This is a genomic window from Neorhizobium alkalisoli (assembly GCF_002968635.1).
Taxonomy (GTDB): Bacteria; Pseudomonadota; Alphaproteobacteria; order Rhizobiales; family Rhizobiaceae; genus Neorhizobium; species Neorhizobium alkalisoli.
Genome location: NZ_PVBN01000020.1, coordinates 1 through 48,738 on the forward strand (window position 1 = coordinate 1; position 48,738 = coordinate 48,738).

Here is a 48,738-nt window from a genome sequence, read left to right on the forward strand (position 1 = left end):
GGCAGAGCGAAAGATTGATGCTTTGTGGGATGCAGTAGGCGCTTTGGTTCCCTGCTTCACACCCTCAGAATGCGCGAACTACTTCAGAGCTGCCGGATATGACCCGGATTGAACAGGATCTGCTCTAGCTCAGCCGGCGATCTGCTGCCAGGTGTTCTTCTCCAGCGACCGTTCCATCGCGTCGATGATACGCTCGTTGGCAAGGCCGAACTCGAAGTTCGGAAAGCAATCCGGTGCCTTGACGATGCCCTCGATCAAGTCGCGCACCTCGATGACCTTGACGTCGAAGTAGCCAAGGCCGCCGCCGGCGAAATCGAAGCCGAAGAAGGCGGAAAACTGTGGAACCTGACTGCCGGCATAGATAGTCTTGAAGCCGCGGTCGGGCTTCGGATCGTTAAAGCGCGCGATCTTCAGCTCGTTGAACCGCTCGCCGTCCATGATGATCGTGCCTTCCGTGCCCGACACTTCCCAGTAGATGCCGAAGACCTTACCTGCTGCTACGCGCGACGCCTCGATCGTGCCGCCAGCACCGCTTTTGAAGCGAACGAGCGTCTGGATTTGATCCTCGTTTTCCACCACCGCGCGCGATGCGTCGCTGCCGACCTTCGCACCGTAGCCGGAGCCGCCTTGGGCAACCGGCCGCGTGGGAAAGAAGGTCTGCGTCTGCGCCATGACACTGTCGACGTCGCCCATCAGATATTGCGCGACGGAAATCACATGACTACCGAGGTCGCCGAGCGCGCCGGAGCCGGCGTCCTTGCGCGAGCAGCGCCAGGAAAACGGCAGGTCCGGATCGTTGAAGAAGCCCTGGTCGAACCAACCTCGAAACCGCATAGGCACTCCGATGTCGCCCCTGTCGATCAAGTGCTTGGCGAGCAGGGCGGCAGGCGTCTTGATATTGTTGAAGGCGACCATGGTCTTGACGCCCTTGCGCTTTGCGGCGTCGGCCATCTCCTCGGCTTGGGCCAGCGTAACGGAGAGAGGCTTTTCGCAATAGACATGCTTGCCCGCCGCAATCGCTGCGAGCGCCATCTCATGATGCATGGCGTTGGGCGAGGTAATGTCGACTACGTCTACCTCGGGATCCTCGACTAGGTTGCGCCAGTCGCCGGTGCTCTTCTCGAAACCGTAACGGGCAGCGGCGTCGGCCGCCAGTTCCTCGGTGGCATCAGCCAGCAGAAAGAGCCGCGGAATGGCAGGCAGGTCGCGGTAGAGCATGCCCGCGCGACGATAGGCATCGGCATGGGCCTGCCCCATGAATCCGGAGCCGATCAGGCCGACGTTAAGGATTGTCTTGCCCATAATTTTCTCCAATGAAGCTCCTCAAGCAGCAAAGGTGCTGAGGATGTAGTGGAAGGCCGACGTGACGGCCGGTAGCGGCGGAGCGAGCGCGGGATCCTGCTCCGCCTCGACCACTAGCCAGCCCTGATAACCCCTTTGCCGAACAAAGGCTGCAAGCGGAGCGAAGTCGACGATGCCGTCGCCTGGCACAGTGAACATACCCCTGCGCACGCCGGCATTGAAACTGAGGTCGCCGCCGCGGACCTCGGTGATGACCGGCTCGCGCACGTCCTTCAGGTGAATATGGACGATGCGGTCGCCGAAGCGCTCGATCAGCCGGGTGTAGTCGAAGCCGCCTGCGACGGCATGGCCCGTGTCGAGCAGCAGTCCGGTCGCCGATCCAGCCTTGTCGAACAGGGCAGAGACCTCGTCAAATGTTTCCGTCACCATCATGAGGTGATGATGATAGGCGAGCGCCAGCCCGTATTCTCCTGCCAGCCGTGCGCTGAACTCGCTGAGCCGGGCTGCATAGGCCGCGACATCCTCCTTCGGCATCACGCACCGCGCCGACATCGGGGCATCAAGCGGCGCACCCGGCGCCATCATCGCCACCTCGCCATAGACCAGCACCGTTGACCCCATGGCGCGCAGGAGTTCGGCATGGGCCGAAACCGCTGCCATCTCAGCTTCGACACCGCGCTCGGCGAGCTCTCCGGAATGCCAGCCTGAGGCGAGCGCAAGGCCACGGCTGTCCAGGAGCGGCGCCAGCGCCTCGCGGCTGCGTGGCAGCTTACGCCCTAGCTCGACGCCTTGGTAGCCGGCACGGGCGGCATCGTCCAAGCAGGTATCGAGCGTGATGTCGGCGCCGAGATCTTCAAGTACGTCATTGGCCCAAGAAAGCGGACTTACAGCAAGGCGCACCCCATCCGGCAGCACCGCCAGGTTCTCTTTCGTCATGATGTTCCTCCTCGATGAAAGTGAACGCGCTAAGGTCGCCAGTGCGGCCCGATGCGGACAGGCATGCCGCTCTGCATGGAGACAAGCGCTGCCTCGGCGATACGCTGCGCCTCCAGTCCGTCCCTGATGCCGGCAAGCGGCCGGCCTCCGGTTTCTATCAGAGAGACAAAGGCCGCCATCTCATTGCGATAAGCATCGGCGAAGCGCTCGATGAAGTAATTCATCGGAGCGGAGGCGCGAAAGCCATCTGCATCGGCGATGGTCACTCCACGCTGGGGCCGGTTCTCCACATAGAGTACCTCCTTCGAACACAGCACTTCCAGCCGTTGATCATAGCCGAACGGCGCGCGGCGGCAGTTGACCATCTGTACGAACCGACCTGAGACGGAGGTCAGCGTCACCATCGCCGTATCGATGTCGCCTGCTGCGCCGATCTCAGCATCGATGAGACAGTTGCCCACGGCGTAGACGGTGGCAATGTCCTCGCCGAGCAGATAGCGGGCCATGTCGAAATCATGGATGGCCTGATCGCGAAACATGCCGCCGGAGCGCTCGACATAAGCGCGTGAGGGCGGCGCGGGATCGCGGGTGTGCATGACGATGTGCTCAAGAACACCCGCTTCGCCACTGACGATCCGCTCGCGCACAAAACGGAAATCGGGATCATAGCGGCGCTGGAATGCCAAAAGGCAGATAACGCCGGAGGTCTCGACAACGCTGGTGACGGCCTCCACCGTTACGAAATCGAGGCTGACCGGCTTCTCGCAGAAGATCGCCTTGTCGGCGTGAGCCGCCTGAAGGAGCAACTCAGCATGCGTATCGGTCGAGCTGGCAATCACGATCCCGTCGACCGACGCATCGGAGAACACGCTATCGGCCGAGACGATCTCCGCCCCGATCCTTGCCGCAAGGCCGGTCCGCTGCTCGCTCGCGACCGGGTCGACCAGGTACTTTACGCGCACCGAAGGCAAGCTGGCGGCATTCAACGCATGCACATGCCCGATACGACCCGCGCCGAAGACAGCGAGATCTGTCATTGAGTGCCTCCCATTCTCGGCCGGGCGCCGTTTCCGCCTCCATCCCGTTGCCCGCAGATTAGCCGAGTGCTACTGAAGGAGAACGTCAATTTTGAAGAGATTTCTTCAAACGGGGATCGGCTGATGGAAAAACCGACGGCGCGGGATCTGGCTGCTGCGGCAGGGGTATCGCTGTCCACGGTCAATCGGGTTCTCAACAATCGCGGCGGAGTACGCGAGGATAAGGAACGTCGCGTGCTCGAATATGCACGCAAGCTCAAGATCGATCGGGCGCTAAATCAGCGAGCCGCGCGCACCCTTCGCATCGCTGTGTTGCTTCAGTCGCGTGTCAATCCGTTTCACGCTGCGGTGCAGGACAGTTTTGAAGACGCAAACAGGAATTTCCTCCACTATAATCTTCAGTTTCAAGTCCACCACATCGATCCAACGCGACCGGTGGCGACGGTGGCCCTCGTCAATGCACTCTCCTCGCGCTGTGATGCGCTGGTCGTCGTCAGTCCCCAGAACGAGGACATCGCAGCCGCGCTAAGGGCATTCGGCCGGAACGGAAAGCCTGTCATCACGCTGGCAACCGATATTCGTGACGCCGAAAGATACGCTTATGTCGGACCAGACAACAGGAAGGCAGGCCGCGTTGCCGGCGATTTGATGGGGCGCCTGCTTGGCGAGAAAGGGGGTGAGATCATCGTCATCTCCGGCATGCTCAGCATGATTGGCCACGAGGAGCGCGAGATGGGTTTTCGCGCGGTGTTGCGCGAGCGCTATCCCCGGTGCATGGTAGCAGAGGTCCTCGAGAGTATGGAGCGCGGGGAAAGGGCAGGGGACCTCGTCTTTAACGCTTTGAAAGACAACCCGCGTGTTCGAGGCATCTACAATGCTTCCGCTGGCGCGCAGTCGGTCGTCAACGTGATGAAGACGCTTGGGAAAAGCAAAGACGTCGTTTTTATCACACATGAACTGACCGAGGATCGTCAACAATTGATGCGTGAAGGCATGATCGACGCAATCATTGACCAAAATCCGGCACTGGAAGTGCGAACTGCAGTCGAAGCTCTGGCTGCGCATTTTGGGAGAAAAGATGAACGAACGATCCCTCTCATTACTCCTATTCAGATTCATATGATCGAGAACTGTTGACACGCGCTCGCCTCCTTCGACTTCCATTCGCTCGAGAAGGGTTTGTCGCGGGACCTCAACGGTTCGGCAAGGGCGCGATAGAGGGCGTGGCCGGGCCGGAATCGGCCAACAATGCCGGGGCGCAGACCTCCTTCATCCCGATGCTCACGCTGGGCCTGCCCTCGAATTCGGTCATGGCACTGATGATCGGCGCCATGCTGCTTCAGGGCATCCAGCCCGGCCCGTCCGTGATGACAGAGCAGCCTACCCTGTTCTGGGGTCTGATCGCGTCGATGCGGATCGGTAATCTGATGCTGCTCGTGCTGAACCTGCCGATGATCGGCCTGTGGGTGCGAATGATCGCGATCCCTTATCACTTCCTCTTTCCATCGATCATCGCGCTCCGCGCCATCGGCCTTTTCAGTGTTAACAACAGCATCTTCGACGTCTATGCCATGGCTCTGTTCGGCGCGGTGGGATACCTGTTCCGCAAACTCGATGCCGAACCCGCTCCGATGCTGCTCGCCTTCATCTTAGGACCGATGATGGAGGAATTCCTGCGCCGGACATTGTTGTTCTCCAAGGGAGATCCGAGCGTCTTCCTGACCCGGCCGTTGAGTGCTGTCTTGCTCGTAACCGCGTCAGTATTGCTTCTGCTGGTCGCGTCGGCGACAACAGTGCGAGAACGACCGGCACGGTCATGGCGAGGAGACCGACGTTGAATTTGAAGACCAGCGCTCCGACGCGCCATCATCCCGCTTGCCGTTCCCTTTCTCCTGCAGGTGTCAGCGCGATCGGCGTGGTGGCGCCAATCGCGATCTCGACCACCATCGTCGATACCAGCCCATTCTCCACCAATCGCGCTCTTGTCGTTGCCAAAGCGCCCAACGACCGGCGGGAATAGGTGCTGCAGCAGCTTTTGATCTACAGGGCCTTGATCGCCCTCATCGGTCCGATCGTTGCCTGGCTGGTGTTCGTCGTGCCAGGTCTGGTCTGACATGGGCTTCGTTTCCATGAAAATGCGTGCCGAATCCTGTTCGGCACGCAAGCGAGCCGTCTGAGAGGAAACGCAGAGCAGAGATCGGAACGTTCCTTGGCAAAGATGCACTCGAGCTGAGGCTTGCCCCGATCTTGAACGGAGTCTGCATCGTGGCCCTCACGGAGGCGCTTGTCCTGCCACCTTGAAGGTTCAGGACAGGCATCAGGTGAAATCTTCAAACAGGCTCCGAATGTCGCGGGAAGGGTCCTCGATTACGGATCGTGAAGTCCCGAAGAGCGCAGTACGACGGTCCGGTACGCCATACGGGTCCCAAGAGGCGCGTTTTTCTCTTACAAAACCGCAAACCGTCACATGGAGATCATCCACCTCGCAGAGTTCTTCGGAGCAGGGCGAATGACCCCAAACCCAATTGAGGTCGGACACATGGGGCGCAAATCCAGCAAACGGACCGGTCGTCACGCCTCGATCATGCCGGTACATCCAAGTTGGATTTCCTGCCGACGCATGGGCATCCGCGAGACGCACGGACGGGAGGCCGTACTCCTCGGCCGACAAGAGGCGCACGCGTCCCTCCCTCCATGTCAATTCAGGATAGGCGGATCGTAAACGCATATCGATTGCTGTCAGCGTCTCTGGATCCAAATGGCTGAGCTGGTCTCGTCGCCAGGGTTCTTCTGCAATGAGCGCTTGGACGGCTGGAAGGGACTCGTCGCGAGACGTTCCGATCAGCAAGGGAACCGAGGCCCCCCGGCCATCTTTGATCGCAGAGAGTGGGCTCTGTGGTAGAAAATCGCCGCCGTACACGGGACGGAAAGGGAGTTTTCGGATCCCAGAGCGCAAGAACATCGCTTGCCATGTCAGGATTTGCTCCATCGAAGCATCCAAGAGCTGCGAAACGGGGAGGCCTGCAATGTCGATAAATCGCTGAGTGACAGCTTCTGCTTCCACCCGAGACGAGACTGTATCCGCGCCTCCCGAAATGACGATGGCGGCATGGAACAATCCCTGCGCGGCGGGGGCTGCCATCAGGGCCGCCACGTTCTTGCCCCCAGCGGATTCCCCGCCAAGGGTGATCCGAGCGGGATCACCGCCGAAACCGGCAATATTGTCTCTAATCCACTCCAGAGCGGCAAGTTGGTCACGAAGCGCGCAGTTGCCGCTGTCAACATGCTCCGTGCCAAGCTGCTCTCCGAGTTCCAGGAAACCGAACGCGCCAAGCCGATAACCGACTGTCACACATGTGATGCCGGCACGGGCAAACATGCTCCCGTTGTAGACAGGACGGGATGTTCCACCGATCAACTGCGAGCCACCGTGCAGCCACACGAGAACTGGATGAGGTCCGGGCGACCCTGGCGTCCAGACGTTGAGATAGAGGCAGTCCTCGCTCATTGGACGAGACGGCATAGCGTCTGGGTCGCCAGGGTAAAAACCCGGATCAAGCAATTGCGGCGCGATGGATGCGAAGCAGTCAGCCGATCGTACGCCCGCCCAGTGCTCCGGCTTCTCCGGCGGACGAAATCTGGCGTGTCCCATCGGGGCCTTAGCGTAGGGAATGCCTAGGAAGCGTACAACTTCGTCGGTCTGCCGTCCTTCAAGCCTTCCCGTGCCTGTTGTGACAGAGCAAACCGAATCAGGATCTCGCGGAAGATCAATGTGCATGCTGTATCAAAACTCCATCGGCGCTGAAGTCGTAATGGCAGGCGACGGCGTGATCGCCGCCTATCTTACGCAGCCGCGGCACTTCAGCGCGGCAGCGGTCAGTTGCAAAGGCGCAGCGGGTATGAAAGCGGCAACCAGATGGCGGCGCAAGCGGGCTTGGAACGTCCCCTTTCAGCAAGATGCGGGGCTTTTTTTCTTCCACGGTCGGGTTGGGCACAGCGGAAATCAATGCACGTGTATAGGGATGAGCCGCCGCCCCGAATATCTCCCGGCGCGCTCCCTCTTCGACAACATGACCGAGATACATGACCGCAACACGGTGTGTGAGATGCTCAACAATCGCCAGATCATGACTGATAAAGATAAGAGCGAGGCCGGTTTCTTTCTGTATATCGCCGAGCAGATTGACGATTTGCGCTTTGACGGAGACATCCAGCGCGGAAACAGCCTCGTCGCACACGATAACGTCCGGATTCGGCGCCAACGCTCTGGCAATGGCGATACGCTGCCTCTGGCCACCAGAGAACTGGTGAGGGTAGCGGTTTGTGGCATCACGCGGCAAACCGACCATATCAAGAAGAGTTGCTATTTTTGCGTCGATGTCAGCTCTGCTCGCCGCCAGGCCGAAGTTGACCAGTGGCTCCGCGAGAGTTTCCCGGACGCTCATCCGTGGATTGAGGCTCGAAAAAGGATCCTGGAAGACTATCTGCACCCGGGCGCGGAATGCCTTCAGAGCCGCGCCTTGAAGCGTATCTGCCCTTTCGCCATTCAGCAGGAATTCGCCGCCTGTGGGGTCTTGAAGACGAACGATCGTCTTTCCGAGAGTGGATTTCCCACAACCACTTTCTCCAACAATCGAAAGCGTCTCGCCGCGCTTGAGGGACAGGCTCACGTCATCCATGGCATGCACCGTTGCAGTCGGCCTGCCCCAAAAGTCCGGGCGCAGGAAATAATGCTTCTGCAGGTTTCTAAGCTCGAGCACAGGGGTTTCCATCGTCATGCCTGCAGCCTCCGTTCGACGTGATGGCAAGCAACCTTGTGGTCGGGTTCCACCGCTTCAAAGCTCGGGGCGGTATGGCGACAGAGATCCGTGACAAGCGGACAGCGTGACGCGAAGGCGCAACCCGGTATGGATTCGTGTAGGCTCGGCACCTGGCCGGGAATCTCCGTCAGTCGGGACGCGGCATTGTCGTCAAGCGACGAGCCTAGCTTGGCGATTGTTGCGAGTAGACCACGAGTGTAGGGATGAAGGGGGTGCAGGAAGAGGTCCTTCGTGGTGGCTTCCTCGACCGTCCGTCCTGCATACATCACGATTACCCGATCGGCCACATCCGCAACCACCCCGAGATCATGCGTGATCAGAATGATTGCCGTGCCGGTGCGCTTCTGCAGATCCGCCATCAGTTCGAGGACCTGGGCCTGTATCGTCACGTCGAGTGCAGTCGTCGGCTCGTCGGCGATGAGCAGTTTCGGCTCGCAAGCCAGCGCCATCGCGATCATGACTCGTTGGCGCATGCCGCCGGACAGTTGATGCGGATACTCGTCGATCCGTTGTTCGGCAGCAGGTATGTCCACCAGCCGCAACATTTCAATCGCTCGTGCGCGCGCCTGCGCCCGCGAGAGGTGCTGGTGCAGGATCAGCGTTTCGGCAATCTGCCTGCCGATAGTGAGGACCGGATTGAGGGACGTCATGGGCTCCTGAAAGATCATGCCGATCTCATTGCCCCTGATCTTTCGCATCTCGGCTTCGCCAAGCGAAAGAATATCCCGCCCGAGAAACTCGATCCGCCCGCTGCTGCGCGCCCTACCTCCTGCCAAAAGTCGCATGATGGACAGTGACGTCACGGATTTGCCAGACCCGGATTCGCCGACAATTGCTATGGTCTCACCGCTCTCCAGCGTAAACGAGACGTTCTCCACGGCACGAACCGGACCGCGCTCGCCGCGGAAGTGGGTGCGCAATTCGCTGACATTGAGAATGGGCATTTTCTGCTCCTCCTTCAGATTCGGCTCGCAGCACGCGGATCAAGTGCATCGCGCAGGCCATCCCCAAGCAAGTTGACAGCCAGCACGGTCAACGACAGGAAGACTGCCGGGAACAGAATGATGTATGGCTTGATCTGCCAGAGCATTCGGCCCTCATTCATGATGCCGCCCCAGCTGGGGATCGACGGTGGCGTACCAGCGCCAATGAAGGACAACGCGGCTTCGGTGATCATCGCAGCCGAACAGATATAGGTCGCCTGGACCATTATCGGACCGAGCGTGTTCGGCAAGATATGCTTCACAATGATCTTCGGCATGGAGGAACCCGATGCGATCGCACCATCGATATAGGCCTGTTCGCGGATCGAAAGCACAAGCCCGCGTACCAATCGGCTCATCCGCGGAAATTCCGCGATCGAAATCGCCAGGATCACGTTAAAAACCGAACCGCCAACCGCCGCCATGAGCGCAATTGCCAGAAGTATGGGAGGAACTGACATCAAGCCGTCCATCAGACGCATGATCACCATGTCGAGTCTTCTGTAGGCGCCTGCGGCCAGTCCGGTTACAAGCCCTAGAAATGTGGCGCACACGGCCACCGCGAAGCCCACGAGCAGTGAGACGCGCGCGCCATACACGACACGCGAAAAGAGGTCGCGCCCCAGCATGTCGGTTCCGAACCAGAACTCGGCCGTGGGTTCGCGGTTGCGTTTGATGGGAGCGATCTTGTCGGGATCGATCGTTGCGATCCACTGCGCAAAAACGGCAATCAGCACCATCAGAAACAGTATACCTCCTCCCGCGACAATAGTGGGATGGCGGCGAACGAACGTAGCGACCCTGCCGCGCCTCGGTTCCGAAGGGAAAAGATCGCCAGTCGCGATCATATTGGATTTGATCGTCATCAGTAGCGCACCCTTGGATCAAGAACGGTGTAGAGAAGGTCGATTGCCAGATTGATCAGGACGTAGGCGACGCTAAACAGCAGGACGACACCCTGAATGACCGGATAATCGCGCCGTAGAATGGCATCGACGACAAGGCGTCCGACTCCGGGTATCGCAAAGACGGTCTCGGTGACCACGGCGCCACCTATCAGCAGGGCGATGCCGATACCGATGACTGTGACGATCGGAACCGATGCATTCTTCAGGGCGTGGATGAAGAGAACGGGACCTTGACCAAGCCCCTTCGCGCGTGCTGTGCGAATGTAATCCTGCGACAACACGTCGATCATCGAGGTTCGTGTGATGCGTGCGATCAACGCTATATAGACGCAGGAAAGCGCTATTGCCGGAAGGATAAGATTGGCAAGAAAGGGAGCAAAGCCTTCGGCCAGCGGGGTATAGCCTTGAACCGGCAGAAGGTCGAGCCGGATGGCGAACACCCAGCTGAGAAGATAGCCGACGACGAAAACGGGCACGGAGAAACCGAAAACGGCGACCGCCATAACAATCCTGTCGATCCAACGACCCTGATTGGCTGCCGCCAGAACGCCCATCGGAACTGCAATACAGACGGATATGATGACAGTGAGCAGCATCAACGAGAGCGTTGGCTCCAACCGTTGGCCGATGAGAGTCGTGACCGGCAACTGGGAAAAGATTGAGACACCCAGATCGCCGCGCAACGCATGGCCCAGCCAGCCGACGAAGCGAATGTAAAATGGCTGATCCAATCCCAAGGTGACGCGAATGGCATCGATCTCTGTCTGCGAGGCCTGGTCGCCCGCAATCAGCGCGGCGGGGTCGCCCGGTGCGAGATAGAGAAGGCTGAATACGAACAAGGCGATGAACAGCATCACGGGTATTGTGGACAGCAGCCGTCGACATACGAAGGTAAGCATTCGAGACTCCTCGGATCGTGGCTAGAGGTGCACCCTGGGGGTCTGCACCGACCCCCAGGAGGAAGAATGTTACTTCCGCTCGACATTCCAGTAGACGGGAGCAGGGGGCGTGAGGAGTCCCGAGAGATCGTCCCGATAGGTGCGGATCTGATACTGCGTCGCGATCGGAATGTAAGGCACCGTCTCAAGCGCGCGAAGCTGGATCTTCTCGGCAAGCGCTTTGCGCTCATCGAGATTCGTCAGGTCGGCAAAGCTTGCTCGCATCGCCTCGATATCCGCGTCACAAGGCCATCCGAACCAGGCCTTTTCACAGTTCGATCGCAATCCAAGATGGCCGACCGGTTCAAGGAAATCGAGCCCCCCAGGACCGGAAATGAAGATCGACCATCCGCCGGCATCAACCGGCTCCTTGCTTGCACGACGGCTGGTGACGGTTGCCCAGTCCATCGCCTCGACCTTGGTTTTGATGCCGATTTCCTGGAGCAGCTGGTCGGCGACGGTCACAAACGCATGGATGTTGGTATTTTCCGTCGCATCAAGCAGCACCGCCGGGGTGCCGTCGTAGCCGCTTTCGGCAACCATTTTTTTGGCCTTCTCCAGATCCGGAGAAGGGAAACCCGCTTCGGTGTGGTACGGTGAGGAGCAGGTGTAAAAGGACTTACACGCCTTGCCCAACGACGGGTCGCTGATGACCGCCGCAAGGAAATCATCCCCATTTACCGCGTATAGCAATGCCTCGCGCAGCTTCAAATTGTTGAATGGTGGCTGGATGGTGTTGAGACGGATCTGTTGAGCGACGCCGATATCGTCCTGTTTGGCGACCGTCACGCCCTTTGCCTCCTTGGCCAACGGTATCAGATCAGCAGAAACATCCTCATTGATGTCTATCTCACGTTTGCTAAGTGCATCGAGTGCGGTCTGCTGGTCCGGGATGATCACCCATTCGACCCGATCCATTTTTGCAACCTTGCCGCCTGCAAGACCACTCGCCGGTTCGGCGCGCGGCGTGTAGTTTGGATTTCGAGCAAAAGCGAGCTTGGCACCGGGAACCCACTCTTTGGCAAGAAACATGAATGGTCCCGACCCGGTATAGTCGGTAACCGGGGTTGTTGGTGGTGTCGCGTCAGCGACACGGGCCGGCATGATAAAAGGAACCGGCGCGCCCGCTTTCCCAAGAGCGTCGAGCACCAAACCCCAGGGTTTCGACAAGGAAAGGGTGAATGTGTGAACATCGACTTCGGCGAAGGTTGCTCCCTTGGCCATCATCTGCTGACCTAGGCTATCGTTTACGCTCCAGCGCTTCAGTGAAGAAATCACGTCCTTGGATGTGACGGGCGCCCCGTCGCTGAATTTCAGGCCCTCGCGCAGCGTGAAACTATATGTTTTACCGTCGTCGGACGTCGTCCATTTCTCGACCATTTGCGGCTGAATCTTCAGGTCGGCGTCCAAGGCGAACAAGGTGTCGTAGATCATGTAGCCGTAATTGCGCGCCATGGAATCCGATCCAAGCATGGGATCGAGGGCCTTGACGTCGCCCGACGGCTTGATGCGCAGTACAGACTCAGCGGATGCAGCACCTGCAAACGCCACGCTTGCCGCCAGAAGGCTGGCGGCCAAAAGATGTAACTTCATATGTAGTCCTCCCGTTTGAAGTTAATACTGAGCTCCGGCACTGTTCCCGGCAGCGGTATTTTTCACCATTGCAACCTGTGACGATGTTCCTCCACGGCGCAGATACGCAAAGGTCGCAAGAGCCAGGGCCGAAGAAGGCTCCCGACCCAATTCCGATTCAACCAGTCGCAATTCGACATCGTCGGCTCCACCGAACAGCGAGGCGTCTATGCCCTTGCGAATGGCGGCAATACTTTTGCTTCCGAGACCCACGGGCCATCCACCGACCAGGACACGACGGGTCTGGACGATGTTCAGCGCATTGCCGATGGTAAGACCCAAGCGGGCCAGGCGCTCGCCAAGCTCTGCTTCTGCTTTTGCCGCGATGGGAATGCGCTCGGGCCACTTGTCGCCGAGGTCCAGAATAGCGACCTCTTCAACCTTCAGGCACGGCGCAATAGCGGCAGTGGAAAGATAGGTTTCGACGCAACCGAAATTGCCGCAGCGACACTTGGGGCCCTTCGGGTCGAAGACCATATGCCCGATCTCGCAGGGCGTAACCTCGCCGCTCTCAGCAAACTCATCGACGACGGCAGCTGCCACGCCATGGCCGACGAACACATAAAAACTAGGGCTTCCGAGATGGCCGATCCGCATTCGCGTACGGTGGGCAATCGCCCGCGCGGCAATCGAGTTGGCAATCTCGACCGCCACGTCTGGAAATACATGCTCCAGGCTCTTGAGCAAATTCTCCGCATTAAGTGGTATTATCGGGTTCGTGACGCGGCCGGCGCCATATCCGGGGAGGGCGACGGCAATCTGTTCGAGTTGCGTGCCGTATCTGGCGCAGCCGCTGGCCAGCGCGCCTACAGCCTTTGACATGGCGTCTTTTACCACCCGTGGATCCGCGCCATCAACGAGGGTGAGACGCTCGACGAATATCGGCACACCGGTTAACGCCGCCACGCCGACGTGAATGGAATTGTTGGAGACCTCGATCGCGCCGACATGTTTATTTTTACTTAGTGTAAAAAATGCACTCGGCCCTCCTTGGTAGGGCGCAGTATGGCGCGACTCGGCGATCACGTCTTCCGACTTCAGTTCGGCAACGATCCGGGAGATGCTTGCGTCAGTTAGCGCGAGATCCACGGCCAAATTCGGCCTATATGTACCACCATTGCACCAAATATAGTTGAGGATGGCCGCACGGGTTTCGCGTCGACTACGGTTCGGCTTCAACGTATCTCCTCCCTAGAGACGTCTCATTTTTACATAGTGTAAAAATGAGATAATCGTAAACGGAACCGACTGTCAACTGTGTTATCGCACCGGCCTAGCTAGTCAGTCCGGGCACTGGCGGAAAAGTCGGAAAGCTTCTAATAACGCGGCTGATCGGGTGGGTGAGGTTCCCCAGGATCTCTCCGCAGGCATCCCGATCCTTCCTCGTCGCCGTCGGGGGAAGAAATTTCACACCAGCAGAACACCCACGCCAGACGCCTCCTGAGGGGGCGGCATCATCTCGGAACAAGGGGGCGACTATTTTTCGGAATGGGGGGCGGATTGCCTCGGAATTTGCATGCTACACTCCAGAAGTAGCGAAAACAGAGGGGCCAGGAACAACGAGGGCAGGAGACGGACGACGAGCGAACGGACTCACTATATCGCCGTGATCGCCGGCGACTGTATCGCATGGAAATCATGCTTGAGGGACCCAGTGTACTGAAAGCGAAGTCACATCAACCACGGCTTCCGGCTCAAGCAGAAATGGCAGGGGCGATCACTGATCGTTGCAGTAGGGTGCGCCTCAAATCGTCCAACTCGACGGGTGATTAAACAAGCCCTCATGGCACTCAAATTGCTACGGTGGTTATGCATTTCGCGCATACCACTCCGCAAAGTTGGTATTTTCCTAACAGATGCAGACCTGCGATAGTCTTTAGAACAATTGGCATCTAGCCGCATAATGGGAACAAGGTTTTTGCGAGATTGCGGGCACTCTGTGCTCCTGCCTACGCAAGAAGTACTAATCTAAACTGAAGGAGGATCCTATGAAGCATGTCACTCACCGCGTCATCCTGAAAGGGATTGCAATACTTTCTAGCGCCGTCTGTCTGTTGACGGTGACTGGGGTTGTTGCGAAGGCCGATGATCAACTGACCGAAATCATCAAGCGCGGAACCCTGCGCGTTGGTGTTCAAGGTGCCTTTAAACCATGGTCTTTCCCGCAGACAGATGGGACGATGACAGGCATCGAAGTGGATCTCGCTGGGGATGTGGCTGCGAAGCTCGGTGTGAAGCTGGAGCCGATCATCATCACATCGGCAAACCGTATCCAGTTCTTAGAGCAAGGTAAGGTCGATCTTCTTATCGCCGGGATGTACGACACGGCCGAGCGACGCAAGATCGTCGGGATCATCGAGCCATCATATTGGGCGTCCGGACCTACGTTGATGGCCAAAAAAGGCGTAATTAAAGATTGGAAGGGGATTGAGGGCAAGCCTGTCTGCGCCAAGCAGGGTGTCGTCTATAACAAGAGAGTCGAACAGGAATACAAGGCACGCATCGTCGCGTTCACAGGTAACTCTGAAGGCAAAGAAGCCCTGCGTTCGGGGAAATGTGTCGCATGGCTCTATGACGATGTCGGCATCCTGGCCGACCTCGAACTACCTGAGTGGGCCGACTACGAGATGCCTGTCCCTGTACTTTACAACAACCCATGGGGCGCTGCTGTTCCGATCGATCAGATAGACAAACCGTGGGGCGTCTTTATGTCGGGGATCGCGTATCGCTGGCAGGCGGCGGGGAAACTTCTCGAGCTCGAAAAGGCCTATAAGCTGAAGCCGTCTGACTGGTTCAGCCAGCAAAACGCCAAGCACGCCTGGGATAAATCATATCTTGGTGGGCAATAGGTTTCGTGCACCTTAAGCTCAAGGGCTGGACCGTCGATCGGAGGTGGGTATGGAAAACGCCATCAGTGATTTTTTTAAAGAGCTCGACGAGAAAGTCGGGCTGAATTTCAACATCTTCTATGATCAGTACGAATTCAGCCGTTTCTTGAATGGTGCCGCTAACTCGCTGGAGCTCATGTTTTGGGTGATTAGCGTTTCGATCGGATTGGGAATCATCGGTGCCTCTGCCCAATCGATCGGGCCCCGATGGCTCAAGAACATAATTGGCGCATATGTTCAAATTTTCAGAAACACGCCGCCGATGGTCCAGCTCCTGTTCTTTTACTTTGGTTTGGGCAACCTTACACCTCAGGTTGATATGGGCGGCTACACTGAGCCGCTCATCTCCTCATTCACATGGGCCGTGATCGCCCTTGGCATATTTGGCGGGGCCTATAACGTCGAGATCTTTCGATCCGGTATTGATGCTGTTCCTAAACAGACCAGAGAAGCGTGCGAAAGCCTCTGCCTGTCGAAAATGCAAACGAACGTTCACGTCATTCTCCCGCTGGCGCTCAGGATAAGCCTCCCCGCCCTCGCAGCGAATGTCGTGAGCTTGGCGAAAACCACCTCGCTTGCTTATGTCATATCCGTCCCTGAAATGACCTACGTTCTTAACCAGGTCTGGTCGGACAGTATGAACGTGCCGGAGATGATCCTTGTCCTGTTCCTCTTCTATGTCGTTGTCGTTGCAGCGATCGGGGCCATCTTCACGTTTATCGAAAAGCGCACGAGCATACCGGGATTTGGCCAATGACGGAGCCTCGTATGACCCAGGCGGAAACGATGCGTGAAGCGCGCTCCACTTCGTTCAATTTACGTCAAGCGGTGTGGATTGCCGTAATCGCGGTGTCGCTATTTTTGGTTATCAATGTCGTCAACAACCAGAACCATGCAGGCTCTGACGGATCTGCGACAGCGGTGCTACTCAGGTGGATGCCCTATATTCTCGAAGGTTTTGGACTGAACCTTGTGATGAGCTGTCTTGCGATGGTGTTAGCGACCCTTTTTGGCGTCCCACTTGGAATTGCCCAACAAAGTCAGTCCGCGTTTGTCCGCCTTCCCGCTCAGGCCGTAACGCATCTGTTTCGTAATGCCCCGTGGCTCGTCGTGCTCTTCAGCGTCATGTACCTGATCCCTGCCAACGGAAACTTTCTTGGGCAGCACGTGGAAATACCGGACTGGATCAAAGCCACCTTCGCATTTTCGTTGCCTGTTATGGGGAATATCAGCGAAATTGTCCGCGGCGCGATCAGATCCATCCCGACTGGCCAGTGGGAATCGGCATCCGGCTTAGCTCTGAGCAGACGTCAGACGATGATCCATATCATTCTCCCCCAGTGTGTGAAGCGCTCCATTCCATCGTGGATGAACTGGTACGCCTTGCTGACGTTGTCGACACCAATGGCGGCGATCCTTGGGGTCCGCGAGGCGGTTGGAAGCGCACAGGCGGCAATGGAAGCAGGCGGCGGACGCCCAGACTTCTTGATCCCGTTCTATCTTTTCCTCTTGTGTCTCTTCTTCCTTTACATCTATCCGATTGCCCGGCTCACAAAGAAATTGGAGCGAAAGTATGCTGTCGTCTGAACAAGATCGAGCAATCCCACTGAACGGCCAGCAACACGAACCCATCGTCAGCATCCGCGATGTGAGGAAGCGTTACGGCTCGTTGGAGGTCTTGAAAGGTGTGAGCTTCGATATACGCCGCGGCGAAGTCGTCTGCATCATTGGACCTTCAGGTTCAGGCAAATCGACGCTTATCCGCTGCATAAACGGACTGAGTGACATCCAGCACGGTTCGATCATCGTGGACGGAATCGAAGTTCGTGATCCGCGTCTCGACGTCATAGCACTGCGAAGGAAGGTCGGCATTGTTTTCCAACAGTACAACCTCTTTCCACACAAGACCGTTTTGCAAAACGTCATGTTGGCCCCTCGCTTAGTGCTTAAAGAATCGAAGGACGTGGTCGAGCAACGGGCTCGCCAGCTGATTAGTAAAGTCAAGCTTGATGGCAAAGAAAACGTCTATCCAGGTGAACTTTCGGGCGGCCAACAGCAGAGAGTCGCAATCGCCCGTAGCTTGGCCATGCGTCCCGACATCATGTTGTTCGACGAAGTAACCGCCGCCTTGGATCCGGAAACGGTGAAGGAAGTACTCGCTACCATCAAGGAATTAGCTCAGGACGGTATGACATGTATACTTGTCACGCACGAAATGGGTTTCGCGCGCGAAGTCGCCGACCACATCTATTTCACTGACGGGGGCGTGATTGTCGAAGACGGCCCACCGTCCGAAATCTTCGGCAATGCACGAGATCCCAGGACCCGGCGCTTTCTCAGCCAAGTCCTCTGATCTGTTCCGCTGAAAATTAAATCAAAGGTAGCCTCACGCGCCATTGCGGGCGCCGTGGGATAGCTTTGTCAACTTGGATCGACTCGATATGAACATGATAAATCCCAGTGCACCGCAGAAAGACTCGCTTCTCCAGCCGCTGCAGATCAAACATCTCACTTTACGCAACCGCATCATGAGCACGAGTCACGCCTGTGGCCTGGAGCAACACGGCATGCCGGCTGAGGCATATCAACTCTACCACATAGAAAAGGCCAAGGGCGGTATTGCTCTCTCCATGTTTGGTGGATCCTCGAACGTCGATCGCGATTCACCGAATATTTTCCGTCAATTGAATGTCGGAAAAGATGAGATAATACCATATTTTCAGCAGTTTAGCGAAAGAATGCATGCAGAGGGCGCAGCTCTGATGTGCCAGATAACCCATCTTGGACGACGTGGAGATCCTTATGCCGGCGATCATCTTTCCACAATTGCGCCCTCCGTCATCCGCGAAACATTGCATCGCAGTATCCCCAAGGAGATGGACGAGGACGATATCCGCCGTGTGGTTCAAGCTTTCGCGGATGCAGCGCGGCGCTGCAAGGAGGGCGGGCTTGACGGCATCGAAACTTTGGCGGGCGGGCACCTGATCGGTCAGTTTCTTTCACCTTTAACCAACCGACGGACAGACGGGTTTGGCGGTAGCCTCAGAAATCGCTGCACATTTGCTTTGTTGGTACACGAGGCCATCCGCAAAGCTGTCGGCGACGACTTCATTGTGGGTATCCGCCTCAGCGTAGACGAGGGGCTATCGGGAGGTCTCGGCTTTGAGGAGAGTGTAGAAATAGCGCGGATCCTTGAAAGTGAGACGTCAGTGGATTTCTTCAACGCCGTTTACGGATCCATGGACACAGCGCGAAGCCTCACAGTTGAAAACATGCCCATCATGGGGTCTGCGTTCGCCCCATGGGTTGAGCCGATTGGTCGCTTCAAAGCCGAGGTTCGCCTGCCTGTCTTCCATGCAGCGCGTCTGGCAGATGTCGCATCAGCTAGGTATGCCTTAACTGAAGGCAAGATCGATATGGCGGCAATGACGCGCGCGCACATCGCCGATCCCTATCTGGTGGAAAAAATCAAATCCGGCAGAGAAAATGAGATCCGTCCCTGTGTCGGAGCCTCACATTGCCAATCCTCCCAAAGGCCCTCCTGCTTGCACAATCCAGTCACCGGGAGGGAAGGAATACTTCGCCACAAGATTGAGAGGACGACTGGATCGGTCAAAAACGTTGTTGTCGTCGGTGGAGGGCCAGCCGGCCTGGAAGCTGCAAGGATTAGCGCCGAGAGAGGACATCGAGTCAGTCTGTTTGAAGCGGCCTCACAGCTTGGTGGGCAGGTCCGTCTCGGCGCAAACGGTTCTTGGCGGCGCGATCTTATCGGGATCATCGAATGGCGAGTATCCGAGCTCGAGCGGCTCGGGGTCTCGGTTCAGACGGATGCCTATATGGATCAGTCAGATGTCGAGCAACTCAACCCTGACATCGTGATCATCGCCACCGGAGGACTTCCGAACATCGATCTCGATCACGGAAGCGAGTTCTGTCTGACCGCGTGGGACGTAATCTCGGGCCATGCTTCGGTTTCGGGCACAGCACTCATTTTTGATGGAACGGGTAGGCACGTGGCTCCCTTGGCCGCAGAAAAACTGGCAAAACAGGGAGTGAAAATCATCTATCACTCCATTGACGGTCAGCTCGCCGAGGAAACGACCTATCTTGAGCAGTTCAAGTGGAAGAAGCGGTTCCTGGAACTGGGAATCACCCCGGCATTCGACTCCCGCCTTGCGGGAATCCAGCGCAGTGGAAATCACTTGACTGCAGTCCTTTTCAACGAACTTACGGCAACGGAATCGTCTATTGTGATCGACTGCGCCATCGTTGAGCAGGGAACTATCCCTGTCCCTGACCTTTTCGAAGGGCTTCGCGTCAACTCCCTGAATAACGGTGTTGTCGACATTGAGGCGCTGGTCGAGCAGCGGCAGCAGCCCTCTCACGACAAAGCAGGCCTGCTAATCTACCGCATAGGCGATGCTGTCTCCAGCCGAAACATCAATTCGGCCATATACGACGCCTATCGCATATGCAGTGTAATCTAGAACAGGGCGGATCGCCCGCGTGCCTCTATAATCACTTTTGCAATCGTGAAGGGCGCTATGCGTAGAGCGTCCTACCTCCGAGCTGTGTTGTAACGAGGCAGCCGACCTTCTATCAATGAGCCAAGGAAGACGGCAGTCCTGCGATTGTGGTCCAACGGCATCCGGAAAGGTAGGCTCGGCATGGATTATAGGAGCGCGATGAACCTAGGTTCATTTGCAGCGTTTCGGGCGGTCATGCTTGCCGGTACAGTGAGCGGCGCGGCACAAATCCTTGGCCGGAGCCAACCGGCAGTCAGTCGTTTGCTCGACAAGCTCGAACATGATCTCGGTGTACAACTTTTCGAAAGACGAAAAGGCTTGATCGTCCCCACTGCGAAAGCACGTGCTCTCATGACGGAGATCGAGCGAGCATACCTGTCGATGGACTCGCTCAGAAATTCCGCTCTGCGTCTCTCCAAGGTCCAAAAGCCTCAAATCACAATAGCTTCGATGGCAGCTCTAGGCCTCGAATTTGTACCTTATGCCTTGGCTGAGTTCCGAAATGATTGGCCCGAGGTCGAAGTCTCATTAACCGTAAGAACTTCAGCTCGCGTAGAGGAATATGCGGCGGCCCAGCAAGTGGATTTTGGCTTCGTTGAAATGCCGTATCATACATCGGGCCTGAAGGTCGAAATCTTCAGCACAGCCCCTTATGTCGTTGCTGTTCCTGCCACACATAAGTATGCCTCGCGCAGCAGTCTTGGTCTCATGGACCTAGCCGATACAGACTTCATTTCCTATTCGAACTATGCACCGGTCCGCCAATTACTCGATCATTCGTCACAAACAGCTGGAGTCGAGGCAAATTATGTTTATGAGGTCAATTTGTCTTATCCTGCCTTGTCGATGGTAAGACGAGGTTTAGGGATTGCAATCATCGATCCCTTTACTGCTATGCTCTGTGAATTTGGCGATGTGAAATTCGTCGCGCTGAAACCGTCGATCCCGTTTCGCGTCTCCTTGCTACGTCCAGAAACCCGGAAGTCGAACCCGGCAATGGACGCCTTAATCGACCGTATGTGGCAGTTGAAGGACAAGCTTCTGACCTCTTTGCCCACCTAAGGCGGTATAAGTATCGCGCATAACGAAGGCCGCTCTTTCAATTTCGAGTTGGGCGACTGGCTAGGTATTCTTTGTTCGCAACAGTTTCCGCTAAGTGATTGGGAGATCGAAGAATGTCGTACGTGACCGCAAAAATTCGAGCAACAAAAGTCTATCACGGCTACGACAGCGAAAGAGAGCTTATCATAGACGACCTTCCTCAGTCGGACTTCGTAGAAAAGCTGATCAAAATCGAGCGAATCCTCTCCGTCACGGAACAGTATATCTTTATCGAGTGCCCACATGACACGGTTCAGACCTGGGAATACGAAGGATCGTTGGCGGACATCAAAGAGCGCATGCGGGCCGCAGGTGTTTCCCTCCAGTAAGCAAAAGCTTTGCAGAAAATCGCTGGTAAGACTTTGAGGAAGGACCCCATGAAGATCCTGGTGCCCGTGAAGCGGGTTGTTGATTACAATGTAAAGATCCGCGTAAGGCCGGATGGCACGGGCGTAGAGCTTGCCAACGTCAAGATGTCGATGAACCCGTTCGACGAAATCTCGGTGGAAGAGGCGCTGCGGCTGAAGGAAGCCGGCAAGGCTGCGGAAGTGGTCGTCGTGTCGATCGGTCCGGCCAAGGCCGAAGAGACGCTGAGGACGGCGCTCGCCATAGGTGCCGATCGCGCCATCCTGGTCGAGACCGACGAGACGCTCGAGCCGCTTGCCGTTGCCAAGATCCTCAAGGGCGTGGCAGACGCCGAACAGCCGGGCCTGATCATCGCAATCACATCGTCTCCGGCTAATGCCTCCAGTGTGTGGATAAAGGCAGGCAGCGTGGCGGCGCGCCGATCGGGAGGCAGACGCGCGACCGCTTGTGCCTTTGCGGCGGCCGCGAAGCACGCCAAAGCCGAAACTTTGCCCGGCGGCAGCCGATCGGTCGAGGGAAGCTCGCTGGTGATGGCGCGAATCTCTGCCAAACGTGCAAGCGCGCGGCTGATCTCGCGGCCGCACTGTATATAGGGGCCGTCCCGCAGACGATCGAGCGGGCTCCGCCTTACGCTCTCCGCGACCACCACAAGGTTGTCGAGGCGTGCACGCTGATCGGGCGTGACTGCCTCGATCAGCAGGCGATGCAGACGTGCGTTCGCACGGGTCCGCACCTTTGCCACGGGGCGTTCGAGAACAGACAGGCCTGGAAGCAGTACCTTGGCCTCAAGCAACCAGGCGACCGCGCGGTCAAATATAGCTGAAGGTGGGTCCGATCCTATCCAACACAGGGCATATAGGAAGCGGTTGAGCCGGAAGCCGACGCCGCGATCGGTATAGGTTCTGTAGTCATAACGCTGGCGAATTCGGGAGCATGTCGCCAGCGCCCCTCGCTTCGGGCATATTCGGCGATAAGCTCCTCATGACCGGGGAGCGAAAGCTGGCGGGCCGTGAAGCGCAGGGCGGTGTCAGGCACCTCTCTCGGATCTTCGAGAAAAATCCCGAGCATGCGTAGCGATCCGAGCTGAACGGCGACACCCAGGCGATTGTGATTACCGCGGTGCGTGGCGACGAATGCGCGATGAACGTCATCGAGATGAAAATAGCGGGCCAGTTGATCCGGCGTCGGCTCTCCAGTGAATCGGCCATATTCCCTGGCCTGGCTTTCGGTCAGGAAACCAACCGGCATAGTCTTTAGACCCGTAGAGCAGTATCGCGCTTGGTACGACGCTTGGCGAGGAGCTCGTTGGCCCGTTCGCGCGGCTTTCCTTTCGCATCGACATAGGCGTAAAGCGTTGACAACGACATGCCGAGCTGGGCGGCGACATCGCGCGCAGCATTGTCCTGGTCGGCCATCATCGCCATTACCCGCTTTGAGTTTCTGCAGAGTCATCACACGCGGGCGTCCACCAGCTCGACCACGCGCGCGGGCCGCCGCCAGTCCCGCCATGGTGCGTTCGTATATGAGATCACGTTCGAACTCCGCCAGCGTCGCAAAGATACCGAAGACCAGCCTGCCGGTCGGGGTGGTGGTGTCCACGTCGCCGGTTAGCACCTTGAGCCCGATCCCGCGCTTCTGTAGATCGCTCACCAGACCGACCACATGCGGAGCGAGCGGCCGATGCGATCGAGCTTCCATACCACGAGCGTGTCACCGTCCCGAGCGACGTCGAGCGCCTTTGCCAGACCAGGCCGCTCAGTCACTCGACCGGAGCACACGTCGTCATAGACCCGCCCACATCCGGCACGCTCCAGGCCGTCGCGCTGAAGATCAAGATTTTGCTCGCTGGTTGAAACGCGCATGTAGCCAATTATCATATCCATTCCCCGCTTCCGTATTAACTCAGACGCAGGGGGAGTTTATCGGCTATAGGTTTCTGCACGGGTATTTATGAAATTCGGCGGCTTTTCCAACGGCTTTGCGATTGACTCCACATCAACATATCAAACCGGGGTTTGTTGCTAGGTCTAATCGGCCGCTTCCGACCCATATCGGTTATTCGAAATCAGGCATAGCGTATGGCGATGAGCCCAATGGAGAAGTGCATGACGAAGTCGAATCTGGCAATGGGCGCCTTCAATGAGCCGGAGATCGTCTCTATCGAGCAAGACGCGCGCCTTGTGGTGCTGGCGCGGACTTTGGACACGAAGTCGGTAGACGCCAAGGAGACCCTTGAACAGGCGGCGAGCGAATGGAGCCGTTTTGGCGATACGTGCCTTGGTCGTGCCCTCTATCGCCATCATTCGATCTTCAAGAGCCAATCTGATGCGCCTATTTGGAGCCATGCCGAGTTTGTCTATTTTCGAGATATTGTTCCGAACGAAGTAGTTGATCAGCTTGTCACTTCTCGGCTGCCGTCGGACGTGCATCTGCTGCGAGCTGAAATCCTTGTTACGACACCCGCGTCGTTTGTCTTTCCACGAGGTTGGGCTGGGTCAGCTCATCGCCCGGATCGAAAGCCATCACTTGAATACATCGATGTCGACCCGGCCTTTCTCAGTGAATATAGAGAGATCATGAGGCGTTACATTGGACCAGCCGCGTCGAAGCTCGTCGCTGTTGGAAAGCTCGGCACTTTCAGGACCATGGAGACGGCCGCTGTTCTATTCCAAGACCCTTCTCTGGGTACGAAGTGGAACCAGGTTCACCTGAGTGAAGTGGACGCCGAGAACTTTCAAGGGTTCGGACAGGAATTCGACGCGGCTCTTCGCGAGATTTCGACGGATGGTGGTTTTGCCGGCGTGTTCGCTGGGCTCGACCGAATGCGTACCATCCCTCGCTGGACCTTGAACGATCCGGTGCTGGAGCTGGACACTGCGGTTGGTGAATGGATAGCGGCAATGGGATAAAGATAAAGGTCAGCTTCCACCTCGATTGGACCTTATAGGCCCGAGCGTCTCGAGGATTGACGAATGGCTTATGTAGTTTTTCTGTGCCGTTGCTACTCAGACCCCGATAGCTGTGACGCGGATCAAGCACCGGCACATAGCGTGAGAAGGTGTCGACCACCGTCAGAACCCGCAATTTCTTGCCGGTGGCCAGTTGATCGTGCACGAAGTCCATCGCCCACACATCGTTTGGACCAACCGCCATCTGACGATCTTCCCGAAGCTTCGCCCTGACCCTGCGCTTCGGAGTCTTGTTCCGCAACTGCAGGCCCAAGTCCCTGTAGATGCGATAGGTTCGCTTGATGTTGGTGCCCCAACCCTCGCGTTCGAGCAACACGTGCACACGGCGGTAGCCGTAGCGATGGGGCATTCCGTCCGCATCATCCCGGCGCAATTCGTGAAGCCGTATGTAAAGTCGAACAAGAATGACATCATCGATGCTGCGGCGATTGCAGAAGCTGCAACGCGACCGACGATGCGCTTCGTTGGCATTAAGCAAGCTGATCAGGTCGATCTTCAGATGTTGCATAGAGTGCGGAGCCGCCTTGTATCGGCTCGAACCAACCTGATTTGCCAAATGCGCGCCTATTGCCTGGAGCACGGTATCGCTATGCGGCAAGGCGCTGGCGTATTTAAACTCGATATCTGTCGTGTCCTTGATGATCCCGAGAATGATCTCACAGTCACGGCACGCGGCATTTTGCGTGATCTGCACGAAGATCTTCAGCGGCTCGAAGCCCGCATCCGCCAGGTCTCGAATGAGATCGAGAACATTGCAGACGCCGACGAGCGCGCAAGACGGCTAATGTCGATCCCCGGAATCGGCCCACTGGGCGCAACGGCAATCCTCTCGGCGATCGGGGATCCTACCCGTTTCGCAAAGGCGCGTGATATCGCCGCCTGGCTAGGACTAGTTCCACGCCAATACTCGACCGGAGGAAAGCAGAATCTTCTGGGCATCAGCAAGCGCGGAAACAATTATCTTCGACGCCTGATTATTCACGGTGCGAGATCGTGCTTGATGCACCTTGATCGCAGCAAGGACCGTCTTGGGATATGGATCGACGAGCTCCGATCGCGAATGCATGTCAATAAAGTAACGGTCGCTTTGGCCGCGAAGCTGGCACGCATCGTCTGGGTCGTGCTCACAAGGCCGGGGGCGACGTACATGCGTCAGCCAGCAGCTTAACACTGATCCCGCCTTTCCAGCCTTCGATGGCTGGACAGATTGCGAGGTTCGAGGGTGATGACGAAACAGTTGATCGGCGTTCTGTAAATCCTGGTCGAAAGCGGGCCGCGTGCCCGAAGAAGCTATTTGGAAACAGAATGTGCGGATCTCATCAGGGCCTGGCTGCAACAGCAGTCCACTCGCGAGAGGCCGTATACATTTATGCAAACTGCAGTCGTCAGAGCCTAATCCTTGCAATGGCAGGGCGGACCATACATTTCGCCGAATGACATCCTGCAGCATCTCGCGGTCCAGCGTCAGATCCGCGACGATTTTCTTCAATCGCGCGTTCTCGTCCTCGAGCTGCTTCAGCTTCTTCATCTCCGGCGGCAACATGCCGGCATATTTTTTCTTCCAATTGAAGTAGGTCGCCTGGCTGATCCCCGCCTTGCGGCAGATCTCGGCAACCGACACACCTTCATCACCCTGCTTCAGAATGAACGCCTTCTGGGCGTCCGAAAACTGCGATGCCTTCATCGGCTTCCGTTCCTTTCCCAGCCAGGAAAATCCACCGGAAAACTCTAATCAAAAACGGTCCAGTTTGAAGGGTTCAGATCATTTCGCTCATCCTGTCCCTATACTTGGAGCAGGGGGCCCTCGTCATGCGCGAACGCTAGATGTGGTTAATACCTGAGCGAACGGGATAAGCCATTAAGTTGAATGACGCGTGGATGCTTCTGCGAGATCTTGCCTTTTGATGATGCGAGAGGCCGACGATGCGCAAATCTGTCCCGGCACAGTTTAACTTCTGAATGGCATCCTCCTGCCATCGGCCTTCCTATCTTTGGCGATGCCGCTTCAAAACGAAGGCCTCGTCCTTCGGGCCTAGCCCTTTAAGTAGGATTTTGATCTGCTGCGCGAACCGGTCTTTCGCCGCGTCGGGATCGGGTTTCACATGACCCAAATAAGTGCGCACTTCCGTCTGGTACAATGCATAAATTATAGACGTCACCGTCTCGGCGCTGTCACTGGAACTTATGGCGCCATTGTCCAGATTGGCTTCAACGACCCGCCGAAAGAGGGTGACGAGGTTGTCTCTACTGTTCTTGAACCGCCCGACCTGCTTGCCCGCCGAATAAAAGTACATCTCCCTCAAGGCGTAGCGAGAAATTTCCGGCCTCCTTGCGAAATGAACGAAATGGTATTCGGCAATAGACAAGACGTTGTCGAGAAACGACAGGGCCGGATCGATCCCCTGTTCCGCCTCGACGACGGTCGCCTCGAGCTCGTCGTTGCAAATCAGGAAAAGTAGATCCCGCTTATTTTCAGCATAGTTGAAGAGTGTCCCCAGAGCGACGCCTGCAATCTTGGCGATCTCCCTCGTTGTGGCGTCATCGAACCCCTTCGTCAGGAAAAGGGCGAGCGCGGCGTCCTTGATGCGCTGGAGCTTTTCCGCCTTCTTGCGAACACGTTTCGATACTTGATCGGTTTGACTGATCTCGGCAGCCGGATCGTTCCCGCTTTTTTCGAATAGGGGGTCATCAGCAATGGCCCCCGTTGCATTAGCCACTTCCCGATTCATAGGGACCTTAACCTCCACGGCAGGCATCTCATCTGGCTCAATTCTGTCTCCGGCCAATCCTCTAGGCTTTGCCGTCATCATTCAATAGCGACGTGCGGTTCTTGTTCTTGCCTACAGAGAAAGCCACAACCTCGATGGCCACTTCACTTATCGCAGAACCTCGCCCGTCTCACCGTCGAAGAAATGCAAATTAGCCGGATTGATAGCCCATTCCGCAGTTTCCCCCTCGGTATAGCGCCGCCCGCTCGGCAACCTTGCCACGATACTGACCCGATGACTTTGTGCTTCCAGCCGCAGGTTCTCGGCTCTGGTCTTGTCCACATCCGCGGCCAGCTCTAGCGCCGAAATGGACGCGACCGGTTCCGCGTCGAGTTCGAGATGAACCAACTGCTCCGGCGGCAGCATTTCCACAAGTCTGATCTTGGCCGTCAATCGCGGGGCCATCGGATCTGCGCCTTGTGGGTCCTCAAGGTGCTCAGGACGAATCCCAATCACGAGGTCCCTGTCGTGATAGTTCGACAACCGCCCGTTCCGGAGGACATCACTGGTAAGAGCGATCTGCTGCCGGCCGATCTCGCAGACACCAAACGGATTGCCATTGGTAACCCGGCCTTGAACCAGGTTCATGGCAGGCGATCCGATGAATGACGCTACAAACAGGTTGGCCGGTTTTTCATAAAGCTCTACTGGAGCCCCGACCTGTTGCAGGACCCCTTTCCGCATGACGGCGATGCGATCGCCCATGGTCATCGCTTCGACCTGGTCATGGGTGACATAGAGCGTCGTCACTCCGAGATCCCGCTGCATCCGGGTTATTTCGGCACGCATCTGGACACGCAGCTTCGCGTCGAGATTGGAAAGGGGCTCATCCATGAGGAAGGCTTTCGGGCGCCTGACAATGGCGCGCCCCATGGCGACGCGCTGCCGCTGGCCCCCGGAAAGATGCTTCGGACGACGGTCGAGATGTTCTTCCAGGCCGAGCGTTCGGGCAGCCGCCTGCACGCGTTGCTTGACCTCAGCGGCGGGCATGTTTCGGTTCTGCAGCGGAAAGGCGATGTTTTCGAAGATTGTCATGTGCGGATAAAGTGCGTAATTCTGGAAGACCATCGCAATGTCGCGGTCGCGGGGTTCGAGATCGTTGACCACCCTGTCGCCGATCGTCAGCTGTCCGTCGGTGATGTCCTCGAGGCCGGCCGCCATCCGCAATGCTGTCGTCTTTCCGCAACCGGAAGGGCCCACGACGATCATGAACTCACCTTCCCGAATTTCGAGATTGAGGTTGTCCACCGCCTTGGTGCCGTCCGCATACCGTTTCGTGATGTTCTTGTAGATGATGGAAGCCATGTGTTTCAGCACCTTGTTGCGGTCAGCTTTTGACGCCGCCGGTAAAGCCTTGGATCAGTTGCCGCTGAGCAACGAGATAGAAGCCGAGAATTGGAACGAGCGACACCAGAACGGCAGCGAACACCATGTTCCAGCGGGCGGTGAACTCGCCTACGAAGCCGTAGATTGCCACCGGAAGTGTCGGCGACTGGCTTCCGGAAAGGAAAATTAACTGCATGAAGAAGTCATTCCAGATCAAGAGGCCGGTCATAACGGCGACGGTGGCGGTGATCGGCCGTAGCAACGGGAATACGATCCGGAAAAAGATCCGCGAACGGGTCGCGCCATCCACTTCGGCGGCCTCTTCGTAGTCGACCGGCAAGGCGCGAACAAAGCCGCTGTAGAGGAACACCGCCATCGGCAGGAAAAGTCCGGTGTAGAGGACGATCAGTCCTATCTGGTTGCCAACGAGGCCCAGGCTACGCATAGACGAGAACAGCGGAACCACCGCCAGCTGGTAGGGCAAGATGATTCCCACCACGAAGAAAGTGTAAAGCCACCCCGCCAGGCGCTGGCGGTTGCGTGAGATGACGTAAGCCGTCAGCGAACCGAAGAAGATTAGCAGGGCCACGCTGCCGACGGTGACGATAATGCTATTGGCAAGCGCCGTCCCGAGCGAAACGCCCGCTGTGCCCTCCCAGGCACGGCTGAAATTGTCCCATCGCACTTCGCTTGGAAATGACATCGGCGCCGTGAAGACTTCCATGTCGGGTTTCACCGCGACGATCGATAGATAATAGAAAGGAACGCACCAGAGCGCGGCGAGCCCGAGGAGCAGGAGCTCGAGCCCGTAGGTCTTGAGTGTGTATCGATGCTGTCCCATTACAGACGGTTCTCCCTGGCCCTTAGAACCAAAATTTGAGCTCCGGAAACGGCGAGTACCAGGAAGGTGAGTACGAGCGCGAACGCTGCGCCATAGCCGAAATTTCCGAAGACGAAGGTCTGCTTGTAAATCTGCGTCGTCAACGTCTCCGACGCGTAGCCGGGTCCACCGCGGGTGAGCGACATCACCTGGTCGAAGGCACGTAGGCCTAGGATCGTCGTGACGCTGATACTGATCGTGGCGGCCGGGGCAAGCAGCGGGAAAGTGATACGACGGAAGCGCCGCCAGCTGCTCGCTCCGTCGACTGCCGCCGCCTCGTTTAACTCAACAGGAATGCTCTGAAGGCCGGCAAGATAGAAAGCCATGCAGAGACCGGCGAACTGCCAGACCATGACCAGCCAGACGGACCAGAGCGAAAAGAACGGGTCTGCGGTCCAGACGCGCTGGAAGGACTGAAGTCCTACGAAACCCAGCAGGGTGTTCAGCGGGCCTTGGGCCTCCAGGATAAATTGCCAGACGTAACCGATCGCAAGCGAACTAATGGCCACCGGCGCAAAGAAGAGGCTTCTCAGGAAAAAGCGGCTGCGCAACCGGGCATTGAGCACGAGCGCCAGCACTAGGCCGATAACGTTGGTCGCAATGACGAAGCCGATGGCCAGCGACAAGGTGTTGACCAGTGCGCCGACCGCATCGGGATTCGTCAGGATGGCGCGAAAATTCGCCAACCCGACATAGTTGGGCGCCGTCAGCCCGTTCCAGTCCGTAAATGCATACCAGCCTCCGGCTGCGACTGCGGCATAGTGGAATAAAAATGCGACGACAACAGCAGGCAATGCCCAGACAAGCGGAGCACGCTGTCGCCGCGCTCTACGCGAAGACGATGACATGTTTAGCCTTTCAGAGGGAAAATGAGGGAGAGGCGAGTTGACCGGCCTCTCCCAGGTCACCGTCAGCGCCCGGCCAGGTCCAGGTCCTTAAGGACCTGCTCGCCGGTTTTCTGGCCTGCGAAGAGGGCGTTGCCGCTAGCGATCAGCGCGGCACGCAACTGCGGTTGCTGCCATGTGTGATGCGGGATCTCACGATCCCGGTCGGCGGCGAAGAACGGAGCCATTTCGGCCAGGGCGCCCTCGTACTTGTTGGCGGCCGCGTTGGAAGGCGTCGTGCCGCCGGCAATCTTTGCGTAGGTCGTCTGCTGTTCAGGCTTCGACAACCATTCAAGGAATGCAATGCCGGCAGCGGCGTTCTTCGACTGGGCGTTCAGGCTCAGGGCATCATTGTAAAAACCGATCGCCACGGTCTCGTCAGCGCTCTTGGCGGGGAAGGGGCGCATCCTAAGGTCAAGGGTGGGATTCATCGCCATGACGGCGCCCATGAACGTCGTGGGACCCACCGCCATCAAAGCCTGGCCGGAGGCGAGCTGCGCGAAAGCCTGCGGCGACGTGGTCGCGGCAATGCCAGGCACGAAGCACTTCGCATCGATCATTTTCTTGACTCGTTCGAAGGCATCCTTCCAGCCCGCCGATTCCGCGAAGTTCACCTTGCCGTCGGTCCGCTTCTCGTTCCAGCTCGGGTCCTTATTGTAGACGGCGCTGACGGCAACAGTCTCCAGGAAATAGAACGGCGAAGCGCCGGAAATGGTCAGCGCGCTCTTGCCCTTCTGCTGGGCCTGACCGCACAGAGCGATCAGATCGTCGAACGTCTTCGGCGGGGCGGCGCCGAGGGCGCTCAGTTCCTTGGCGTTGTAGATCAGCCCGACGTTCAGCAACGCGAGCGGCAATCCGTACAGCTTTCCGTCGGCCCAGAACTCAGGAACGATCTTTTCGTTGAAGTCCTTGGCGAAACTTGCCTTGGAGAGATCGCCGAGCCGTTGTGATTTCGCCAGCGGCAGCATCGACTCGGGCGCCCCCCAGCCTCCGTTTGTGAAAATCAGATCAGCGCCGGCGCCAGCTTGGAGCTGCGTCAGCAGAGCCTGCGCGTAGGCATCTCCTGACGGAAACTGCTGGACGACGACCTGAACGTCGGGGTTGGCCTTGCCATAGGCCTCGCCAAGAGCCTGGAAAGCCGTGCCTGAACCGCTTGCCGGCGCGAGAACACGAATGGTGTCCTTCGCTACAGCCGGAACTGCGGCAAGGATCACGGCGCCTGCAATTCCCACTCCCTTTAGGAAAGGGTGGTGCAGCCAGCGTAAAGAAAGGGAATTGGCATTAACGGTTATCATTTTATTTCCTCCCTTAAAATGATAAAATATCTGAACACGTTCATTTAATCGAAGTCAAGTAGCCATCTGGATCGATCGCCGTTAATTGACCGTAGCTTGCGGTGTTCCCGGCACTCGAGAAATTTTCTATTGACGAATGACTTAGATAAATAAATGATCATGTTCATTATGGCGATGGGTTGAGGCGCTGTAATGGAGGAAACTTCCGGGCAGCACCTGGCGCGTCCCGGATAGATTCTGCGCAGCACGCAGATGGAGGACAATCAGCATGATGTTCGATAAGGTCATAGACCCAGGTACGCTCGTTTCGACGCCTGAGGGGTTCACCATCGGTATTCGCATTCCGTGGTATAGGGCGCTGCCGCTGTCCACGATCGAAGTCAATCTTCTCAAAGTGGACGGGCAGGAAATCCCCCTCGAAACCCTGTTCTTTAACCTCAATGGAAAACGCCGGACGCTGGTCGAACTCGAGACCATCGTCGACGAGACCTGGTTCATCACCGACACGGCCGTTCTGGAGGTGATGGGTTATCCGCTGGAACCCAGTTCCGAGCATGAAGTCGAGGCCGTCGTTGCAGTGCGCCCCCCTTATCTCAAGGGCGGGATGCGCCGCGTCGGACATATCACCCGGATAATGAAGGCCAATTGACATGACGCAGGCAGATATCAAGCTTGGCTCAACGCTTTACGCGTTCACCAACGAATTTCACCAGCGGAAGTACAATTTCGAAGACCTGGTCCGCGAGGTAGCGAAGAGAAATCTTGGTCCGGGTCTCGAAGTCGTCGGGTTTCAAAGTTTCAGGGGCTTCCCGACGGTTTCCGACGATACAGCGGCCCGCTTCAAGAATCTGATCGCCGAAACGGGCCTGACGCCCACCTGCCTCGGGATCAATGCCGACAACTGGAACCGCCGGGACTACACGATGTCCCACCAGGAATCGGTGGAATATCAGGCCCTGCAGATCAAGGCTGCTGCAAAGCTCGGTTTCCCGGTGCTTCGCTATCAGTATGCCGCAGGCCCGGAAGCCATCCGCGAGCTCGCGCCGCTCGCAGAGGACCTGGGCGTGAAGCTCGGCCTGGAAGTGCACGCGCCGCACAGCATCAACCATCCGGAAGTCATGGCTTACCGAGAGATGTATGCACAAACGAATTCGCCCTATCTGGGGTTCATCCCAGACTTCGGCTCTTCGGCAAGGACTATCCCGCCGATCTATCTACAGTACTTCCGCTCGCGCAACGTGCCGGAAGACGTCATCACACATGCCGTAGCGATGTGGCACGAGGACAGCGATCGCTTCGCCAAGCGGGTGAACTTCCTCGAATGGGCGAAAGGGATCAATCTCCCCGATTCGCTGGCGGCCGAAGTTCCGATCATCTTCGGCCTGTTCAGCCAGCAGCCGCTGAGCAACTGGCTGGAGATCATGCCGCAGACCGTCCATGTCCACGGCAAGTTCTACGGCGTCGATGAGAGCGGCGAAGATCCGTCAATGGATTACAACGGCATCATCAAGGTTTTCCTCGAGGGCGGCTATCGCGGCTATATCTCGAGCGAATGGGAAGGCCATCAGGTCAGCGACGAGGACGGCTTCGAAAAGGTAGCCCGTCATCACCAGATGCTTTTCCGCATTTTGGCTGAAAATCGCTGACGCCCGGCTGCCGTCGAAGCAGCCTACCCGCAAATTGAAAGACGTTCATGAAGACGTTTGACTACGTGATCGTGGGGGCGGGTTCGGCGGGCTGCGTGCTCGCCAACCGATTGTCCGCAGATGGCCGGGCGCAAGTGCTGCTCATCGAGGGGGGATCGTCCAACGCCCATCCGTTCGTACGCATGCCCCGCGGCTTCATAAAGCTCTTCGGCAAGCCGAGATTTTTCCGCTCCTTTCCAGTCGCACCGCAACTGGGCCGGCCGGCGGAAAGCTGGAGCTACGGCAACGGTCTGGGTGGGTCGAGTTCCGTAAACGGAACGTGGTATCTTCGCGGGATGCCCGCTGACTACGACGGCTGGGAAAAGCTGGGCAACGCCGGGTGGAACTGGCAGGAAATGCTCAGGGTCTTCAGGGGCCTTGAGGACTACCAAGGCGAAGGCGCGGACTCCACACGGGGCAGGACTGGTGAATTGCAGATCACTTCATCGCCTTATCGCTCTCCCGTGCTCGATGCGGTGCTCAAAGGGGGGGCGGCAATCGGTCTGCCGATCCTCTCCGACATCAATTCACCAAATGCCGAAGGGATCGGCTACACCCAGTCCACGGTTGATCGCCGCGGGCGCAGGGCTTCCAGCTACAGAGCGTTCGTAGAGCCTATCCGCGGCAGACCCAACCTCACGGTTTTGACCGGCACGGAGGTGAAGCGGGTCGTTTTCGAGGAGACGCGCGCCGTTGGCATCGAATGCGACCAGGCGGGCAGCACGATCACGTTCGGCGCAACCCGGGAAGTTATCATCTCGGCCGGCGTGTATTCGTCGCCTAAGATCTTGCAACTGTCCGGCGTCGGCCCCCGCCGCCTGTTAGCCGGGCTTGATATCCCCGTCGTCAGGGAACTGGACGCGGTTGGCAAGAACCTGAGCGACCATACCATGATGACGCTCAATTTTCGCCTTCTCGGAGATCCAGGTCTCAATCGCGAATTTTCGACATGGCGTCTCTATCGCCACGTCCTCCAATATTACGTCGCCGGCAAGGGGTTGATGGCGTTCACAGGGCCGCCCTTGACCGCTTTGATTTCAAGTGACGGAAACCGACACTGGCCGGACATTCAGATTGGCATCGCGCCGGTCACGATGAATTCGACAAAGGCCCGCAAGGCCGACCCTGGCCGGGGTCTGCTCGAAGACAAACCGGGCATCATGTTCAATGCCTTTCAATTGAGGCCGAAGAGCAAGGGCGAAGTGAACATCCGCTCGTCCAGCTTCCGCGACAACCCGGAGGTGGACGCACGGTGGTGGTCGGACGATTCCGACCGAAAGCTCGCGATCCAAATCGTCAGGCTCATCCGGAAGTTTGCGAAAGCGCCGACGCTTGCTCGCTTCATTGGCGAGGAAACGGTGCTCAGCGACCGGTATCAGACGGACGATGAGATCGCCCAGGAGCTTACCTGGATCATGAGTCCCGGCCTGCACGGAACGGGGAGTTGTTCAATGGGGTCCGACGACCGGACATCGGTGGTGGACGCGAGGCTGAGGGTTCACGGATTGCAGGGCCTGCGGGTTGTGGATTGCTCGATCATGCCAACTCACGTTTCCGCCAACACCAACGGTCCAGCGATGGCAGTTGCGGCGCGAGCGTCGGAACTGATCATTGAAGATTGGAGGACAGCCTGATGGCAGGAATCCATCACGAAGACCGGCTTGGTTCCGGTCGGGACCTGTCCGCCACTATGACGTTTTCATCAAGCAACCGGATAAATGGAGGAGGAAAACAATGAATGTTAGCCTACTGATCGGTGATAGCCAGCCTGCTGCGAGCAACGGCAAGGTTTTCCAACGGCTTAACCCGTTGAGCGGCGAAGTCGCGACCGAGGCGCCAGCCGCTACCCTTGAAGACGCTGATGCAGCGGTTGCGGCCGCTGCCGCGGCATTTCCTGCCTGGTCGGCGCTCGGCCCCAATGCAAGGCGTGCCCTGCTGCTGAAAGCTGCGGATACCTTGGACACCATGCGCGAAGACTTCGTGCGCACCATGATCAACGAAATCGCGACGACCGAAGTCTGGGCCTCGTTCAACGTCAAGCTGGCAGCCGGGATGTTGCGCGAAGCCGCATCGCTGACGACTCAGGTTGGGGGCGAGGTCATTCCATCGGACAAGCCGGGCTGCATCGCCATGTCTGTGCGACAGGCGGCGGGCGTGTCCCTGGGCATAGCCCCTTGGAACGCTCCGATCATTCTCGGCGTGCGGGCCGTCGCAATGCCGGTCGCATGCGGCAATACCGCCGTGCTGAAGGCGTCTGAACTGTGCCCCGGCACCCACCGCCTGATCGGCGAAGTGTTCAGCAAGGCCGGCTTCCCCGCCGGCGTCGTCAATGTGATCACCAATGCGCCCGAGGATGCGCCCGCGATCGTCGAGTGCCTCGTCGCCCACCCCGCCGTTAAACGGATCAACTTCACAGGTTCGACCCGCGTCGGCCGCATCATTGGCGAACTGGCCGCCCGACATCTGAAGCCGGCGCTGCTCGAACTCGGCGGCAAGGCTCCGTTGATCGTTCTTGCCGACGCCGATCTCGACGCCGCCGTTGCGGCCGTCGCTTTCGGCGCCTTCATCAACCAGGGGCAGGTCTGCATGTCGACGGAGCGGGTAATCGTCGATGAGACCGTTGCGGACCGTTTCGTGGAAAAGCTTTCGGCCAAGGCTACATCGTTGCCAGCGGGCGATCCGCGGTCCGGACCAGTGGTCATCGGTTCGCTGATCGACGAGGGACCGGCACGGCGGGTGATCGAATTGATCGAGGACGCCGTTTCGAAAGGCGCCAAGCGGGTCGCGGGCGGAGACCGGTCCGGAACCATCGTACCGGCGAGCGTGGTGGATCGTGTGACGAAGGATATGCGTATCTACAGCGAGGAAAGCTTCGGACCCGTTGTGTCAGTCATACGCGCCAGCGGAGTGGAGGAGGCCATCCGCCTAGCCAACGATACCGAATACGGACTTTCGGCCGCAGTTTTCAGCCGCGACGTGGCGCGAGCACTAAGCGTCGCCAAACGAATTGAGTCCGGAATCTGCCACATCAACGGGCCGACGGTCCACGACGAGGCTCAGATGCCGTTCGGCGGGGTCAAGGGATCGGGCTACGGCCGTTTCGGCGGACAGGCCGGGATCGCGGAATTCACGGACTTGCGCTGGATCACCATTGAGACCGAACCGCAGCACTATCCATTCTGACAACATACATTTGGATTAATTGAGGCATCTTAGATGGCAAATCATAAACTTACGGTTCGGGAGGCAACCTTGGACGTGCTTCGCTCCTTCGGAGTGGACCGCGTCTTTGGAAACCCCGGATCGACGGAACTCGCGTTTCTGCATGACTGGCCGGACGATATCGAATATGTCCTTGGCCTGCAGGAAGCCTGCGTCGTCGGCATGGCGGACGGATATGCCCAGGCCACCGGACGGGCGGCCTTCGTCAATCTGCATTCGGCTGCCGGTCTCGGCCATGCGCTCGGAAACCTGTTCACGGCATTCCGCAATAAGACGCCGCTGGTCGTCACGGCCGGCCAGCAGGCGCGCAGCATCTTGCCCCTGAGGCCGTATCTCTTCTCCGAAGAGGCAGCGCAGTTCCCGAAGCCGTATGTGAAATGGAGCATCGAGCCGGCGCGGGCGGAAGACGTGCCGGCGGCGATCGCCCAAGCGTTCCAGATCGCCATGCAGCATCCTCGCGGCCCGACCTTCGTGTCGGTTCCGTCGGATGACTGGGCACGCCCTGCATCCGTTCCGCCGAAGCGACGGATCGCGACAGATTTCGAACCGGATGTGGTCGCCATCGAGCGGCTGGCCGAGGCGATCGGGCAGGCGAAGGGGCCGATATTCATAGTTGGAGCCGATATCGACCGGAACGGCGCCGTCGACCAGATGGTAGCCGTCGCTGAAAAGGCCAATGCGGCGGTGTGGGCGAGCCCGATGTCTAGCCGGTCGAGCTTCCCCGAACGTCATCCGCTCTTTGCTGGCTTCCTGCATGCGGCTCCCGGTGCGCTTGCGGAGGCGTTGCGCGGCCGCGATCTCATTGTCGTCTTCGGTGCACCCGTCTTTACCTTCCATGTCGAAGGTTATTGCGACCTTCTGACGAACGGTATCCCAATCTGGCAGATTACCGACGATCCGACCGATGCAGCAGCGGCAACTCCCGTCGGCGAGAGTATCATCGGTACTATGCGCAAGTCGCTTGCCGCGCTTCTGTCCGCCTTGCCAGCGACGACCGACCGGAAGAAGCCGAAGCCCCGGCGTCTGCCGCCGGCGCCCAGCCCGACGAATCCCATTCTGCCCGGCTTTGCCCTCAACCGGCTGTCGGACCTGCTGCCGCCCGATGCCATCGTCGTCGAGGAAGCGCCGTCCCACCGGCCGGCGATCCAGGAATATCTGCCGCGTCCCGGCGCGGACAGTTTCTACACCATGGCGAGCGGGGGGCTCGGATACAGCTTGCCGGCTTCGGTCGGGGTCGCTCTGGCCCGTCCCGGCCGGCGTATCGTCTGCCTGATCGGTGACGGATCGAGCATGTATTGCATCCAGGGCATCTGGACGGCTGTACAGCAAAAACTTCCCATCACCTTCGTGGTCATGAACAATTCCGGCTACGGCGCGATGCGGTTCTTCAGTCGGATCATGCAGTCGGAACGGCCGCCCGGAATCGACCTGCCGGGGTTGAACTTCGTTTCCCTGGCGCAGGGTTTCGGTTGCGAAGCGGAACGCGTGACCCGGGCGGAGGACTTGGATGGGGCCCTCGCCCGGGCTTTTGAAAAAACCGGGCCGTCGCTGGTGGACATCGCAGTGGACGATGCTGTCGCCATTCTCTTCGAAGAGGGCGCGGACAAGAGGAAAAAACAAACAGAGGAGGCGTGAGGGTGAGGATCGTTATAGCGAGTGTGATATCGGCCGGCTTGCGGGTGGGCTGTGCCTGAATGGAAAGCGCCTCGAAATTTAGGCTTTCTAATCATAGGAAAGTCTGCAGGCCTCCCTCCGCACCTGACGAACTGGGAGAGATTGCGAAATTATATGGCACTTTGAGAGGAACAGGTGACATGAAGCTCACCGCCGCGCAAAATCAGGAGCGGCGAAGAAAATTCGGGGGATCGACACCCCAAACGATTGCATGAGGATCAGGACAGCCGGCGGAATAATTGGAGCGATGTGATCGCCACTATCGGTCTACTTTATGGAGTGATCACGCCAACCGAGGCAGGTGCTATCTGCGTCCTCTATGCCAAAGGTGCGGGGGCGTTCGTTTGCGGTCAAGGATCGGCTGCTTCGAGTGCATGTGCAGTTTGCCAGGTGTGTGGTGAGCAATGGAGAGCTTCCGACACTTCATCAGAAAGCGGGTCTTCTCGTGAGTGTGGTTCAGTGCGTCGTTGTTTAGGTTTCACACCGAGGCAGGGTGAACCGAACTTGCCTTTTCTCCCAAAATCGTCTCGGCGATCATGGCAGCTGCAGCAACATGCGCTCGGCAGGCCTTAGCGGCCGCCTCAGGATCGTTGCACTCAATACCCGCGAAAATCTCTCGGATCTGAGCTGGACCCGATGTCATCCGGTTGGCGCTCGAGAGCGTCATCACGCGCAGCCGTGATATACGGCTGTTCAAGCGGCTGACAATGTCCCAAGCAATCGTGTGGCCGCCAGTTCGGAAAATAATCTGATAAAAACTGGTCGTTGCGTCCAGTATTCCCAGCGGAGAATTCTGGCGCGAGGTCCGGTCGAGTTCGTCGAGGGCCTCACGAAGCTGAGCTTTTACGTCCTTGGTAGCGACCCGCGCACAATCGGCGACGGCTGTGGCCTCCAAGGCGGCTCTAATCTCGTAAATCTGCCGGGCGTCGTCCCATTCCAGTCGGGCGACGATCGGTCCCTGCTTGGCGATCATCTCGACGAGACCTTCGGCCTCCAGATGTCGAATGACCTCTCGAATGACCGAACGAGACACGCCAAGGTGGTCGCAAAGTGTGCGTTCCACCAAACGCCCGCCGGGTTCGAAGAGCCCGCTGATAATGGCGCGCCGCATTCGCTCAAGCGCCATTTCCCGTAACGTAGCGGGCGGCGTTTCGATGCGCAGGGCGGCGATGGTGTCGGCGGGTTTCATCATGTCTCCTCTTTAGCTTCAAAAAATGATTCCGGCAAGTGCTTGACATGCGGTCTTATGGTATACCAACATACAGAAGCTGAAATTGCAGGGAGGAATTCCATGGCACCGGTGATCCGCAAAACGTTTCTCCAGATCGAAACGACACTCGTCGAGGGCGGCAAGGGGGTGGCGAACCCGCTGAAGCTGATAGCAGCGCTCGCCGTCGTCAAGAACCCATGGGCGGGGCGCGGCTTCGTGGAAGACCTGAAACCGGAAATTCATGCCGTAGCCCCGGTTCTCGGCGAACTGCTGACCAAGATGATCATCGAGACTGCTGGTTCCGGCGAGATCATCGAAGCCTACGGCAAGTCCGCCGTCGTGGGTCTGGACGGTGAAATCGAGCATGGTTCGGCGCTCATCCACACGCTGCGTTTCGGCAATCATTACCGCACTGCCGTCGGCGCCAAATCTTATCTCGCCTTCTGCAATACGCGTGGCCCCGCCAATGCCCCGATCATGATCCCGTTGATGGACAAGAACGACGAGGGCCGCCGCTCCCATTACCTGACGATCCAGTGCACGGTCCCCGATGCACCCGCTGCCGACGAAATCGTCGTCGCGCTCGGCGCGTCGATCGGTGGCCGCCCGCATCACCGTATCGGTGACCGATACCAGGACTTGAAGGAGCTTGGCCACGATGTTGCAAACCCTGCAGCGGTCTAAGACACGTTCCGGCACTGCTTATGTCGACCACGGAAATGGGGACGAGACACTTGTCCTCATCCATGGGGTCGGGATGCGGATCGAGGCCTGGGGACCGCAAATCGAGCGGCTTTTGAAAGATCATCGCGTCATTGCCGTCGATCTTCCGGGCCATGGTTTCTCCGCGTTGCTCGATGACCGACCGGAACTGCCTAACTTCGTCGCTTGGTTCGCAAAAGTGGTCGATGAATTGGGGCTTGGTGCGGTCAATGTCGCGGGTCATTCAATGGGGGCGCTGATTGCTGCGGGATTTGCGGCAACAGTGCCTTCAAAACTCCGTCGGATCGCCCTGCTGAACGGCGTCTATAAGCGGACCCCGATGGCGCGCCAGGCAGTCGAAGCCCGCGCCGACGAGATCTTCAGCGGCGCGTTCGATCGTGAAGCACCGCTGGACCGGTGGTTTGCGCCGGATGAAAAAGACGGCGAGGCATACGCGCTAGTCCGCGAACTGCTGCAAAAGGTCGACCCCGGCGGATATGCAGCGGCTTACCGCGCCTTTGCAACCGGAGACGCCGTCTACTCCGATAGCTGGCCGCAGGTGACATGCCCGGCATTGTTTCTGACGGGTGACGGCGACAAGAATTCGACGGCCGAAATGGCCGAAGAGATGGCGAGAGCTGCACCTCAAGGACGGGCATTCGTGATCGAAGGCCATCGACACATGGTCAATCTCACGGCGCCGGAGGAGGTGAGTAAGGCACTGGCCGACTGGCTCACTTGGCAGCCGGAGCGGGTAAGGGAGGAATGGGAGGAGTGACAACGAGTGATCCAAGAGCTCTTCGCGATGCGTTTGGCGCGTTCCTGACAGGCGTGACCGTCGTTACGACGATCAATGACGACGGAGCCCCGATCGGTTTCACCGCCAACAGTTTTACGAGCGTTTCGCTCGACCCGCCGCTGCTTCTGATCTGCCTGGCAAAGACTTCGCGCAATTACCAGACGCTGATGACCACCAGAGGATTTGCGGTCAACGTCCTTTCCGAGGATCAGAAGGATGTCTCCAACACGTTTGCGCGCCCGGTCGAGGATCGGTTCGCTGCTGTCGATTGGCAGAAAGGCCCATTTGGTTCACCGGTTTTTTCCGACGTCGCCGCATGGTTCGATTGTTCGGCACACGAGCGCGTCGAGGCCGGCGATCATGTCATTCTTATCGGACGGGTTGAGGCATACGAAAACTCCGGTAAAATCGGCCTAGGCTATGCCCGTGGTGGCTACTTCACCCCCGCCTTGACCGAAAAGAACCTTCTGGAAAATGTCGAGGGCAGTCTGACGATTGGGGCCGTCGCAGAGCGGGCAGACGAGGTTCTACTCGTACCGGACGCGCATGGCGGCTGGACCTTGCCGTTCGTAGACAAGGTCGAAAGCGAGGGCATGGAGGCGTTTGAGCCGCAGTTCACCTCCGAGATTGGTCTGTCGATCCAGACAGGACTGCTCTACTCCATCTACGAAGATACCAACGCGGGGCGTCAGCACATCATCTATCGCGCAGCGCTGGGCGAAGGCACGCCCAAAATCGGCCAGCTGTTTCCGGTTCAACAGCTGCCCCTCGATAAGATCCAGGATTCGGCGGTCCGCGAGACCGTCAAGCGCTACGCCCAGGAGAGCATGCTCGGCAATTTCGGGATCTATTTCGGCAACCACGAAAAGGGCCGCGTGCACGTCGTGGCAAAAAAGGGTGACCTATGAAATTCTCGCTTTTCGTTCATATGGAACGGCTGGATGCCAGCCAGAATCATGAAGAACTCTACGAAGAATTCCTGAAGCTGTGCGAGATCGCCGACAAAGGAGGCATGCATGCCATCTGGACCGGCGAGCACCACGGCATGGACTTCACCATTGCGCCAAACCCGTTCGTCAGCTTGGCGGATCTCGCAAATCGCTTCAAGAACGTGCGTCTTGGCACCGGGACGGTGATTGCGCCGTTCTGGCATCCGATCAAACTCGCCGGCGAAGCGGCGATGACCGACATCATTTGCGGCGGCCGTCTCGATCTCGGCATCGCTCGCGGCGCCTACAGCTTCGAGTACGAACGTTTGCTGCCGGGCCTCGACCCATGGGGAGCCGGCCAGCGAATGCGAGAGCTGATCCCCGCTGTCAAAGGCATCTGGGCTGGTGATTATGCCCATAACGGCGAGTTCTGGAAGTTTCCGTCGACGACCTCGGCGCCGAAACCGGTGCAGCAACCGCACCCGCCGATCTGGGTGGCCGCACGCGATCCGAACAGCCACGAATTTGCTGTCGCCAACGGCTGCAACGTACAGTGCACGCCACTGGCCAATGGGGAGGCTGAAATAGCCAGCCTGATGGAACGCTTCAAAGCAGCGTGCCAAAAAGCTTCGCAGGTGAAACGTCCGAAGATCATGCTGCTTCAGCATACCTATGTCGGATCAGACGAAGCCGATATCGCGCAGGCGGCCAAGGAAATCAGCACCTACTACAACTACTTCTTCGCCTGGTTCAAGAACGAGCGACCTATTAGTCAAGGACTGATCGAGCAACTGACCGAAGAAGAATTGACAGCAAACGCTAACTTGTCGCCCGACAGGATGGTCACCAGCATGCCGATCGGAAACGCAGCAACGGTTATTGATCGTCTGAAGGTTTATGAACAGCAAGGCTGGGACGAATATTCCTTCTGGATCGACACCGGCATGAGCTTCGAACGCAAGAAGGCGTCGCTCGAACGCTTTATCGCCGACGTCATGCCAGCATTCAAGTGAGGCTCAGATGCAAAGCTTCCAGCAATACATAGACGGCGTCTTCGATGACGGTTCTGCGCGGTTCGACAGCGTCGACCCGGCAACCGGCAATATCTGGGCTTCCATGCCGGAAGCGCGTGAAGCCGATGTCGATCGCGCGGTAAAGGCGGCCGAACAGGCACTGTGGTCAGGCGCGTGGCCGACGATGACGGCAAGCGCCAGGGGTAAGCTCCTCTACAAACTTGCGGATTTGGTCCAGGCCAACGCCTACCGCCTTGCTGAACTGGAAACCCGTGATACCGGCAAGGTCATCCGCGAAACCTCGGCGCAGATCGCTTATGTCGCCGATTATTACCGCTATTATGCGGGGCTCGCCGACAAAATCGAAGGTTCGACACTCTCCATCGACAAGGCGGAGATGGATGTCTGGACGCGGCGCGAGCCTGTCGGTGTCGTTGCGGCGATCGTGCCGTGGAACAGCCAGCTATTTCTCTCCGCGGTCAAGATAGGTCCGGCGCTTGCCGCTGGCTGCACACTGGTGATCAAGGCTTCGGAAGACGGTCCCGCGCCGATGCTGGAATTTGCGCGGCTCATACATGAAGCCGGGTTCCCGAAAGGCGTCCTGAATGTCATCACCGGCTTCGGCCCCTCCTGTGGCAGCGCGCTCACCCGCCACCCCGGTGTCGCCCATATCGCCTTTACCGGCGGTGCGGTGACGGCTGCGCATGTGGTGCGCAATTCGGCGGAAAACCTTGCAAGCACCTCGCTGGAACTCGGCGGCAAGTCGCCGTTCATCGTTTTTGCCGACGCCGATCTGGAAAGCGCTGTCAACGCCCAAGTGGCAGGAATTTTTGCCGCAACAGGCCAGAGTTGCGTCGCCGGATCCCGGCTGATCGTCGAACGGTCCGTGAAAGACGAATTCGTCAATCTGCTCAAGGCCAGGGCCGAGTCGATCCGTATCGGTACGCCGCTCGACATGGCGACCGAAGTCGGCCCGCTCTGCACTAGCCGCCAGCGCGATCATGTCGGGCAGATCGTATCAGACTCCGTCGATGCCGGCGCGAAGGTCGTAACTGGTGGCCGAGCAGGCGAAGGCGACGGCTTCTATTACCTGCCGACGATTCTCGACTGCGACGGCATCAATTCGCCGTCCGTCGAAATTGAACTATTCGGCCCTGTCCTGTCGGTCCTATCATTCACCAACGAGGACGAAGCCGTAGCATTGGCTAATGACACCCGCTACGGTCTAGCCTCCGGCGTCTTCACGCAGAACCTGACGCGGGCGCACCGCATGGTGAAGAAGATCCGAACTGGGATTGTCTGGATCAACACCTACCGGGCCGTCTCGCCGATCGCGCCGTTCGGCGGCTATGGACAATCGGGCCACGGACGTGAAGGCGGGCTTGCGGCTGCGCTCGATTTCACCCGCACCAAGACCGTTTGGCTCAGAACGTCCGACGATCCGTTCCCCGACCCCTTCGTCATGCGGTGAACCATGTTCTACGAGATCAGGACCTACAGACTGAAGAATGGCGCCATCCCCGAATACCTGAAGGTGGTCGGGGATGTCGGGATCGCCATCCAGAAGAAACATCTCGGAAATCTCGTCGGTTACTTCTCTTCGGAGATCGGACTGATCAACGAGATTGTCCACATCTGGGGCTATGAGACCCTCGATGACCGCCAGGCGAGGCGCGCCGGGCTGGCGGCCGATCCGGAGTGGCAGGCCTTTCTGCCGAAAATACGCGATCTGATCGTCACGGCCGACAACAAGATCATGTCACCAACCGCATTCTCGCCCCTAGGTGGCACGACGGCGGTCTAGGGCTCAAACCAGCACTTTCTCAGGGAGGAGAAAACATGAAGAAACATACGATAATTGCTCTATTTGCAATCGCATTCGGTTTTGCCGGGCAGGCGAACGCGGCGGACATGGTATTCACCAGCTGGGGCGGCACGACCCAGGATGCTCAAAAAGAGTATGCCGATAGCTTTACTGAAAATACAAAAATCAACGTGGTGCAGGACGGGCCGACGGACTATGGCAAGCTCAAAGCGATGATCGAGTCCGGCAATGTCACTTGGGATGTCGTGGATGTCGAAGGCGATTATGCTGTTCAAGCAGGAAAAGCAGGACTGCTGGAGAAGCTTGATTTCACGATCATAGACAAGAGCAAGCTCGATCCGCGTTTCGTAACTGACTATTCCGTCGGAAGTTTTTATTATTCCTTCGTCGTCGGTTGCAACAAGGATGCCGTTGACACCTGCCCCAAAACCTGGGCCGACCTCTTCGATACGACAAAGTTCCCTGGCAAGCGTACGTTTTACAAATGGTCTGCACCTGGCGTGATTGAAGCAGCGCTCCTCGCTGATGGTGTTCCAGCGGAAAAGCTCTACCCGCTCGACCTCGATCGTGCCTTCAAAAAGCTCGACACGATTAAGGCAGATATTATCTGGTGGGATAGCGGCGCTCAGTCTCAGCAGTTGCTGGCATCCGCGGAAGCACCGTACGGCTCGTTCTGGAACGGTCGCCTCACGGCGCTGGCTCTCACCGGCGTGACGGCCGAGACGTCGTGGGCAAACAATATCACAGCGGCAGACTCGCTTGTCGTTCCCAAGGGTACAAAGAATAAGGAAGCCGCGATGAAATTCATCGCGCATGCGACGAGTGCCGAGAGTCAGACGAATTTTGCAGCCGCCACAGGCTACGCTCCGATCAATCTGGATTCGCCGGCACTGATGGACCCTGATACCCGCAACTCGTTGCCGGACAAGAAGGCCGAGGGCCAAGTCAACGCAGACATGAATTATTGGGCCGAACATCGCGACGAGATCGGTAAGCGCTGGTACGCCTGGCAGGCTAAGTAATCAGCATCTGATGCAATCAATAAGCACGGGCCGAGTTGCCGGCCCGTGATTTTCCGAAAGGAACTGGGAGGTTTGCAATGGTTATGTCGGCAACGACTGACGGTGGACAGAGAACGCTCCGGCGTGACGGCAGTTTCGGCTATGTCGCCCCGGGGCTGCTTCTGATCGTATTCTTTTTCGTCGTCCCCGTGCTCATGCTGCTGATGCGCAGCGTGCTTGAACCTGCGCCCGGTCTCCAGAATTATGTGGAGCTTTTAGGCTCTACGACCTATCTCCGCGTTTTCATGAACACCTTCATCGTTGCGGGGCTGGTGACCGTGGTGTCGGTCCTCATCGGTTATCCGGTAGCGTGGCTCCTGGCAATCATGCCCGATCGGTGGTCGCGGCTGGTGCTGGCGATCATCATTCTATCGATGTGGACCAATTTGCTTGCCAGGACATATGCCTGGATGGTGCTGTTGCAACGGACCGGTGTCATCAACAAGACGTTGCTGAGCCTAGGCATCATCGACAAGCCGCTTTCCTTGGTCAACAATCTCGTCGGCGTCACCATCGGCATGACCTATATCATGCTGCCCTTCGTGATCCTGCCGCTGATCGGCGTTCTGAAGTCGATCGATCCGGCAATCCTGCGCGCGGCCGCACTCTGCGGCGCCAATAAGCGGCAGTGTTTTGCCCGCGTCTTGCTGCCGCTGTCGCTGCCGGGCCTTGCCGCCGGTGCTTTGATGGTCTTCGTCATGTCGCTGGGCTACTACGTCACGCCCGCACTTCTGGGCGGCACGTCCAACATGATGCTAGCCGAACTCGTGGCGCAATTTGTGCAGTCGCTGGTTAACTGGGGTATGGGCGGAGCCGCCGCACTCGTTCTGCTGATCGTGACGCTTGTGCTCTACGCCATTCAGCTCAAATTCTTCAACCCCAATCGGGCGAGGTGAACCATGCTGCTCGATTTTGAGAGACTTGCCGGCCTGCGGCCATTCCTGATCGGCCTGACAGTTGTGGTCTGTCTGTTCCTGATCCTGCCGATCGTCTTTATCGCGGCGCTGTCGTTCGGCTCGTCGCAGTGGCTGATCTTTCCGCCGCCGTCATGGACGTTCAAGTGGTATCAGACCCTTTTCAGCGATTCCCGCTGGCTCTATTCGGCCCTCACTAGCCTAAAGATCGCGGCGATCGTGACAGTGCTTTCTATCGTGCTCGGTTTCCTTGCCGCACTTGGCCTGAACCGGGGTTCGTTCATGGGGCGCGAAGCCCTGCGCGCCCTGTTCCTGACGCCGATGATCCTCCCCGTCGTGGTGCTCGCCGTTGCGTTATATGCGCTGTTCCTGCAGCTCGGGCTGGCGGGCACCACGATTGCTTTCATCGTCGCCCATCTGCTGATCGCGCTACCTTTCTCGATCATATCGATCGGCAACGCGCTGGAAGGGTTTGACAAGTCGATCGAAGATGCGGCGATCCTCTGCGGCGCAAGCCCCTGGGAGGCACGGCTTCGCGTGACGGTGCCCGCCGTCAGCCACGGTATTTTCGCCGCCGCGATCTTCTCGTTTCTCGCTTCGTGGGACGAAGTCGTTCTCGCCATCTTCATGGCAAGCCCGACGCTACAAACGCTGCCGGTCAAGATCTGGGCAACCCTCAGGCAAGACCTGACGCCGGTGATTGCAGCCGCATCTACCATTCTCATTGCGTTTACCATCCTGCTGATGGTGCTCGCCGCACTTTTCCGCAAGGGACGTAAAGTATGACCGAGCCATTTCTCTCCATTCGTAGCATCCGCAAGACGTATGGCCAGGTCACTGCGGTGAAGAACGTGACCATGGACGTCGCCGAGGGCGAATTCATGACTTTTCTCGGGCCGTCTGGTTCAGGCAAATCGACTACGCTGTACATCCTTGCCGGATTCCAGGACCCGACCGATGGCGACATTCTTCTTAAGGGCCAGAGCCTTTTGTCGACGCCATCGCACAAGCGCAACATCGGCATGGTGTTTCAGCGCTACACGCTGTTCCCGCATCTGAGCGTCGGAGAAAATGTTGCGTTCCCGCTACGTATCCGGCGTGCCAGCCAGGTGGAAATCGCTGAGCGCGTCAAAAAGGCGCTCAAACTAGTCCGGCTCGAAGGTTTTGAGGAGCGCAAGCCGGCCCTTATGTCGGGCGGCCAGCAGCAGCGCGTCGCACTCGCCCGCGCGCTGATCTATAATCCGCCTGTGCTGCTCATGGACGAGCCGCTATCGGCCCTCGACAAGAAGCTGCGCGAGGAGATCCAGTTCGAGATCCGCCGCATTCACCAGGAAACCGGCGTGACCATTCTGTACGTCACCCATGATCAGGAAGAAGCGCTGCGGCTTTCCGATCGCATCGCCGTGTTCAGCGAGGGTGAAATCGACCAGATCGGAACCGGCCAGGAACTTTACGCCAATCCCGCCACGCATTTCGTGGCGGGATTTATCGGAGACAGCAATTTCATCAACGCCGAGGTTTTATCGAATGAAGGCGGCCAGGCGCGATTGTCGCTGTCCGGCGGTACGGTAATCGACGGCGTGCCCGTGCATGCCGGCAAGTCTGGCGGCAAGTCCGTGTTGCTGCTCCTGCGGCCGGAGCGGCTGTCGCTTTCGACCCGGCCACTCGATAGCGGGCTTGTTGTAACAATCAATGACATTACGTTTTTGGGCAACAACATAGAGGTCACCACCCACACCGGCAATGGTGAAAGCCTCTCCGTGCGGCTGCCGTTTGGCCACGAAGCGATCTCCAGCATTAGCCGTGGCGACAAAGCCTGGCTAAGCTTCGAGCCGAAGTCGACGCACGCATTCGCCTGATCCGTTTGTTCGCTGCGGCGGCCAGGACGGCCCCAGCCATTGTTTAGTTTTAAACGATTCAGGAGACCTACGCCATGGCGCTGTCCAAGACACTTCTTGCGAAACTGAAAAATCCGTCGCTTGCCACCGACAAGGCGTTGATCGCCGGCCAATGGCAGGCAAGCGGTGAAACCGGTGCGACCTTCGACGTCAGCAATCCATCGACGGGGGAGGTGATCGCGAGCCTGCCGGATATGACCCGAGCCGACGCCGCCCGCGCCATTGATGCCGCGCACACGGCGCAGAA

At 58.0% G+C, this 48,738-nt stretch carries 41 protein-coding genes and 9 pseudogenes; 30 read left to right on the forward strand and 20 right to left on the reverse strand.

The window, feature by feature from the left end:
- Window positions 1–112, forward strand: a pseudogene (locus C5L13_RS27355) (IS630 family transposase); the annotation flags it as partial.
- A 17-nt stretch (window positions 113–129) separates the two neighbouring features.
- Here C5L13_RS27355 and C5L13_RS27360 read toward each other — a convergent pair.
- Genes C5L13_RS27360 through iolG form a run of 3 tightly spaced genes read right to left on the reverse strand, consistent with a single transcriptional unit; the run spans window position 130 to window position 3,275 of the window.
- Window positions 130–1,302 carry a Gfo/Idh/MocA family protein gene (locus C5L13_RS27360; RefSeq protein WP_105386438.1) on the reverse strand — a complete coding sequence of 391 codons (1,173 nt, stop codon included), beginning with the start codon at window positions 1,300–1,302 and terminating at the stop codon, window positions 130–132.
- Between the two features lie 21 nt (window positions 1,303–1,323).
- Window positions 1,324–2,238 carry a myo-inosose-2 dehydratase gene (gene iolE, locus C5L13_RS27365; RefSeq protein ID WP_105386439.1) on the reverse strand — a complete coding sequence of 305 codons (915 nt, stop codon included), beginning with the start codon at window positions 2,236–2,238 and terminating at the stop codon, window positions 1,324–1,326.
- A 29-nt stretch (window positions 2,239–2,267) separates the two neighbouring features.
- Complete coding sequence (iolG, locus tag C5L13_RS27370) at window positions 2,268–3,275, reverse strand: inositol 2-dehydrogenase (RefSeq protein WP_105386440.1); 1,008 nt, start codon at window positions 3,273–3,275, stop codon at window positions 2,268–2,270.
- Between the two features lie 123 nt (window positions 3,276–3,398).
- Here iolG and C5L13_RS27375 point away from each other — a divergent pair, with 123 nt between their 5' ends.
- From C5L13_RS27375 to C5L13_RS27385, 3 genes and pseudogenes are all read left to right on the forward strand, one after another.
- Entirely contained in the window at window positions 3,399–4,412 is a 1,014-nt protein-coding gene (locus C5L13_RS27375) for a LacI family DNA-binding transcriptional regulator (RefSeq protein ID WP_105386476.1), read from the forward strand.
- A gap of 6 nt (window positions 4,413–4,418) precedes the next feature.
- Window positions 4,419–5,113, forward strand: a pseudogene (locus C5L13_RS27380) (tripartite tricarboxylate transporter permease); the annotation flags it as partial.
- Window positions 5,114–5,125: 12 nt separating this feature from the next.
- Window positions 5,126–5,388: pseudogene (locus tag C5L13_RS27385) on the forward strand (SLC13 family permease); the annotation flags it as partial.
- A 204-nt stretch (window positions 5,389–5,592) separates the two neighbouring features.
- On the opposite strand, the gene C5L13_RS27390 reads toward C5L13_RS27385, so the two are convergent.
- From C5L13_RS27390 to C5L13_RS27420, 7 genes are all read right to left on the reverse strand, one after another.
- On the reverse strand, window positions 5,593–7,053 hold the full coding sequence (locus C5L13_RS27390) for a carboxylesterase/lipase family protein (protein ID WP_105386441.1): 1,461 nt from the start codon (window positions 7,051–7,053) through the stop codon (window positions 5,593–5,595).
- Complete coding sequence (locus tag C5L13_RS27395) at window positions 7,043–8,047, reverse strand: ABC transporter ATP-binding protein (RefSeq protein WP_105386477.1); 1,005 nt, start codon at window positions 8,045–8,047, stop codon at window positions 7,043–7,045. The genes C5L13_RS27390 and C5L13_RS27395 overlap by 11 nt, the downstream gene beginning before the upstream one ends.
- Before the next feature lie 2 nt (window positions 8,048–8,049).
- Window positions 8,050–9,039: an ABC transporter ATP-binding protein gene (locus tag C5L13_RS27400; protein WP_105386442.1), complete on the reverse strand. Its 990-nt coding sequence runs from the start codon at window positions 9,037–9,039 to the stop codon at window positions 8,050–8,052.
- 14 nt (window positions 9,040–9,053) lie between these two features.
- Window positions 9,054–9,944, reverse strand: a complete 891-nt coding sequence (locus C5L13_RS27405) for an ABC transporter permease (RefSeq protein WP_105386443.1) — start codon at window positions 9,942–9,944, stop codon at window positions 9,054–9,056.
- Window positions 9,944–10,885 carry an ABC transporter permease gene (locus tag C5L13_RS27410; RefSeq protein WP_105386444.1) on the reverse strand — a complete coding sequence of 314 codons (942 nt, stop codon included), beginning with the start codon at window positions 10,883–10,885 and terminating at the stop codon, window positions 9,944–9,946. Before C5L13_RS27410 ends, C5L13_RS27405 begins: the two co-directional genes overlap by 1 nt.
- Window positions 10,886–10,954: 69 nt before the next feature.
- Window positions 10,955–12,517, reverse strand: coding sequence for an ABC transporter substrate-binding protein (locus C5L13_RS27415; protein WP_105386445.1), 1,563 nt, complete (start codon window positions 12,515–12,517; stop codon window positions 10,955–10,957).
- Between the two features lie 21 nt (window positions 12,518–12,538).
- Window positions 12,539–13,735: an ROK family protein gene (locus C5L13_RS27420; protein WP_105386446.1), complete on the reverse strand. Its 1,197-nt coding sequence runs from the start codon at window positions 13,733–13,735 to the stop codon at window positions 12,539–12,541.
- Between the two features lie 809 nt (window positions 13,736–14,544).
- Between C5L13_RS27420 and C5L13_RS27425 the strand changes: the two genes are divergently transcribed.
- The 8 genes and pseudogenes from C5L13_RS27425 to C5L13_RS27460 form a co-directional block, all read left to right on the forward strand.
- Window positions 14,545–15,405, forward strand: a complete 861-nt coding sequence (locus C5L13_RS27425) for a transporter substrate-binding domain-containing protein (protein WP_105386447.1) — start codon at window positions 14,545–14,547, stop codon at window positions 15,403–15,405.
- Window positions 15,406–15,454: 49 nt separating this feature from the next.
- Window positions 15,455–16,201 (forward strand): amino acid ABC transporter permease, encoded by a 747-nt coding sequence (locus C5L13_RS27430; protein WP_105386448.1) that lies wholly within the window; start codon window positions 15,455–15,457, stop codon window positions 16,199–16,201.
- Window positions 16,202–16,212: 11 nt separating this feature from the next.
- Window positions 16,213–17,031, forward strand: coding sequence for an amino acid ABC transporter permease (locus C5L13_RS27435; RefSeq protein ID WP_245571505.1), 819 nt, complete (start codon window positions 16,213–16,215; stop codon window positions 17,029–17,031).
- Window positions 17,018–17,797: an amino acid ABC transporter ATP-binding protein gene (locus tag C5L13_RS27440; protein WP_105386450.1), complete on the forward strand. Its 780-nt coding sequence runs from the start codon at window positions 17,018–17,020 to the stop codon at window positions 17,795–17,797. Before C5L13_RS27435 ends, C5L13_RS27440 begins: the two co-directional genes overlap by 14 nt.
- An 88-nt stretch (window positions 17,798–17,885) precedes the next feature.
- Complete coding sequence (locus C5L13_RS27445; RefSeq protein ID WP_105386478.1) at window positions 17,886–19,931, forward strand: oxidoreductase; 2,046 nt, start codon at window positions 17,886–17,888, stop codon at window positions 19,929–19,931.
- 180 nt (window positions 19,932–20,111) lie between these two features.
- Window positions 20,112–21,032 carry a LysR substrate-binding domain-containing protein gene (locus C5L13_RS27450; RefSeq protein WP_245571506.1) on the forward strand — a complete coding sequence of 307 codons (921 nt, stop codon included), beginning with the start codon at window positions 20,112–20,114 and terminating at the stop codon, window positions 21,030–21,032.
- A gap of 113 nt (window positions 21,033–21,145) precedes the next feature.
- Window positions 21,146–21,400: a hypothetical protein gene (locus C5L13_RS27455; protein ID WP_105386451.1), complete on the forward strand. Its 255-nt coding sequence runs from the start codon at window positions 21,146–21,148 to the stop codon at window positions 21,398–21,400.
- A 48-nt stretch (window positions 21,401–21,448) separates the two neighbouring features.
- Window positions 21,449–21,791 (forward strand): annotated as a pseudogene (locus C5L13_RS27460) (electron transfer flavoprotein subunit beta/FixA family protein); the annotation flags it as partial.
- 439 nt (window positions 21,792–22,230) lie between these two features.
- Here the strand turns inward: C5L13_RS27460 and C5L13_RS27470 are convergent.
- Together C5L13_RS27470 and C5L13_RS27475 are read right to left on the reverse strand one after the other, a co-directional pair.
- Window positions 22,231–22,685: pseudogene (locus tag C5L13_RS27470) on the reverse strand (DUF4158 domain-containing protein); the annotation flags it as partial.
- 5 nt (window positions 22,686–22,690) lie between these two features.
- A pseudogene (locus C5L13_RS27475) lies at window positions 22,691–23,314 on the reverse strand (recombinase family protein).
- Window positions 23,315–23,542: 228 nt separating this feature from the next.
- Between C5L13_RS27475 and C5L13_RS29105 the strand changes: the two are divergent.
- Entirely contained in the window at window positions 23,543–24,346 is an 804-nt protein-coding gene (locus C5L13_RS29105) for a hypothetical protein (protein ID WP_170117336.1), read from the forward strand.
- 100 nt (window positions 24,347–24,446) lie between these two features.
- On the opposite strand, the pseudogene C5L13_RS27485 reads toward C5L13_RS29105, so the two are convergent.
- Window positions 24,447–24,746: pseudogene (locus C5L13_RS27485) on the reverse strand (IS3 family transposase); the annotation flags it as partial.
- On the opposite strand from C5L13_RS27485, the pseudogene C5L13_RS27490 reads away from it, so the two are divergent.
- Window positions 24,744–25,574: pseudogene (locus C5L13_RS27490) on the forward strand (IS110 family transposase); the annotation flags it as partial. The pseudogenes C5L13_RS27485 and C5L13_RS27490 sit on opposite strands and share 3 nt — an antisense overlap.
- Window positions 25,575–25,832: 258 nt before the next feature.
- Here the strand turns inward: C5L13_RS27490 and C5L13_RS27495 are convergent.
- From C5L13_RS27495 to C5L13_RS27525, 6 genes and pseudogenes are all read right to left on the reverse strand, one after another.
- Window positions 25,833–26,090: pseudogene (locus C5L13_RS27495) on the reverse strand (transposase); the annotation flags it as partial.
- Window positions 26,091–26,391: 301 nt separating this feature from the next.
- Window positions 26,392–27,216, reverse strand: a complete 825-nt coding sequence (locus C5L13_RS27505; RefSeq protein WP_105386455.1) for a TetR/AcrR family transcriptional regulator — start codon at window positions 27,214–27,216, stop codon at window positions 26,392–26,394.
- Between the two features lie 66 nt (window positions 27,217–27,282).
- Entirely contained in the window at window positions 27,283–28,479 is a 1,197-nt protein-coding gene (locus C5L13_RS27510; RefSeq protein WP_105386456.1) for an ABC transporter ATP-binding protein, read from the reverse strand.
- Window positions 28,480–28,501: 22 nt separating this feature from the next.
- A complete protein-coding gene (locus C5L13_RS27515) occupies window positions 28,502–29,341 on the reverse strand; it encodes a carbohydrate ABC transporter permease (RefSeq protein WP_105386457.1) in 840 nt (279 codons plus the stop codon).
- Entirely contained in the window at window positions 29,341–30,228 is an 888-nt protein-coding gene (locus C5L13_RS27520; protein ID WP_105386458.1) for a carbohydrate ABC transporter permease, read from the reverse strand. Before C5L13_RS27520 ends, C5L13_RS27515 begins: the two co-directional genes overlap by 1 nt.
- A 62-nt stretch (window positions 30,229–30,290) precedes the next feature.
- The gene (locus C5L13_RS27525; protein WP_105386459.1) at window positions 30,291–31,559 is read right to left on the reverse strand and encodes an ABC transporter substrate-binding protein; all 1,269 of its coding nucleotides are present in this window, start codon (window positions 31,557–31,559) and stop codon (window positions 30,291–30,293) included.
- A 268-nt stretch (window positions 31,560–31,827) separates the two neighbouring features.
- Here C5L13_RS27525 and C5L13_RS27530 point away from each other — a divergent pair, with 268 nt between their 5' ends.
- The 5 genes from C5L13_RS27530 (at window position 31,828) to mdlC (ending at window position 38,101) form a co-directional block, all read left to right on the forward strand.
- A complete protein-coding gene (locus C5L13_RS27530) occupies window positions 31,828–32,208 on the forward strand; it encodes a C-glycoside deglycosidase beta subunit domain-containing protein (RefSeq protein WP_105386460.1) in 381 nt (126 codons plus the stop codon).
- Between the two features lies 1 nt (window position 32,209).
- A complete protein-coding gene (locus C5L13_RS27535; protein ID WP_105386461.1) occupies window positions 32,210–33,205 on the forward strand; it encodes a sugar phosphate isomerase/epimerase family protein in 996 nt (331 codons plus the stop codon).
- Window positions 33,206–33,252: 47 nt separating this feature from the next.
- Window positions 33,253–34,878: a GMC family oxidoreductase gene (locus tag C5L13_RS27540; protein ID WP_105386462.1), complete on the forward strand. Its 1,626-nt coding sequence runs from the start codon at window positions 33,253–33,255 to the stop codon at window positions 34,876–34,878.
- A 100-nt stretch (window positions 34,879–34,978) separates the two neighbouring features.
- Window positions 34,979–36,427: an aldehyde dehydrogenase gene (locus C5L13_RS27545; protein WP_105386463.1), complete on the forward strand. Its 1,449-nt coding sequence runs from the start codon at window positions 34,979–34,981 to the stop codon at window positions 36,425–36,427.
- Between the two features lie 33 nt (window positions 36,428–36,460).
- On the forward strand, window positions 36,461–38,101 hold the full coding sequence (mdlC, locus tag C5L13_RS27550; RefSeq protein WP_105386464.1) for a benzoylformate decarboxylase: 1,641 nt from the start codon (window positions 36,461–36,463) through the stop codon (window positions 38,099–38,101).
- Window positions 38,102–38,618: 517 nt separating this feature from the next.
- Here the strand turns inward: mdlC and C5L13_RS27555 are convergent.
- Complete coding sequence (locus C5L13_RS27555; protein WP_105386465.1) at window positions 38,619–39,332, reverse strand: GntR family transcriptional regulator; 714 nt, start codon at window positions 39,330–39,332, stop codon at window positions 38,619–38,621.
- Window positions 39,333–39,431: 99 nt separating this feature from the next.
- Between C5L13_RS27555 and C5L13_RS27560 the strand changes: the two genes are divergently transcribed.
- The 11 genes from C5L13_RS27560 to C5L13_RS27610 form a co-directional block, all read left to right on the forward strand.
- A complete protein-coding gene (locus C5L13_RS27560) occupies window positions 39,432–40,034 on the forward strand; it encodes an amino acid synthesis family protein (protein ID WP_105386466.1) in 603 nt (200 codons plus the stop codon).
- On the forward strand, window positions 40,009–40,830 hold the full coding sequence (locus C5L13_RS27565) for an alpha/beta fold hydrolase (RefSeq protein ID WP_105386467.1): 822 nt from the start codon (window positions 40,009–40,011) through the stop codon (window positions 40,828–40,830). The genes C5L13_RS27560 and C5L13_RS27565 overlap by 26 nt, the downstream gene beginning before the upstream one ends.
- A complete protein-coding gene (locus C5L13_RS27570) occupies window positions 40,827–41,759 on the forward strand; it encodes a flavin reductase family protein (protein ID WP_245571507.1) in 933 nt (310 codons plus the stop codon). The genes C5L13_RS27565 and C5L13_RS27570 overlap by 4 nt, the downstream gene beginning before the upstream one ends.
- Window positions 41,756–42,793: an LLM class flavin-dependent oxidoreductase gene (locus C5L13_RS27575; protein ID WP_105386469.1), complete on the forward strand. Its 1,038-nt coding sequence runs from the start codon at window positions 41,756–41,758 to the stop codon at window positions 42,791–42,793. Before C5L13_RS27570 ends, C5L13_RS27575 begins: the two co-directional genes overlap by 4 nt.
- A gap of 7 nt (window positions 42,794–42,800) precedes the next feature.
- Window positions 42,801–44,264 (forward strand): aldehyde dehydrogenase, encoded by a 1,464-nt coding sequence (locus C5L13_RS27580; RefSeq protein ID WP_105386470.1) that lies wholly within the window; start codon window positions 42,801–42,803, stop codon window positions 44,262–44,264.
- A gap of 3 nt (window positions 44,265–44,267) precedes the next feature.
- Complete coding sequence (locus tag C5L13_RS27585; RefSeq protein WP_105386471.1) at window positions 44,268–44,597, forward strand: NIPSNAP family protein; 330 nt, start codon at window positions 44,268–44,270, stop codon at window positions 44,595–44,597.
- 107 nt (window positions 44,598–44,704) lie between these two features.
- On the forward strand, window positions 44,705–45,640 hold the full coding sequence (locus tag C5L13_RS27590; RefSeq protein ID WP_245571509.1) for an ABC transporter substrate-binding protein: 936 nt from the start codon (window positions 44,705–44,707) through the stop codon (window positions 45,638–45,640).
- A 77-nt stretch (window positions 45,641–45,717) separates the two neighbouring features.
- Window positions 45,718–46,575 carry an ABC transporter permease subunit gene (locus tag C5L13_RS27595; RefSeq protein ID WP_105386473.1) on the forward strand — a complete coding sequence of 286 codons (858 nt, stop codon included), beginning with the start codon at window positions 45,718–45,720 and terminating at the stop codon, window positions 46,573–46,575.
- A gap of 3 nt (window positions 46,576–46,578) precedes the next feature.
- Complete coding sequence (locus C5L13_RS27600; protein ID WP_105386474.1) at window positions 46,579–47,379, forward strand: ABC transporter permease; 801 nt, start codon at window positions 46,579–46,581, stop codon at window positions 47,377–47,379.
- Window positions 47,376–48,452, forward strand: a complete 1,077-nt coding sequence (locus C5L13_RS27605) for an ABC transporter ATP-binding protein (RefSeq protein ID WP_105386475.1) — start codon at window positions 47,376–47,378, stop codon at window positions 48,450–48,452. Before C5L13_RS27600 ends, C5L13_RS27605 begins: the two co-directional genes overlap by 4 nt.
- A gap of 74 nt (window positions 48,453–48,526) precedes the next feature.
- The coding region (locus C5L13_RS27610; RefSeq protein WP_158693547.1) for an aldehyde dehydrogenase family protein at window positions 48,527–48,738 on the forward strand (212 nt) is incomplete at its 3' end.

Excerpts from the sequence above, each read along its gene's own strand:
- C5L13_RS27410 (WP_105386444.1), bottom strand. The coding sequence starts at position 10,885 with ATGCTTACCTTCGTATGTCGACGGCTGCTGTCCACAATACCCGTGATG.
- C5L13_RS27585 (WP_105386471.1), top strand. The coding sequence starts at position 44,268 with ATGTTCTACGAGATCAGGACCTACAGACTGAAGAATGGCGCCATCCCC.
- C5L13_RS27565 (WP_105386467.1), top strand. The coding sequence starts at position 40,009 with ATGTTGCAAACCCTGCAGCGGTCTAAGACACGTTCCGGCACTGCTTAT.
- C5L13_RS27450 (WP_245571506.1), top strand. The coding sequence starts at position 20,112 with ATGGATTATAGGAGCGCGATGAACCTAGGTTCATTTGCAGCGTTTCGG.
- iolE (WP_105386439.1), bottom strand. The coding sequence starts at position 2,238 with ATGACGAAAGAGAACCTGGCGGTGCTGCCGGATGGGGTGCGCCTTGCT.
- C5L13_RS27545 (WP_105386463.1), top strand. The coding sequence starts at position 34,979 with ATGAATGTTAGCCTACTGATCGGTGATAGCCAGCCTGCTGCGAGCAAC.
- C5L13_RS27530 (WP_105386460.1), top strand. The coding sequence starts at position 31,828 with ATGATGTTCGATAAGGTCATAGACCCAGGTACGCTCGTTTCGACGCCT.
- C5L13_RS27580 (WP_105386470.1), top strand. The coding sequence starts at position 42,801 with ATGCAAAGCTTCCAGCAATACATAGACGGCGTCTTCGATGACGGTTCT.
- C5L13_RS27415 (WP_105386445.1), bottom strand. The coding sequence starts at position 12,517 with ATGAAGTTACATCTTTTGGCCGCCAGCCTTCTGGCGGCAAGCGTGGCG.
- C5L13_RS27435 (WP_245571505.1), top strand. The coding sequence starts at position 16,213 with ATGACCCAGGCGGAAACGATGCGTGAAGCGCGCTCCACTTCGTTCAAT.
- C5L13_RS27440 (WP_105386450.1), top strand. The coding sequence starts at position 17,018 with ATGCTGTCGTCTGAACAAGATCGAGCAATCCCACTGAACGGCCAGCAA.
- C5L13_RS29105 (WP_170117336.1), top strand. The coding sequence starts at position 23,543 with ATGACGAAGTCGAATCTGGCAATGGGCGCCTTCAATGAGCCGGAGATC.
- C5L13_RS27390 (WP_105386441.1), bottom strand. The coding sequence starts at position 7,053 with ATGCACATTGATCTTCCGCGAGATCCTGATTCGGTTTGCTCTGTCACA.
- C5L13_RS27560 (WP_105386466.1), top strand. The coding sequence starts at position 39,432 with ATGGCACCGGTGATCCGCAAAACGTTTCTCCAGATCGAAACGACACTC.
- C5L13_RS27375 (WP_105386476.1), top strand. The coding sequence starts at position 3,399 with ATGGAAAAACCGACGGCGCGGGATCTGGCTGCTGCGGCAGGGGTATCG.
- C5L13_RS27535 (WP_105386461.1), top strand. The coding sequence starts at position 32,210 with ATGACGCAGGCAGATATCAAGCTTGGCTCAACGCTTTACGCGTTCACC.
- C5L13_RS27510 (WP_105386456.1), bottom strand. The coding sequence starts at position 28,479 with ATGGCTTCCATCATCTACAAGAACATCACGAAACGGTATGCGGACGGC.
- C5L13_RS27595 (WP_105386473.1), top strand. The coding sequence starts at position 45,718 with ATGGTTATGTCGGCAACGACTGACGGTGGACAGAGAACGCTCCGGCGT.
- C5L13_RS27520 (WP_105386458.1), bottom strand. The coding sequence starts at position 30,228 with ATGTCATCGTCTTCGCGTAGAGCGCGGCGACAGCGTGCTCCGCTTGTC.
- C5L13_RS27575 (WP_105386469.1), top strand. The coding sequence starts at position 41,756 with ATGAAATTCTCGCTTTTCGTTCATATGGAACGGCTGGATGCCAGCCAG.
- C5L13_RS27540 (WP_105386462.1), top strand. The coding sequence starts at position 33,253 with ATGAAGACGTTTGACTACGTGATCGTGGGGGCGGGTTCGGCGGGCTGC.
- iolG (WP_105386440.1), bottom strand. The coding sequence starts at position 3,275 with ATGACAGATCTCGCTGTCTTCGGCGCGGGTCGTATCGGGCATGTGCAT.
- C5L13_RS27555 (WP_105386465.1), bottom strand. The coding sequence starts at position 39,332 with ATGATGAAACCCGCCGACACCATCGCCGCCCTGCGCATCGAAACGCCG.
- C5L13_RS27360 (WP_105386438.1), bottom strand. The coding sequence starts at position 1,302 with ATGGGCAAGACAATCCTTAACGTCGGCCTGATCGGCTCCGGATTCATG.
- C5L13_RS27445 (WP_105386478.1), top strand. The coding sequence starts at position 17,886 with ATGAACATGATAAATCCCAGTGCACCGCAGAAAGACTCGCTTCTCCAG.
- C5L13_RS27425 (WP_105386447.1), top strand. The coding sequence starts at position 14,545 with ATGAAGCATGTCACTCACCGCGTCATCCTGAAAGGGATTGCAATACTT.
- C5L13_RS27590 (WP_245571509.1), top strand. The coding sequence starts at position 44,705 with ATGGTATTCACCAGCTGGGGCGGCACGACCCAGGATGCTCAAAAAGAG.
- C5L13_RS27400 (WP_105386442.1), bottom strand. The coding sequence starts at position 9,039 with ATGCCCATTCTCAATGTCAGCGAATTGCGCACCCACTTCCGCGGCGAG.
- C5L13_RS27455 (WP_105386451.1), top strand. The coding sequence starts at position 21,146 with ATGTCGTACGTGACCGCAAAAATTCGAGCAACAAAAGTCTATCACGGC.
- C5L13_RS27525 (WP_105386459.1), bottom strand. The coding sequence starts at position 31,559 with ATGATAACCGTTAATGCCAATTCCCTTTCTTTACGCTGGCTGCACCAC.
- C5L13_RS27405 (WP_105386443.1), bottom strand. The coding sequence starts at position 9,944 with ATGACGATCAAATCCAATATGATCGCGACTGGCGATCTTTTCCCTTCG.
- C5L13_RS27430 (WP_105386448.1), top strand. The coding sequence starts at position 15,455 with ATGGAAAACGCCATCAGTGATTTTTTTAAAGAGCTCGACGAGAAAGTC.
- mdlC (WP_105386464.1), top strand. The coding sequence starts at position 36,461 with ATGGCAAATCATAAACTTACGGTTCGGGAGGCAACCTTGGACGTGCTT.
- C5L13_RS27395 (WP_105386477.1), bottom strand. The coding sequence starts at position 8,047 with ATGGAAACCCCTGTGCTCGAGCTTAGAAACCTGCAGAAGCATTATTTC.
- C5L13_RS27515 (WP_105386457.1), bottom strand. The coding sequence starts at position 29,341 with ATGGGACAGCATCGATACACACTCAAGACCTACGGGCTCGAGCTCCTG.
- C5L13_RS27505 (WP_105386455.1), bottom strand. The coding sequence starts at position 27,216 with ATGATGACGGCAAAGCCTAGAGGATTGGCCGGAGACAGAATTGAGCCA.
- C5L13_RS27605 (WP_105386475.1), top strand. The coding sequence starts at position 47,376 with ATGACCGAGCCATTTCTCTCCATTCGTAGCATCCGCAAGACGTATGGC.
- C5L13_RS27600 (WP_105386474.1), top strand. The coding sequence starts at position 46,579 with ATGCTGCTCGATTTTGAGAGACTTGCCGGCCTGCGGCCATTCCTGATC.